This is a genomic window from Sphingobium sp. TomTYG74 (assembly GCF_055393875.1).
The window spans coordinates 2,375,001-2,429,215 of sequence record NZ_AP027341.1 but is presented as its reverse complement, the minus strand read 5'-3'; the positions used below and the strand labels follow the sequence as shown (position 1 = coordinate 2,429,215).

At 63.1% G+C, this 54,215-nt stretch carries 58 protein-coding genes, 1 tRNA gene and 2 rRNA genes (2 of these 61 cut by a window edge); 32 read left to right on the top strand and 29 right to left on the bottom strand.

Features of this window, described 5'->3' with window-relative positions:
* The 3 genes in view from ACZ5TB_RS12270 to tsaD are tightly spaced (at most 49 nt apart) and all read right to left on the bottom strand, a layout consistent with a single transcriptional unit that may run on beyond the window.
* Positions 1-1,226 carry the 5' portion of a lipopolysaccharide biosynthesis protein gene (locus ACZ5TB_RS12270; RefSeq protein ID WP_464778394.1) on the bottom strand. Its footprint begins 298 nt before the window's first position, so 1,226 of the gene's 1,524 nt are visible here — the first part of the coding sequence; its start codon is at positions 1,224-1,226; its stop codon lies off the left edge, out of view.
* Between the two features lie 49 nt (positions 1,227-1,275).
* Positions 1,276-2,247 carry an NAD(P)H-dependent glycerol-3-phosphate dehydrogenase gene (locus tag ACZ5TB_RS12265; RefSeq protein ID WP_464791433.1) on the bottom strand — a complete coding sequence of 324 codons (972 nt, stop codon included), beginning with the start codon at positions 2,245-2,247 and terminating at the stop codon, positions 1,276-1,278.
* The gene (gene tsaD / locus ACZ5TB_RS12260; RefSeq protein WP_464791432.1) at positions 2,244-3,278 is read right to left on the bottom strand and encodes a tRNA (adenosine(37)-N6)-threonylcarbamoyltransferase complex transferase subunit TsaD; all 1,035 of its coding nucleotides are present in this window, start codon (positions 3,276-3,278) and stop codon (positions 2,244-2,246) included. The genes ACZ5TB_RS12265 and tsaD overlap by 4 nt, the downstream gene beginning before the upstream one ends.
* 44 nt (positions 3,279-3,322) lie before the next feature.
* Here tsaD and hemC point away from each other — a divergent pair, with 44 nt between their 5' ends.
* From hemC to ACZ5TB_RS12240, 4 genes are all read left to right on the top strand, one after another.
* Positions 3,323-4,261 (top strand): hydroxymethylbilane synthase, encoded by a 939-nt coding sequence (gene hemC, locus ACZ5TB_RS12255; protein ID WP_464791431.1) that lies wholly within the window; start codon positions 3,323-3,325, stop codon positions 4,259-4,261.
* The gene (locus tag ACZ5TB_RS12250) at positions 4,258-4,926 is read left to right on the top strand and encodes a uroporphyrinogen-III synthase (RefSeq protein WP_464778398.1); all 669 of its coding nucleotides are present in this window, start codon (positions 4,258-4,260) and stop codon (positions 4,924-4,926) included. Before hemC ends, ACZ5TB_RS12250 begins: the two co-directional genes overlap by 4 nt.
* A 10-nt stretch (positions 4,927-4,936) precedes the next feature.
* Positions 4,937-5,824, top strand: coding sequence for a hypothetical protein (locus ACZ5TB_RS12245; protein WP_464778399.1), 888 nt, complete (start codon positions 4,937-4,939; stop codon positions 5,822-5,824).
* Positions 5,825-5,939: 115 nt separating this feature from the next.
* Positions 5,940-6,698 (top strand): esterase/lipase family protein, encoded by a 759-nt coding sequence (locus ACZ5TB_RS12240; RefSeq protein ID WP_464778400.1) that lies wholly within the window; start codon positions 5,940-5,942, stop codon positions 6,696-6,698.
* 156 nt (positions 6,699-6,854) lie between these two features.
* Here ACZ5TB_RS12240 and gltX read toward each other — a convergent pair whose 3' ends face one another.
* Both gltX and ACZ5TB_RS12230 read right to left on the bottom strand, forming a co-directional pair.
* Positions 6,855-8,183 (bottom strand): glutamate--tRNA ligase, encoded by a 1,329-nt coding sequence (gltX, locus tag ACZ5TB_RS12235; protein ID WP_464791430.1) that lies wholly within the window; start codon positions 8,181-8,183, stop codon positions 6,855-6,857.
* A 4-nt stretch (positions 8,184-8,187) separates the two neighbouring features.
* Complete coding sequence (locus ACZ5TB_RS12230; protein WP_464791429.1) at positions 8,188-9,843, bottom strand: NAD+ synthase; 1,656 nt, start codon at positions 9,841-9,843, stop codon at positions 8,188-8,190.
* Positions 9,844-9,960: 117 nt separating this feature from the next.
* On the opposite strand from ACZ5TB_RS12230, the gene ACZ5TB_RS12225 reads away from it, so the two are divergent.
* The gene (locus ACZ5TB_RS12225) at positions 9,961-10,896 is read left to right on the top strand and encodes a ribose-phosphate pyrophosphokinase (protein ID WP_464778403.1); all 936 of its coding nucleotides are present in this window, start codon (positions 9,961-9,963) and stop codon (positions 10,894-10,896) included.
* Positions 10,897-10,921: 25 nt separating this feature from the next.
* Here ACZ5TB_RS12225 and ACZ5TB_RS12220 read toward each other — a convergent pair whose 3' ends face one another.
* Positions 10,922-11,161: a hypothetical protein gene (locus ACZ5TB_RS12220; RefSeq protein WP_464791428.1), complete on the bottom strand. Its 240-nt coding sequence runs from the start codon at positions 11,159-11,161 to the stop codon at positions 10,922-10,924.
* 49 nt (positions 11,162-11,210) lie between these two features.
* Positions 11,211-11,639, bottom strand: coding sequence for a VOC family protein (locus ACZ5TB_RS12215; protein ID WP_464791427.1), 429 nt, complete (start codon positions 11,637-11,639; stop codon positions 11,211-11,213).
* 79 nt (positions 11,640-11,718) lie between these two features.
* Between ACZ5TB_RS12215 and hisN the strand changes: the two genes are divergently transcribed.
* Positions 11,719-12,504 carry a histidinol-phosphatase gene (gene hisN, locus ACZ5TB_RS12210; RefSeq protein WP_464791426.1) on the top strand — a complete coding sequence of 262 codons (786 nt, stop codon included), beginning with the start codon at positions 11,719-11,721 and terminating at the stop codon, positions 12,502-12,504.
* A gap of 36 nt (positions 12,505-12,540) precedes the next feature.
* Here the strand turns inward: hisN and ACZ5TB_RS12205 are convergent, their stop codons facing one another.
* Complete coding sequence (locus ACZ5TB_RS12205; RefSeq protein WP_464791425.1) at positions 12,541-13,053, bottom strand: O-acetyl-ADP-ribose deacetylase; 513 nt, start codon at positions 13,051-13,053, stop codon at positions 12,541-12,543.
* Positions 13,054-13,092: 39 nt separating this feature from the next.
* Positions 13,093-15,273, bottom strand: a complete 2,181-nt coding sequence (locus tag ACZ5TB_RS12200; RefSeq protein ID WP_464791424.1) for an AsmA family protein — start codon at positions 15,271-15,273, stop codon at positions 13,093-13,095.
* Positions 15,274-15,431: 158 nt separating this feature from the next.
* On the opposite strand from ACZ5TB_RS12200, the gene rpmI reads away from it, so the two are divergent.
* The 8 genes from rpmI to ACZ5TB_RS12160 all read left to right on the top strand — a co-directional run bounded on the left by rpmI (position 15,432) and on the right by ACZ5TB_RS12160 (position 23,528).
* Positions 15,432-15,635 carry a 50S ribosomal protein L35 gene (gene rpmI, locus ACZ5TB_RS12195; RefSeq protein ID WP_183955972.1) on the top strand — a complete coding sequence of 68 codons (204 nt, stop codon included), beginning with the start codon at positions 15,432-15,434 and terminating at the stop codon, positions 15,633-15,635.
* Between the two features lie 13 nt (positions 15,636-15,648).
* The gene (rplT, locus tag ACZ5TB_RS12190) at positions 15,649-16,011 is read left to right on the top strand and encodes a 50S ribosomal protein L20 (protein ID WP_022682430.1); all 363 of its coding nucleotides are present in this window, start codon (positions 15,649-15,651) and stop codon (positions 16,009-16,011) included.
* Between the two features lie 269 nt (positions 16,012-16,280).
* Positions 16,281-16,607, top strand: a complete 327-nt coding sequence (locus ACZ5TB_RS12185; RefSeq protein ID WP_464778409.1) for a GIY-YIG nuclease family protein — start codon at positions 16,281-16,283, stop codon at positions 16,605-16,607.
* A gap of 59 nt (positions 16,608-16,666) precedes the next feature.
* Positions 16,667-17,755: a phenylalanine--tRNA ligase subunit alpha gene (pheS, locus tag ACZ5TB_RS12180; RefSeq protein WP_464791423.1), complete on the top strand. Its 1,089-nt coding sequence runs from the start codon at positions 16,667-16,669 to the stop codon at positions 17,753-17,755.
* Positions 17,752-20,166: a phenylalanine--tRNA ligase subunit beta gene (gene pheT, locus ACZ5TB_RS12175; RefSeq protein ID WP_464791422.1), complete on the top strand. Its 2,415-nt coding sequence runs from the start codon at positions 17,752-17,754 to the stop codon at positions 20,164-20,166. The genes pheS and pheT overlap by 4 nt, the downstream gene beginning before the upstream one ends.
* A 157-nt stretch (positions 20,167-20,323) precedes the next feature.
* Positions 20,324-21,205, top strand: coding sequence for an aldose 1-epimerase family protein (locus ACZ5TB_RS12170; protein WP_464791421.1), 882 nt, complete (start codon positions 20,324-20,326; stop codon positions 21,203-21,205).
* A gap of 121 nt (positions 21,206-21,326) precedes the next feature.
* Positions 21,327-22,892 (top strand): peptide chain release factor 3, encoded by a 1,566-nt coding sequence (locus ACZ5TB_RS12165; protein WP_464791420.1) that lies wholly within the window; start codon positions 21,327-21,329, stop codon positions 22,890-22,892.
* 18 nt (positions 22,893-22,910) lie between these two features.
* A complete protein-coding gene (locus ACZ5TB_RS12160; RefSeq protein ID WP_464791419.1) occupies positions 22,911-23,528 on the top strand; it encodes a glutathione S-transferase in 618 nt (205 codons plus the stop codon).
* Here ACZ5TB_RS12160 and metW read toward each other — a convergent pair.
* Positions 23,525-24,118 carry a methionine biosynthesis protein MetW gene (gene metW, locus ACZ5TB_RS12155; protein WP_196224833.1) on the bottom strand — a complete coding sequence of 198 codons (594 nt, stop codon included), beginning with the start codon at positions 24,116-24,118 and terminating at the stop codon, positions 23,525-23,527. The genes ACZ5TB_RS12160 and metW overlap by 4 nt on opposite strands.
* Positions 24,115-25,251 carry a homoserine O-acetyltransferase MetX gene (gene metX, locus ACZ5TB_RS12150; RefSeq protein WP_464792552.1) on the bottom strand — a complete coding sequence of 379 codons (1,137 nt, stop codon included), beginning with the start codon at positions 25,249-25,251 and terminating at the stop codon, positions 24,115-24,117. The genes metW and metX overlap by 4 nt, the downstream gene beginning before the upstream one ends.
* Before the next feature lie 66 nt (positions 25,252-25,317).
* On the opposite strand from metX, the gene ACZ5TB_RS12145 reads away from it, so the two are divergent.
* The 3 genes from ACZ5TB_RS12145 to ACZ5TB_RS12135 are packed head-to-tail and all read left to right on the top strand — an operon-like array spanning position 25,318 to position 28,313.
* Positions 25,318-26,265 carry a 2-hydroxyacid dehydrogenase gene (locus ACZ5TB_RS12145; protein ID WP_464791418.1) on the top strand — a complete coding sequence of 316 codons (948 nt, stop codon included), beginning with the start codon at positions 25,318-25,320 and terminating at the stop codon, positions 26,263-26,265.
* Positions 26,266-26,306: 41 nt separating this feature from the next.
* Positions 26,307-27,404, top strand: a complete 1,098-nt coding sequence (hisC, locus tag ACZ5TB_RS12140; protein WP_464791417.1) for a histidinol-phosphate transaminase — start codon at positions 26,307-26,309, stop codon at positions 27,402-27,404.
* Between the two features lie 3 nt (positions 27,405-27,407).
* Positions 27,408-28,313 carry a prephenate/arogenate dehydrogenase family protein gene (locus tag ACZ5TB_RS12135; protein WP_464791416.1) on the top strand — a complete coding sequence of 302 codons (906 nt, stop codon included), beginning with the start codon at positions 27,408-27,410 and terminating at the stop codon, positions 28,311-28,313.
* Positions 28,314-28,326: 13 nt separating this feature from the next.
* Here the strand turns inward: ACZ5TB_RS12135 and ACZ5TB_RS12130 are convergent, their stop codons facing one another.
* The 4 genes from ACZ5TB_RS12130 to ftsE are packed head-to-tail and all read right to left on the bottom strand — an operon-like array spanning position 28,327 to position 31,197.
* On the bottom strand, positions 28,327-29,043 hold the full coding sequence (locus ACZ5TB_RS12130; protein ID WP_464792551.1) for a lysophospholipid acyltransferase family protein: 717 nt from the start codon (positions 29,041-29,043) through the stop codon (positions 28,327-28,329).
* An 11-nt stretch (positions 29,044-29,054) separates the two neighbouring features.
* Complete coding sequence (locus ACZ5TB_RS12125; RefSeq protein WP_196224839.1) at positions 29,055-29,585, bottom strand: YdcF family protein; 531 nt, start codon at positions 29,583-29,585, stop codon at positions 29,055-29,057.
* Entirely contained in the window at positions 29,582-30,484 is a 903-nt protein-coding gene (locus ACZ5TB_RS12120; protein ID WP_464771509.1) for a cell division protein FtsX, read from the bottom strand. The genes ACZ5TB_RS12125 and ACZ5TB_RS12120 overlap by 4 nt, the downstream gene beginning before the upstream one ends.
* Positions 30,481-31,197: a cell division ATP-binding protein FtsE gene (gene ftsE / locus ACZ5TB_RS12115; protein WP_464792550.1), complete on the bottom strand. Its 717-nt coding sequence runs from the start codon at positions 31,195-31,197 to the stop codon at positions 30,481-30,483. The genes ACZ5TB_RS12120 and ftsE overlap by 4 nt, the downstream gene beginning before the upstream one ends.
* Before the next feature lie 170 nt (positions 31,198-31,367).
* Between ftsE and ACZ5TB_RS12110 the strand changes: the two genes are divergently transcribed.
* Positions 31,368-32,201, top strand: coding sequence for an MJ0042-type zinc finger domain-containing protein (locus ACZ5TB_RS12110; RefSeq protein WP_464791415.1), 834 nt, complete (start codon positions 31,368-31,370; stop codon positions 32,199-32,201).
* Positions 32,202-32,449: 248 nt separating this feature from the next.
* Here ACZ5TB_RS12110 and ACZ5TB_RS12105 read toward each other — a convergent pair whose 3' ends face one another.
* Complete coding sequence (locus ACZ5TB_RS12105; protein ID WP_464791414.1) at positions 32,450-33,355, bottom strand: pirin family protein; 906 nt, start codon at positions 33,353-33,355, stop codon at positions 32,450-32,452.
* 14 nt (positions 33,356-33,369) lie between these two features.
* Complete coding sequence (locus ACZ5TB_RS12100) at positions 33,370-33,657, bottom strand: BolA family protein (RefSeq protein ID WP_464792549.1); 288 nt, start codon at positions 33,655-33,657, stop codon at positions 33,370-33,372.
* Between the two features lie 44 nt (positions 33,658-33,701).
* Between ACZ5TB_RS12100 and ACZ5TB_RS12095 the strand changes: the two genes are divergently transcribed.
* A complete protein-coding gene (locus ACZ5TB_RS12095) occupies positions 33,702-34,319 on the top strand; it encodes a DnaJ domain-containing protein (protein WP_464791413.1) in 618 nt (205 codons plus the stop codon).
* A 10-nt stretch (positions 34,320-34,329) separates the two neighbouring features.
* On the opposite strand, the gene ACZ5TB_RS12090 is transcribed toward ACZ5TB_RS12095, so the two are convergent.
* Positions 34,330-34,599 carry a DUF1294 domain-containing protein gene (locus ACZ5TB_RS12090; RefSeq protein ID WP_464791412.1) on the bottom strand — a complete coding sequence of 90 codons (270 nt, stop codon included), beginning with the start codon at positions 34,597-34,599 and terminating at the stop codon, positions 34,330-34,332.
* Positions 34,600-34,776: 177 nt separating this feature from the next.
* On the opposite strand from ACZ5TB_RS12090, the gene cobS reads away from it, so the two are divergent.
* The 5 genes from cobS (at position 34,777) to ACZ5TB_RS12065 (ending at position 39,396) form a co-directional block, all read left to right on the top strand.
* Positions 34,777-35,784, top strand: coding sequence for a cobaltochelatase subunit CobS (gene cobS, locus ACZ5TB_RS12085; protein ID WP_464778427.1), 1,008 nt, complete (start codon positions 34,777-34,779; stop codon positions 35,782-35,784).
* Between the two features lie 4 nt (positions 35,785-35,788).
* Positions 35,789-36,208, top strand: a complete 420-nt coding sequence (locus ACZ5TB_RS12080; protein WP_464791411.1) for an OsmC family protein — start codon at positions 35,789-35,791, stop codon at positions 36,206-36,208.
* Positions 36,205-36,990 carry a tyrosine-protein phosphatase gene (locus ACZ5TB_RS12075; RefSeq protein WP_464791410.1) on the top strand — a complete coding sequence of 262 codons (786 nt, stop codon included), beginning with the start codon at positions 36,205-36,207 and terminating at the stop codon, positions 36,988-36,990. The genes ACZ5TB_RS12080 and ACZ5TB_RS12075 overlap by 4 nt, the downstream gene beginning before the upstream one ends.
* On the top strand, positions 36,990-38,816 hold the full coding sequence (gene cobT, locus ACZ5TB_RS12070) for a cobaltochelatase subunit CobT (protein ID WP_464791409.1): 1,827 nt from the start codon (positions 36,990-36,992) through the stop codon (positions 38,814-38,816). Before ACZ5TB_RS12075 ends, cobT begins: the two co-directional genes overlap by 1 nt.
* 109 nt (positions 38,817-38,925) lie before the next feature.
* Entirely contained in the window at positions 38,926-39,396 is a 471-nt protein-coding gene (locus ACZ5TB_RS12065) for a GreA/GreB family elongation factor (RefSeq protein ID WP_464791408.1), read from the top strand.
* Between the two features lie 67 nt (positions 39,397-39,463).
* Here the strand turns inward: ACZ5TB_RS12065 and ACZ5TB_RS12060 are convergent, their stop codons facing one another.
* The 3 genes from ACZ5TB_RS12060 to ACZ5TB_RS12050 form a co-directional block, all read right to left on the bottom strand.
* Positions 39,464-39,955 (bottom strand): Dps family protein, encoded by a 492-nt coding sequence (locus ACZ5TB_RS12060; RefSeq protein ID WP_196224850.1) that lies wholly within the window; start codon positions 39,953-39,955, stop codon positions 39,464-39,466.
* Between the two features lie 133 nt (positions 39,956-40,088).
* A complete protein-coding gene (locus ACZ5TB_RS12055) occupies positions 40,089-40,655 on the bottom strand; it encodes a TMEM165/GDT1 family protein (protein WP_464791407.1) in 567 nt (188 codons plus the stop codon).
* A 15-nt stretch (positions 40,656-40,670) separates the two neighbouring features.
* Positions 40,671-41,003 (bottom strand): hypothetical protein, encoded by a 333-nt coding sequence (locus tag ACZ5TB_RS12050; RefSeq protein WP_464791406.1) that lies wholly within the window; start codon positions 41,001-41,003, stop codon positions 40,671-40,673.
* A 207-nt stretch (positions 41,004-41,210) separates the two neighbouring features.
* On the opposite strand from ACZ5TB_RS12050, the gene rpmG reads away from it, so the two are divergent.
* Positions 41,211-41,378: a 50S ribosomal protein L33 gene (gene rpmG / locus ACZ5TB_RS12045; protein WP_007687342.1), complete on the top strand. Its 168-nt coding sequence runs from the start codon at positions 41,211-41,213 to the stop codon at positions 41,376-41,378.
* A gap of 195 nt (positions 41,379-41,573) precedes the next feature.
* On the opposite strand, the gene ACZ5TB_RS12040 is transcribed toward rpmG, so the two are convergent.
* Together ACZ5TB_RS12040 and ACZ5TB_RS12035 are read right to left on the bottom strand one after the other, a co-directional pair.
* Positions 41,574-43,442: a PhoX family protein gene (locus tag ACZ5TB_RS12040; RefSeq protein ID WP_464791405.1), complete on the bottom strand. Its 1,869-nt coding sequence runs from the start codon at positions 43,440-43,442 to the stop codon at positions 41,574-41,576.
* 147 nt (positions 43,443-43,589) lie between these two features.
* The gene (locus ACZ5TB_RS12035) at positions 43,590-43,952 is read right to left on the bottom strand and encodes a response regulator (RefSeq protein WP_196224854.1); all 363 of its coding nucleotides are present in this window, start codon (positions 43,950-43,952) and stop codon (positions 43,590-43,592) included.
* A gap of 71 nt (positions 43,953-44,023) precedes the next feature.
* Here ACZ5TB_RS12035 and ACZ5TB_RS12030 point away from each other — a divergent pair, with 71 nt between their 5' ends.
* Genes ACZ5TB_RS12030 through ACZ5TB_RS12010 form a run of 5 tightly spaced genes read left to right on the top strand, consistent with a single transcriptional unit; the run spans position 44,024 to position 47,265 of the window.
* Positions 44,024-44,320, top strand: coding sequence for a DUF3572 family protein (locus tag ACZ5TB_RS12030; protein ID WP_464791404.1), 297 nt, complete (start codon positions 44,024-44,026; stop codon positions 44,318-44,320).
* The gene (locus ACZ5TB_RS12025) at positions 44,317-44,979 is read left to right on the top strand and encodes an HAD family hydrolase (RefSeq protein ID WP_464791403.1); all 663 of its coding nucleotides are present in this window, start codon (positions 44,317-44,319) and stop codon (positions 44,977-44,979) included. The genes ACZ5TB_RS12030 and ACZ5TB_RS12025 overlap by 4 nt, the downstream gene beginning before the upstream one ends.
* Entirely contained in the window at positions 44,969-45,433 is a 465-nt protein-coding gene (locus tag ACZ5TB_RS12020; protein ID WP_464791402.1) for a RidA family protein, read from the top strand. The genes ACZ5TB_RS12025 and ACZ5TB_RS12020 overlap by 11 nt, the downstream gene beginning before the upstream one ends.
* Positions 45,414-46,139: a glycerophosphodiester phosphodiesterase family protein gene (locus tag ACZ5TB_RS12015; RefSeq protein ID WP_464792548.1), complete on the top strand. Its 726-nt coding sequence runs from the start codon at positions 45,414-45,416 to the stop codon at positions 46,137-46,139. Before ACZ5TB_RS12020 ends, ACZ5TB_RS12015 begins: the two co-directional genes overlap by 20 nt.
* Positions 46,102-47,265: a GNAT family N-acetyltransferase gene (locus ACZ5TB_RS12010; protein WP_464791401.1), complete on the top strand. Its 1,164-nt coding sequence runs from the start codon at positions 46,102-46,104 to the stop codon at positions 47,263-47,265. Before ACZ5TB_RS12015 ends, ACZ5TB_RS12010 begins: the two co-directional genes overlap by 38 nt.
* A gap of 3 nt (positions 47,266-47,268) precedes the next feature.
* Here the strand turns inward: ACZ5TB_RS12010 and ACZ5TB_RS12005 are convergent, their stop codons facing one another.
* Positions 47,269-47,565 (bottom strand): SEL1-like repeat protein, encoded by a 297-nt coding sequence (locus ACZ5TB_RS12005; protein WP_460987013.1) that lies wholly within the window; start codon positions 47,563-47,565, stop codon positions 47,269-47,271.
* Positions 47,566-47,763: 198 nt separating this feature from the next.
* On the opposite strand from ACZ5TB_RS12005, the gene ACZ5TB_RS12000 reads away from it, so the two are divergent.
* On the top strand, positions 47,764-49,041 hold the full coding sequence (locus tag ACZ5TB_RS12000) for a multidrug effflux MFS transporter (protein WP_464791400.1): 1,278 nt from the start codon (positions 47,764-47,766) through the stop codon (positions 49,039-49,041).
* A 41-nt stretch (positions 49,042-49,082) separates the two neighbouring features.
* On the opposite strand, the gene ACZ5TB_RS11995 is transcribed toward ACZ5TB_RS12000, so the two are convergent.
* Entirely contained in the window at positions 49,083-50,699 is a 1,617-nt protein-coding gene (locus ACZ5TB_RS11995) for an amino acid permease (protein ID WP_464791399.1), read from the bottom strand.
* A 140-nt stretch (positions 50,700-50,839) separates the two neighbouring features.
* On the opposite strand from ACZ5TB_RS11995, the gene pgeF reads away from it, so the two are divergent.
* A complete protein-coding gene (gene pgeF / locus ACZ5TB_RS11990; protein WP_464791398.1) occupies positions 50,840-51,598 on the top strand; it encodes a peptidoglycan editing factor PgeF in 759 nt (252 codons plus the stop codon).
* A 22-nt stretch (positions 51,599-51,620) separates the two neighbouring features.
* Here pgeF and ACZ5TB_RS11985 read toward each other — a convergent pair whose 3' ends face one another.
* From ACZ5TB_RS11985 to ACZ5TB_RS11970, 4 genes are all read right to left on the bottom strand, one after another.
* A complete protein-coding gene (locus ACZ5TB_RS11985) occupies positions 51,621-52,532 on the bottom strand; it encodes an oxidoreductase (RefSeq protein WP_464791397.1) in 912 nt (303 codons plus the stop codon).
* Positions 52,533-53,073: 541 nt separating this feature from the next.
* Positions 53,074-53,150 (bottom strand) — tRNA-Met (locus ACZ5TB_RS11980).
* An 84-nt stretch (positions 53,151-53,234) separates the two neighbouring features.
* Positions 53,235-53,349, bottom strand: a 5S ribosomal RNA gene (rrf, locus tag ACZ5TB_RS11975).
* A gap of 149 nt (positions 53,350-53,498) precedes the next feature.
* Positions 53,499-54,215 (bottom strand): 23S ribosomal RNA (locus ACZ5TB_RS11970) (it continues 2,080 nt past the right edge of the window).

The window sequence follows — 54,215 nt, the reverse complement described above, 5'->3', positions numbered from 1 at the left end:
ATCGCCATCGGAGACAGATCAAATCGGCGCGCCAGCAATATGAGCCCAAAGCTGAGCGCGGCCTGCAATCCGATCATGAACAGCGAGATCATCAGATTGCGGTGGCGAGCGATATATACCAGCGCGGATTCGCTGACCACGGCAGTGGCCGCGACGACCTCCGCCAGCAGGAGAAAGGCCAAGGCTCCAGTGCCGCCAACGAAATGCGGCCCGACAAGTCCCATCACCGCCTCGCCGGGTATGCCAAGCGCAAGGGCAATACCCGCCTGCGCAGCGATGATCCAGAAGCCCACCTGACTGACCTGCCGCGCAATGGCGGCAAGATTGCCCTCGGCAAGGTTGCGGGTGATGACCGGCCCCAGAATGGGATCGAAGCTGGTTTTCAGCTTTTGCGGCAATGAGGCGACCTGCTGCGCCACATAGTAGACACCGACAATCGCGGGACTGACGAACAGGCCCAGAATGGCGAGGTCGAGGCGACGCGATCCCCATTCCACGCCATCGGCGGCGGCGAGCGGCAAGTTGCGGCGCGCGAGGCGCCAAAGCCTGCCGAAGTCGGGGCGCCATCCATAGGGTATGCCATAGTGGCGAGTCATGGGGATGATGGAGGCGACGAACGCCGCGATCATGGAAACGACGTAGGAGAGGATCAGGCCATCGCGCGTGGAGTAGAATGCGAAGGCGAAGGCGCCAATGCTGATAGCCCAGGGTTCTATGATGGACCTGGCGCGAACTGTTGCCCCAATGTCGAAGCGATAGGCACAGGCGGCGAGCGCAACGTCGGACCCCGCGACGGCGATCACGATGAGAGCGAGCAAGCGGTCAAGGCCATTGATGCCGCTGTTCGGGAACATCGCTTGAGGGAAGGCAACCAGTAGGCCGCTGCCGATCGAGGCAGCGATCAGCGTCACAAGCATCGCGTCCGTGACGACATGGCTGTGCGGGCGCTCGGTCTGAGCCAGCGCGCCAGCCAGACCGCGCTTCAACCCCAGCGTCGCCAGTTGCGCGATGAATTCGACGACAAGGACGGCATAGGCGAAACGGCCTAGCGCATCGGCACCATACCAGCGGCCCGCGATGAAAAGGAAAGGCAAGCGCGCGGCGAGGCGCAGAAGAAAGCCGAAGATGTTCGTCCGGCCACCTTTGGCAAGCGCCGCGATGTCATCCTGTTGCGCGGAGGAAGCCTGCTCAGCCGGCAAAGAAAGTGGTTCCCCCTGTCGCGTCATATTCTCTGGTGCCGGATGGTAAACAATAAATGATCGCAGGGCGACGGGTTTATTCGGGACGCAGCGGACGGGCGAGCAGCGCGTCGATGACTTGGCCCAGAGGGGCCGCGTCTTCCAGCAGGGCACAGACAGCTTCGACCACCGGCATTTCGACAGAGGCCGCACGCGCAGCCTCGCGCAGCACTGGCGCGGTAAAGGCGCCTTCAGCTACCGTGCGGCGGTTGGCAAGCAGTTCGGCAGCCGATCGGCCTTCGCCGAGCCCCTTGCCCAGCGAGAAATTGCGGGAGTTGGTCGAGGAACAGGTGAGGACAAGGTCGCCCAAACCTGACAAGCCTGATAGCGTTTCAGCGCGAGCGCCGCGCGCGAGGCCAAAACGCGTCATTTCGGCAAAACCTCGGCTGATGAGCGATGCGCGGGCATTCAGGCCAAGGCCCGCTCCGTCTGCAACGCCGCAAGCGATGGCGAGCACATTTTTGACGGCGCCGCCAATCTCCGCGCCCACGATGTCATCGGACAGGTAGGGACGAAAGGCGGGGCGGGCGACACGTGCCGCGATACGCCCGGCAAGCTGGGCATCATCGCAAGCCAAGGTGACGGCGGTGGGAAGCCCCCGCGCGACTTCATGCGCGAAGGTCGGGCCTGACAAAACGCCGATCGGCGAACTGGGCTGGGCCTTCTTGGCGACTTCCGACATGAGCAGGCCGGAGCCAGCTTCGATCCCCTTCGAACACAGGATGAGTGGGATACCGGCAGGAAGTCCCGCTACGACAGCGCGCAGGTGCTGAGCCGGGCTGACGACCAGCAGCAGTTCCCGGTCAGCCATGTCCGCCATGTCCCCCGTCGCCTGCACGGCTGGATTAAGGGGAATCCCGGGAAGATAAAGGGGATTGAGATGATCCTGGTTTACGGCGCTGACGACGTCCGGCTCAAGCGCCCATAGACGAACATCCTCACCTTGCGACGAAAGGGTTTGCGCAAGGGCCGTGCCCCAGGCGCCCGCTCCTATGACACCCGCCTTCATGCCTTCACTCCTGCCCCGCGCGCTTTTTCGGCATCCGGATCCAGCGGCCAGCGCGGCCGAGCTGGAACGGTAAGATCATCGACGAGCCCCGCTGCATAGCGTTCCGCGCCGGCCCAGGCGATCATCGCGGCATTGTCCGTGCAAAGCCAAAGCGGTGGCGCGACAAAAGGTAGATCATGCCGCGCGGCCAGCGCCTGGAGTGCTGCCCGGATTGACTCGTTGGCGGCAACCCCACCCGCAACGACCAGGGCGGTTATCCCGCCCAGCGCAGCAAGCTGCTTTTCAGTCCGATCGACGAGGCAATCTATCACTGCCCGCTGGAAACTCGCGGCGATGTCTTCGGTCGAATATTGTCCCGATTGCGCGGCGCGCATTACCGCGCTCTTGAGACCGGCGAAGGAGAAATGCGGCTCGGTCGTTCCGACGAGCGGACGCGGCAGGGGAACGGCCTTAGGATTGCCGCTTGCCGCAAACCGCTCGACCGCCGGACCACCGGGATAGCCGAGGCCAAGCAGCTTGGCGGTCTTGTCGAACGCCTCGCCACTGGCATCGTCAATCGTGGTGGCAAGGCGGGCATAATCGCCAGGCCCACGGACATGGAGCAACTGGCAATGCCCGCCGGAAACCAGCAGCAGCAGATATGGGAATTGCAGCGTCGGATCGGCAAGCCGGGGCGACAGGGCATGGCCTTCGAGATGATTGACGGCGACCAGCGGCTTGTTGACGGCATGGGCGAGCGCCTTGCCAGTCACCAGACCGACCATCACGCCGCCGATCAATCCGGGGCCTGCGGTCGCGGCGATCACGTCAACCTGATCCAGAGTTAGATCCGCGTCGGCGAGTGCCGCTTCGATCAGGGGAGCCAATGCCTCGACATGGGCGCGGGCCGCTATCTCAGGCACGACGCCGCCATAGGGGCGGTGCGCCTCCTCCTGCGTGGCGAGACGGTGGGCAAGTATCTTCCCATCAGCCGTCACCAACGCTGCCGCAGTTTCGTCGCAGCTAGATTCCAGGCCGAGGATGATCGTCATTGCTGCTTCCATCTAATGGCCACGGATATTAGAGCAAGCGGCATATGACATCGCAATCTTTCACACCTGATCGCCCGCTCCGTCTTGGCACGCGAGGTTCACCCCTTGCACTGGCGCAAGCGCGCATGACGGCCGAGGCGCTGTGCACCCGGCATGGCTGGGCAGCGGACACGATCGAAACGGTGATCGTCCAGACGAGCGGCGACCGGATTCAGGACCGGGCGTTGGCGGAAATCGGCGGCAAGGCGCTGTGGACGAAGGAACTGGATCGGGCACTGGTGGAGGGTCAGATCGACTTTGCCGTCCATTCCATGAAGGATGTGGAGACTATCCGGCCTGTGGAAATCATGGTTGCGGCCATGCTGCCCCGCGCCGACGTCCGGGATCGGCTGGTCGGCGCCGAAAGCTTTGCGGCCCTGCCCGAGAAGCCGGTGGTGGGATCAAGTTCCCCCCGGCGGGCGGCGCAGGTCAAGCGGCTGCGGCCTGACGCGCAGGTCGTGCTCTTCAGGGGGAATGTCGCGACGCGGCTGGCGAAGCTTGCGGCTGGGGAGGTGCATGCGACATTACTTGCGGCGGCGGGACTCGACCGGCTGGGGCAGCCGGACGTCGGGACATGCATCCCGCTTGACGTCATGTTGCCAGCGCCATCGCAGGGCGCGGTGGGCATTGAGACATTGAGCGCCAATGCGCAAATGCGGGCGCTGCTGGCCGGGATCAACGATAGCGACACGTTCGATTGCGTGATGGCCGAGCGAGCGGTCCTCAAAGGGCTGGGCGGGACATGCCATTCGCCCATCGCGGCTCTGGGGCGGCTGGAGAATGGGAAGATCCGCCTCGCAGCCGAGATATTGAGCGCTGACGGGCGCGAGCGGGTCGATGACATAAGGGTCATCGCACGCGGCGATGTCAGCGCGGCGGAGGCGCTGGGACGCTCCCTGCTCGACCGTGCCAGCGCGGAACTGCGCGCTCTGTTCGAGGCGTGAGGCCGGTCATCATCCTGCGGCCCGAACCGGGTGCGAGCGAGACGGCTGCGCGGGCAAGGAAGCTGGGCCTCCAACCCCGGCTTTGCCCATTGTTCGAGGCACGGCCGATCGGCTGGAACGCCCCTCCACCCGAGCGGTTCGATGCGCTATTGATGACCAGCGCGCAGGCGGCGCGGCTCGGCGGATCGCAGCTTGTCCGCTACCAGGCGCTGCCCGCCTATGCGGTCGGCAGCGCTACCGCCCAGGCGATGGCAGAGCATGGTTTTGCAAATGTGGTCATCGGCGATCAGGACGGCAGCGCCATCGCGGCGCGAATGGCGGCGGACGGGCACCGGCGGGTGCTGCATCTGGGAGGCACGACCCTCGCACCGATAGAGGCGGGGCAGTTGCGTATCGAGCGGGTGGCCGTCTACACAATCGGCGCCCGGCCACCGGCACAGCTTGATCCTCAGCTGGAACCGGGGGCGATATTGCTGGTTCATTCCCCGCGCGCGGGCGCCAAGCTTGCAGAAATGATCGCCCCGGAGCAGCGGGGCGACTTCCATGTCATTGCCATCAGCCCGGCAGCTCTTTCAGCCTGCGGACCCGGCTGGGCCAGCGGCGAAGCGCCCGACAGGCCCGATGACGAGAGGATGCTGGCTCTCGCGGCACGATTGTGCGAATGATCGCGCCAAGATGGAAGAAAGGTCCTCAATGAGCGAAGAAGGCGGCGCGACAAGCGTCACGGCGATTGCGCCGGTTCCTCCGCGCAAACGGAGTTCCTGGCCGATCTTCGCTTCCCTGTTGCTTGCCTTTGTCATCGGCGTTGCGCTTGCCATGGCTACGATGCTGTATTTTCAGGGCCGCTGGAAAGATCGCGCGCAACCGCCGGTCGCTGCCACCGACCCCTATTTGCGCCCCGGCGTCGCCCTACGCCCACTGTCCGCAGACGCGGCGCAGATGCTGGACGGCAGGGTGGTACAGCTGGAAGATCGGCTCAATCGCATAACCGTAGAGGCTCAGGCAGCATCCGGAAATGCAGCCCGCGCCGAGGGACTGCTGGTCGCCTTCGCCGCGCGCCGTGCGCTCGATAGCGGGATGCCTCTCGGCTATATCGAAGGGCAGTTGAGGTTGCGCTTTGGCCAGGCGCAGCCGCGCGCCGTGGCAACGATCATCAATGCGGCGCGCGAGCCGGTCACGATTGCCGACCTGCGCGCCGGACTTTCCGGCGTCGCCGATCAATTGACGACGCCCGGGCCGCAGACGAGCTGGTGGGAATCGGTGGAGCATGAGGCCCGCGAACTTGTCACCATCAGGCGGACGTCCACACCCTCTCCGCGTCCGGAGGCTGCGATGGAACGGGCACTGCGCTATGTCGATGCGGGGCGGGTAGGTCCTGCTCTTGCGGAGGTGGAGAAAATGCCCGGCAGGGCGGCCGCCGACAGGTGGATGCAGTTCGCCCGCCGCTATATCGAAGCACGGCGGGCGCTCGACCTGATCGAAACCGCAGCCATATTGGAACCGCGCCAGCTACACGGCGTCAGTGGTGGGCCAGTCACCCAAACCTCTCCCCTCGCGCCCTGAACTGCCTGTCATAATCGACCAGCCGTTGAGACAGCCGCGCGAAACCATTGGACGCGCGGCGCATTTGTCATGAGAATGTCATCTTTCGCCTTCGGGCCTTGGAGACTGTTTTCTCGTGCCGCCTTATGTCGATTCGATCACCAGCTTCTGGAAGGGCCGCGTAGCGCAGCATCCTGGTGATGCAGTGCGGCCTTCCCTGCGGCATCTGCTGGGCAACGCGTCCATGCCGATCGATCTGGCGCGCAGCCGTGCCCGAGCCGGTGCCTTATCGCGAGCGATAAAGGGCGATGGGCGCCACATCCTGCTGATCCCAGGCCTGCTCGCTTCAGAGCAGCGGATGGAGATGATGCGCACGATCCTTCAGGCTGCGGGATATAGCGCTCACAGCTGGGACATGGGACGCAATCTGGGTCCCCGGCCAGACACGCTCGAGCAGATCGACCGGCGAGTGGAGAGGATTCGCAGGGAGGCCGATGCACCAGTGACTCTGGTGGGCTGGAGCCTGGGAGGGCTGTTCGCACGAGAATATGCCAAGGTCGCGCAGGAGAAAGTTGCTGGCGTCATCACCATGGGCACGCCCTTTTCAGGCGATCCCCGCGCCAATCATGCTTGGCGGCTATACCAATTGGTGGCGGGTCATCCTGTCGATTGCCCGCCTTTTGCCTGCAGTCGGGAGGTAAAGCCGCAGGTCCCCACCATTGCCCTATGGTCGCGGCGCGACGGGGTTATCGTGCCGGAATGCGCAAAGGGCAGGCACGGCGAGCGCGACAGGGCCATTGAGGTGGATTGTACCCATATGGGCTTTGCTGTCGCGCCCGAAGGCATATTGGCTGTGGGCAAGGCATTGGAGGCGTTGGGGCACGAATATGGCTAGGGCGCAGCTTCCAATTATAATGTCTTCAATCTGAACCACTCCACCCGTTCGGGCTGAGCTTGTCGAAGCCCTCTTTTTCTTAAAAGAAGTAAAGCCCTTCGACAGGCTCAGGGCGAACGGTAGGAGATGGTGCCGCTTCAAAAACTACGGCCAGCATCACGCAAGGCGCCGAAGCGCCTCATCCCTGCCGATCAACGGCAAGAGTTGCGCCATGTCGGGACCATGGTCGAGGCCGGTCAGCGCGCGGCGGAGCGGCAGGAACAGCGCCTTGCCCTTTCGCCCCGTCCGATCCTTGAGCGCACCGGTGAGCGCGGGCCAGATGTCGGGTCCGAAGTTCAAATCTAGCAGCATTTCCCGAGCAGTTGCGAGGAAGGTGCGATCATCCTCGTCATCGGGCGCAGGCGCTTCGACCGGGCCAGTCACGATGCGCCACCAATCGGCGGCTTGCCCAACATTTTCGAGGTTCGGTCGGATGGCGTTCCAGCCTGCTTCATCCATCCCGGCAGGCAGGCGCCCCGACACGGCGTCATAGGGCAGAAGATGCACGATCTTCTGGTTGAGTGCGGCAAGTTCCGCTTCGTCGAAACGGGCGGGCGCTCGTCCGAAATGCGCGAAATCGAAGCTTTCGACCAGCGGCTCGACATTCGTGAACGGCTCTACCGGCAGTGATGTGCCGAGGCGGGCGAGCAGGGATAGAACAGCCATGGGCTCCAGCCCGATCTCGCGGAAATGGGCGACGCCTAGCGAGCCCAAGCGCTTGGAGAGCTTGCCTTCGCTCCCGGTCAGCAATGCCTCATGCGCGAAGAAGGGGAGCCCGGCCCCCAAAGCGGCGAACATCTGGATTTGCGTCGCCGTGTTGGAGACATGATCTTCGCCACGCAGCACATGGGTTACGCCCATGTCCACATCGTCGATCACGGATGGGAGCATGTAAAGCCAGCTGCCATCGGCACGGCGGATCACCGGGTCGGACAGCAGCTTGGGGTCGAAGCGCTGCTCGCCACGGATAAGGTCGGTCCAGACGATCGGCTGATCATGATCGAGCTTGAAGCGCCAATGGGGTTTGCGGCCTTCAGCTTCATGGGCGGCAATCTGATCGGCGGTCAGCGACAGGGCGGCGCGGTCATAGACCGGCGGAAGGCCCCGGCCGAGCAGGACCTTTCGGCGTAGTTCCAGTTCTTGGCCCGTTTCATAGGCCGGATAGACATGGCCCGACGCCTTCAGCTGCTCGAACCGGCTTTCATACAGGGCGAAGCGATCCGACTGCTTCTCCTCGCCATCCCAGTTCAGGCCGAGCCAGGACAGGTCCGCCCGGATCGCGTCGGCATATTCCGCGCGCGAACGCTCAAGGTCGGTGTCGTCGAGGCGCAGGAGGAACTTGCCGCCGCTTTTGCGCGCCCAAAGCCAGTTATGCAGCGCGGCGCGGATATTTCCGACGTGAAGGTTGCCGGTCGGCGACGGGGCGAAGCGGGTGATGACGGTCATGATCTTAAAGGGTCCGGAAAGCGTTGGTGATCGGATAACGGCGATCACGCCCGAAATTGCGCATGCCGAGCTTCACGCCCGGAGGGGATTGGCGCCGCTTATATTCGGCGACATAGAGAAGGCGTTCGATCCGGGCGACCACATCCTTGTCAAAGCCGCGAGCGACAAGCTGCTCGACTGACAGTTCCTCCTCCACCAGGCCGTACAGGATCGGGTCCAGCACCTCATAGGGAGGCAGGCTGTCTTCGTCCTTCTGATCGTCCCGCAATTCCGCGCTTGGAGGCTTCGTGATCACGCGTTCGGGCATGACCGGACCGGATGGGCCAAGGCCGAGCGACGAGACATTCTCGTTGCGCCAACGGCTGAGGTCGAAGACGGTGGTCTTGTAGGCGTCCTTCAACACCGAATAGCCGCCCGCCATGTCGCCATAGATGGTGGCGTAGCCGACCGACATCTCGCTCTTGTTACCGGTAGTCAGCAGCATGTGGCCGAACTTGTTCGACAGGCCCATCAGCGTCACGCCCCGGATGCGGGACTGGAGATTTTCTTCCGTCAGGTCGCGCTGCCGACCTTCGAATATATCGGCCAGCATCGTATCGAAAGCCGCCACGGCAGGCTCGATCGGGATCGTGTCGTAGCGGATGCCGAGCAAGCGGGCGCATTCGACGGCATCGTCCAGACTGTCCTGGCTGGTGAAGCGCGACGGCATCATGACGCTCCAGACGCGGTCGGGTCCCAGGGCGTCCACGGCCACCGCTGCCGATAATGCCGAGTCGATGCCGCCTGACAAGCCGAGGACGACGCCGGGGAAGCCGTTGCGATTCACATAGTCGCGCAGGCCCAGCACCATCGCATTATAAATGTCAGCCGGGCGGCTATCGAGTTCATGCCGATCGCCGGGAATGCAGACCCACTGGCCCTCCCATTTTTCCCAATGGGTGAGGACGAGCGCTTCCTCCCAGTCGGGGAGCTGGTGGGCGATGCTGCGGTCGGCGCCCATGACGAAGGAGGCGCCGTCAAATACCAGTTCATCCTGCCCGCCGACGCGGTTCAGATAGACGAGCGGCAGGCCGGTTTCGCGCACGCGCGTGCCTGCAACGGCGTTGATGCGGCGGTCGTCCTTGTCGACTTCGAACGGGCTGCCATTCGGGCTGATGAGGATTTCGGCGCCTTCGGCCCGCAAATGCGCGGTGACGAAGGGGAACCAGATATCCTCGCAGATCGGCACGCCGATCTTCACGCCTTTGAAATCGATGGGCGCGGGAAGCGGGCCGGGCGCGAACAAGCGCTTTTCATCGAACGTGCCATAATTGGGCAGCTCGCGCTTTTGGCGGATGGCAGTAACGGCGCCATCTTCCAACAGGGCGACAACATTGAACAACACGCCTTGCGACGCGACGACCGTGCCGACCAGCATGGCCGGGCCGCCGTCCGCCGTCGCCTGGGCCAGACGATCCAGTTCATGGTTGGCGCGATCGACCAATGCAGGCTTCAACACCAGGTCTTCGGGCGGATAGCCGATCAACTGGAGCTCAGGGAAGACGATGAGGTCGGCGCCGGTCGCGCGCGCTCGCCATTCCAGCATCGCGTCCGCATTGGCCTTCAGGTCGCCCACGCTCTGTGTCATCTGGGCAAGGGCGATCACGAGTTTGTCGGTCATGCCCGCGCCCTAGTCCATTTTGCCCCCCTGCGCAAAAGCGCCTTTCCAGTGAGGGCAAGCGCGGCTAAAGGGGCCGCGTTTCGCGCACCGTCATCCAATCGTCACAGGGGTTTGGCCATGAAACTCATGACCGGCAATTCCAACAAGCCGCTTGCGGCCGCAATTGCAGATTATATCGAGATCCCGCTGACCGATGCGAGCGTCCGCCGCTTCGCGGATGAGGAAGTTTTCGTGGAAATTCACGAGAATGTCCGTGGTGAGGATGTGTTCGTCATTCAGTCGACGGCCTATCCGACGAACGACAATCTCATGGAATTGCTGATCATGATCGATGCGCTGAAGCGCGCGTCGGCCAAGCGAATCACTGCGGTGGTTCCTTATTTCGGCTATGCCCGGCAGGATCGGAAGCCCGGCCCTCGCACGCCGATCTCGGCCAAGCTGGTGGCGAATCTGATCACCACGGCGGGTGCTGACCGCGTGCTGTCGGTCGATCTACATGCTGGGCAGATTCAGGGCTTTTTCGACATTCCGACCGACAACCTGTTTGGCGCCCCGGTGATGTCGGCGGATATCCAGGCGCGTTTTGGCGACCGTAACCTGATGGTCGTGTCGCCCGACGTAGGCGGCGTGGTGCGCGCCCGCGCGCTGGCCAAGCGGCTGGACAACGCCCCCCTCGCCATCGTGGACAAGCGCCGCGAGCGCGCGGGCGAATCGGAGGTGATGAACATCATCGGCGACGTGAAGGGCCGCTTCTGTGTCCTGATCGACGACATCGTCGATTCGGCGGGCACCCTCTGCAATGCCGCCAGCGCGCTCAAGGCCGCAGGCGCCGAAGAGGTGGTAGCCTATGTCAGCCATGGCGTGCTGTCGGGTGGCGCGGTTGCGCGCGTCGAGGCGTCGGAACTCAAGGAACTGGTCATCACCGATTCGATCCAGGGCACGGACGCGGTGTGCACCGCCAAGAGCATCCGTCACCTGCCGATTGCCCCGCTGCTGGGCGAAGCGATCAAGCGGATCGCGGACGAAAGCTCGGTTTCCAGCCTGTTCGACTGACAGGGGAAGTTGCGCCGCGCGACTTTTACGAGGCGCCCGGCAGCAACACTATGGGCAGGCAGAATAGCAGGATTAGTCCGCCAACGACCCTCTGAGCGCGGGAAATGCCAAGCGGCTTTTCCCGCCAGAGCATCGGGCAGGCGAGCAGCACCAGCAGCAGGAGCATGTTGGAAAGGGTAGCTGACCCGCCGACGGGCGCGTCCTGCCGCATGGCGAGAGCGCCCAGCAAGGCAGCAAAACTCAAGATCCAGCCGATCAACGCCACAACGATTCCCTTCCGACACGAAGCGATAAACGGCGCGGGTTGAGGAAGCTTAAACGGCGGCGGCCCAAGGATCATAGGTGCCGAAGCTCCAGAGGTTGCCTTCCGGATCGAGCGCCTCGTAGCCTCGTCCGGGATAGCCGAGATTATCATGCGGTTCGTTCACCACCACCGCGCCTTGGTTGCGGGCATGAAGGCAATGGGCGTCGGCATCCGGGACCACCACATAGATGCAGGTCGTGACACCGCCCAGATCGCGCGGTGTAGTCCAGCTGTAGAGCGACTCGGCCTCGCCATCGCGCGCGCTGCCCAGCATGACCATGCCGTCGCCCAATATGAGCTGTGCATGGTGGATGATGTGGGGGTCCGCTTCGTCCTCATAACAGGCGTGCAATGCAAAGCCGAAAGCGTCTTGCAGGAAGTTTATTGCCGCTGGAGCATCGGCATAGCGCAGGCCGGGGATCAGTGGGGAGCCAGGCATGTTTTCCCTCCTTCATCGCGATCAGGGACCGGATTGGCCAAGCCTAGCGCAGCAGGCGCTTTCCGGCTAGGCGGGAGCGATGACGACCCGCGATGACCTGACCCTTGCCCACCGCCTCGCCGACGCCGCAGCAGCGGCGATCCGGCCCTTTTTCCGCGCGCGATACGACATGGAATTCAAGTCGGACAAATCGCCGGTGACGGAGGCCGACCGGGCAGCTGAGGCAGCGATCCGGACTATTTTGGAGAAGGAACGCCCGCAGGACGGCATTATCGGCGAGGAATACGGCGTAACCCGCGAAGATGCGGAGCGCATCTGGATTCTCGACCCGATCGACGGCACGCGCAGTTTCATCGCGGGACGGCCGATCTTTGGCACGCTTATCGCGCTGACTGAGGCGGGATGGCCGACGGTCGGCATCATCGACCAGCCGATCGCGCAAGAGCGCTGGGCAGGTATGATGGGCCAGCCCACCACCTTCAACGGCGCACCGGTCACCGCCCGCAGTTGCCGGTCGCTTGAAGAAGCGATCGTCGCCAGCACCGGGCCGCAATATTTCCCGGGCTGCACGGGCGAGCATTTCTCGCGGCTGGCTGGCCAGTGCCGCGACACCGTGTGGGGCGGCGACTGTTATAATTACGGCCTTATCGCGTCGGGCCATGTCGATATTGTCGTCGAAGCCGGGTTGAAGCTGCACGACATTGCCGCGCTCGTCCCGGTCGTGGAAGGCGCAGGCGGGCGGATGTGCGATTGGGCAGGCGATCCCATCACGGCTGAGAGCGACGGCCAGGTTATCGCGATCGGCGATCCTGCGCGGCTGGACGATGTGCTGGAAGCGCTTGCCGAGGGGCATCACGCCCATTGATTTTTCAGGCATTGATGTTTCAGGCGGCCAGCGCCGTTACTGCTTCAGCATAGATATGCGCGCTCTCGTCATCGAAGCAGATAAACAGGATGAGGTCGAAGGCCGACGGGAAAGCCGCAAGCTGGCCCCGCACCGCCTGGGCCGCGACCGAGAGGCCTGTTCTTTCGGATATCCATAAATGCCGGTGGAGATGGCGGGGAAGGCTATACGGCGGAGGCTATGCTCCCGCGCCAGATCGAGCGATGATCGGTAGCAATTGGCGAGCAACTGGCTTTCGCCCGAAGCCCCGCCCCGCCATACGGGACCGACGGTATGAATGACATGGGCAGCGGGCAGGCTGTAGCCGCCCGTGATCCGTGCCTCCCCTACTGGACAGCCGCCCAGCATACGACATTCGGCCAGCAGTTCTGGCCCTGCGGCCCGATGGATCGCCCCATCCACGCCGCCTCCACCCAGCAGAGAACTGTTAGCGGCATTGACGATCGCATCCGTCTTGCAACGGGTGATGTCGCCAGTTCGGATTTCCCAGCGGGCGGTGCCGAAGATCATGTCACAGCTCTCGCGATGAGTTACATTCGCAGCATTACCTTAGAAAATCCCGAGGAATTTCTTCTTCTGCTTCTTTTCTTCCCTGGCGTTGGCCTTGCCGGACTCTTCCTTTGAAGTTGTGCCTCGGCCTACGTCATCTCGGGGCTTCCCACCTTTCGTCCTCTGCGCAGTGGCGGTCGCACCTGCCAAGACGGGGCCGCACGCTGCGCTCTTAGCGTCACCCACATCGACAAAGGCCAGCACGGCAGCGAGTGGGCTCGCCGCGATCCCCAGCGCCGCCGCCGCGCCGCCGCGCGCGATCAGTTCAGGACTGATGACGTCGATGCCGGGCTTCGCGAAATAGCCCGTGATGCCGACCGGCGATTGGCCGGAAAACAGGCTGAACTTCTTGCCATCAGCGCGGAAGGCGAGATCGAGGCTCTCGTTACGGAAGGAAAAGCCGCCCCGTCCAAGCATGACGTTCTTCTTGGTATCGATGATGATCGGGTCCGCCGCCGCGATGCCGTTGCGAACGGTGAAGGCGATGAGCCCGCAATTGATCTGGACAGGTTCCTTCAGCTTCTTTTCGAACATCTTCGTGATGAAGGTGCCTACGTCCAGTTCGGCAAGCTGAACATTGCGTGCCCACATAGTGCCCGCAGGCAGGATGACCGCGATCCTGCCATTGGCGGTACTAAGCGAATCATGCACTGTGTTGCCCGAACCTGTCATTTGCGCCCGCGCCTTGATGATGCCGGTGGTGCCCGATTCCTCAACACCCCAACGGCCAAGGAGCTTGCCCATGGGGGTCGGCGACAGGCGCACATCGTAGTCCGTACGCACCGGCTGAGCCCTCGCGTTTATCTCTATGTCCGAACTGACATGCCCGCCGGACATGTCGAAGGTGAGCGGCGACAGCGTCAGCAGGCTACGCTCCAGCGCAAGGGTAAGGCCGATATTGGAAATGGGCACATTGGGCGCCCTGACCTGACGCACATCATAGCGGACATTGGCGTCGAAGTTACGCAGCGCCTCTACCCTGAGCGGTGCGTCGGGCAAGACGCGCGGCCTGCCGCCGACATTCTCGATCGCGCCACTGGCGCCCTGCGCTTCCAGCTTGTGGGGATTGTAGCCAATGAAGGGACCCACATCGACAATATCGAGGGTGCGGGTATTCAGGTCCGCCTTCAGGCGCAGGCGATTGTCGGGCAGCGACACCGTCATGCGCCCGGAAAGGTCGCTGTCTCCGAACCGGCCCTTGAGATGGGTGAAGCGCCATTCTCCACCCTGCTTGGTAAGCGCGGAGGTGAAGCGGTAGGTGCGGGTTTCGGGGATGGCGACGCCCAGAAAGTCGAACAGCAGGGCAAGATTGGGACCGCGCGTCAGCAGCCGCAGGTCCGCTCCCTCAATCTCGGTCGCGCCGGGCAAGGTGCCGCTAACCTCCAAGATTGTCGGGCCGGACTGTGCGTGGAGCGCAAGACTGTTCTTGCCGCCGGTGACGGTTTCGTTGGGCGAAAGCAATCCGCCGCGCAGAGTGAAGGGACGGCCCCGCATCGTGCCATCGCCGGAGAAGCGGATGTCACTCGCGAAGCGCGTGTCCTGCGCCTTCACCGTTTCGAAGCTTATGTCGGTGGAAAGCTGCATCCGGGGGTCGCGATAGCGCAAAGTCGTTCCGGCAAGTAGCGCGCGGCGGACGAGCGGCAGATTGAGCGGCTCGCCCTTCTTATTCGGGTCACCAAAGGTCCATGTATTGCTCTTGCCATCCCTAGACCATTCCAGGTCAGCGGCGGCGTTGCGAAGCTCGAGCCAACGGACGCGATATTGGTCGCCGAAGATCAGGCTGAACGGCGCGATCCGCGTGTCGATAAGGTCGGAATGGAAGAAATGCGGCCGACTCGCCCACGGCGTGTTGGCGATCGTCATTCCCTCGGCGCGAAACTTGATCGTGATGGGCGCGAAATAGAGCTGGAAGTCACCGGCGACCTTGACTGGGCGCTCCAGCCGACTGGTGAGGAAGCGCTCGAACGGATGTTTGAGGAAACGGCCCTTCGTGACAAACAGGATCAGCCACAGCAGGAAGATCAGGCCGACGATATAGGCGATCATACGCAGCGGCAGGGGAACATTGCGCCATTTCTGACGCGCGGAGGACCAATAATGGCCGACGCCTCCTGCCCCGCTATCGGGAGCAGGAGCCGATTTCGCCGGTGTGCCCGGCCGCAGGGGATCGGCGTCGGCCATGGCGCAAGAACGCCCTTCCCCTGCTTTGGGTCCGAATCACCTTGCTTTCCGGCGGCTGGCCGATTATGCGCGCCCCTTCGCGATATTTGGAAGGACCGCCCGGCTAACTAGGGCTGCCGTGGCTGTCCGTAATCGTCGCGCTGAAAAAGGAGACGAAAATGCCCAAGCTCAAGACCAAGAGCGGTGTGAAGAAGCGCTTCAAGTTCACCGCTTCCGGCAAGGTCAAGCACGGCGTCGCTGGCAAGCGTCACCGCCTGATCAGCCACAACGCAAAGTATATCCGCCAGAATCGCGGCACGTCCGTGCTGTCGGATTCCGATGTCGCTCACGTGCGCCTCTGGGCGCCCTACGGCCTGAAGTAAGGAGTAGAGGCACATGGCACGCGTAAAACGTGGTACGACCACCAAGGCGAAGCATAAGAGGATTTTGGATCAGGCGAAGGGCTATTATGGCCGTCGCAAGAACACGATCCGCATCGCTCGCCAGGCCGTCGAAAAGGCCGGCCAGTACGCTTATCGCGACCGCAAGGTCAAGAAGCGCACCTTCCGCGGCCTGTGGATCCAGCGCATCAACGCTGGCGTCCGCGCCGAGGGCCTGACCTATTCGCAGTTCATGCACGGCCTGAAGCTGGCTGGCGTCGATCTGGACCGCAAGGTTCTGGCCGACATCGCAATGCACGAAGGCGAGGCGTTTAGCGCCATCATCGCCCAGGCGAAGGCTGCGCTGCCCGCAGCTTAAGCTTAGAACGGTCGCAAGATCGTCCAAGGGGCGCCGGGGCAGATGCTTCCGGCGCCCTTTTTCGTTTTGCACCTGCCGTTGGCCCTGAGTAACCATTAAGCTTGTCGGAATGGCGTATCGAGGGGCCAATCCTTAAATGCATGCCTCGACTTCGCTCAGCCCCTACTCAGCGGGAGTGGTATGGAGGTTGTCCCGGCAGCGCATTACCGGGGTGCCGTCTCTCTCTTCGTCATTCCCGCGAAAGCGGGAACCCATCTCCCGAGGCATCCATGAAGCCTGAGACCAACCCCACTGTTTATCTTCTAGCAAGCCGAAAGAACGGCACCTTGTACATCGGTGTGACCTCCGACCTTACAAAGCGCATCTATCAGCATCGAAACGGCTTGATCGAGAGCTTCACGAGCGACTACGGCGTCAAGCGCCTTGTCTGGTTCGAACCGCATGACGCGATGGAGAGCGCAATCCAGCGCGAAAAGCGGATCAAGAAATGGAACAGGCAGTGGAAAATCGAGCTGATCGAAGCTGGAAATCCTGACTGGGACGATCTGGCGCTGGGTTTCGGCTTTGAGCCATTGCCCTCTCTGCGCTGCGACTGATCGAGAGGTCAGGAGATGGGTTCCCGCCTTCGCGGGAATGACGAGATAGTGAGATTGTGATGAGTGAGATTGCCAATCTGAAAGCCGGCCTGGTCGCCGACATCAATGCCGCCGACACGCTCGACGCGCTGGAGGCCTTGCGTGTGGGGGCCATGGGCAAGAATGGCGTGGTGACGGGGCTGCTCAAGACATTGGGGTCGATGAGCCCTGAGGATCGGCTGGAGAAGGGACCGCCGATCCAGGATCTGCGGGAAAGCGTCACCTCTGCACTGGCCGAGCGCAAGGCGGCGCTGGAGCAAGCGGCACTGGATGCGAAACTTGCAGCGGAAAAGATCGACATGACCTTGCCCGCTGATCTCGGCGCGCAGGGGTCGGTGCATCCGGTGAGCCAGGTCATGGACGAACTGGCGGAGATTTTCGCGGACCTTGGCTTCTCCGTCGCAACAGGGCCGGAGATCGAGGACGACTGGCATAATTTCACCGCGCTTAACATTCCCGAGACGCACCCGGCGCGAGCGATGCACGACACTTTCTACTTTCCCGATGCGGAGGGGAAGAAAATGCTGCTGCGCACCCACACATCGCCGGTGCAGATCCGCACGATGATGAACGGCGAGCCCCCGATCCGCATCATCGCGCCGGGCCGCGTCTACCGGTCGGACAGCGATGCGACGCATACGCCGATGTTCCACCAGATCGAGGGGCTGGTGATCGACAAGGGGATCACCCTTGGTCATCTCAAATGGACGTTGGAAACCTTCCTCAAGGCTTTCTTCGAGCGTGACGATATCGTTCTGCGCCTGCGGCCGAGTTATTTCCCCTTTACCGAGCCTTCGGTTGAGGTGGACGTCGGCTATACTCTCACCAACGGCCAGCGGGTGATCGGCGGCGACGGCGATGCGCCGGGCGGCGGGTGGCTGGAAGTGCTGGGCAGCGGCATGGTCAACCGGCGAGTGATCGAAGCCTGCGGACTGGACCCGGATGAATGGCAGGGCTTTGCCTTCGGCACCGGCGTCGACCGGCTTGCCATGCTGAAATATGGGATGAACGACTTGCGCGCTTTCTTCGACGGCGATCTGCGCTGGCTGAAACATTATGGCTTCTCGGCGCTGGACGTGCCGACGCTGAGCGGAGGAGTGGGCGCATGAAGTTCACGCTGAGCTGGCTCAAGACGCATCTCAATACCGATGCCGACCTGCCGACGATCCTCAAAACGCTCAATGATATCGGCCTTGAAGTCGAGGGTGTCGAGAATCCGGCGGAAAAGCTCGCGCCCTTCCGCATCGCCAAGGTGCTGACGGCGGAGCCTCACCCGCAGGCGGACAAGTTGCAGGTGCTGACGGTGGATGCGGGCGATGGGGCGTTGCAGGTCGTGTGCGGTGCGCCTAACGCTCGGGCGGGACTGGTCGGCGTGTTCGGGACCGAGGGCGCGGTGGTGCCGGTCAACGGCATGGTGCTCAAGAAGACTGCCATTCGCGGGGTCGAATCCAACGGCATGATGTGTTCGTTCCGGGAACTGGAACTGGGCGAAGATCATGAAGGAATCATCGAATTAAACGCGGATTCTCCGGTGGGTGAGGTCTATGCCCGATGGGCGGGGCTGGATGACCCGGTGATTGATGTGAGTATAACACCTAATCGTCAGGACTGCATGGGCGTGCGGGGGATTGCGCGCGATCTGGCGGCGGCGGGATTGGGGACGCTCAATCCCATCATCGTGCCCACGGTCGAGGGTGTTGGGCCGGGGCCGGACGTGCGGATCGAGGATCAGGATGGCTGCCCGGCCTTCTTCGCGCGCACGGTCAGGGGCGTCACCAATGGCGCGTCGCCCGAATGGATGGCGCGACGGTTGAAGGCGATCGGGCAGAAGCCGATCAGCACGCTGGTCGATATCACCAACTATCTGATGATCGACCTTGGTCGGCCGTTGCATGTCTATGACATGGCCAAGCTGAAAGGTCCGCTGACTGCCCGCCTGGGCAAGGCTGGCGAAGAGGTGCTGGCGCTCAATGGCAAGACCTACACGGTTGATGAGACGATGACGGTCATCGCCGACGATGCGGCGGTACACGATATCGGCGGCATCATGGGCGGCGAACATTCGGGTGCCAGCGAGGCAACGACCGACGTGCTGATCGAATGCGCCTATTTCACGCCCGAACGCGTCGCGGTTACAGGACAGAGACTGGGCCTGACCAGCGACGCGCGGGGACGGTTCGAGCGCGGGGTGGACCCGGCATTTCTGGATGACGGATTGTCGATCGCGGCCGATCTGGTGATGAAGCTGTGCGGCGGCAGCGCCAGCGAGGCGACGCGCACCGGCATGCCGCCCGTGGCAAACAAGATCATCCGCTATGAACCGTCGCAATGCCTGACGCTGGCGGGTGTTTATGTGGACGATGCCGAGCAGAGGCGCGTTCTGGAAAGTCTGGGCTTTGGCGTCGAGGAACATGAGTCCAGGTTCGACTATGAGGACGGCACGCCAGTAACGACGCCCGCTCACTGGTCCGTCAGCGTGCCTAGCTGGCGGCGCGATGTCGATGGCTGGCCCGATCTGGTCGAGGAAGTCGTGCGCATCGTGGGACTGGATCAGGTCCCTTCCACCCCCCTGCCCCGCATGCCCGGCGTCGCCAAGCCAACGGCAACGAGCGAGCAGCTGATGGAGCGGCGGGTTCGGCGGACGGCAGCGGCCCGGGGCTTGGCCGAGGCGATCAACTGGTCCTTCATCTCGGAAAAGGAAGCGGCGTCGGTCGGCGGTGGCGACTGGACGCTGGCGAATCCTATTTCCGAGGATCTGAAGGTCATGCGCCCTTCGCTGCTGCCCGGCCTGCTGTCAGCCACGCGGCGGAACATGGACCGGAGCGCGACTTCGGTGCGCCTGTTCGAGGTGGGCCGTCGCTATTTCAGTGACAAGGAACGGGCCACGGCCGGTTTCGTGCTGGCGGGCGAGAAAGTCGCGCGCGGATGGCAGACGGGCAAGGCACAGGCATTTTCCGCCTTTGACGCGAAGGCCGAAGTCATCGCCCTGCTGGCCGCCGCCGGAGCGCCGGTGGCGAACCTGCAATGCTTTGGCGAGGCATCGGGCGCCTACCATCCGGGTCAGTCGGGGACATTGCGCCTTGGCCCCAAGGTGGTGCTGGCCGAATTTGGCGTGCTGCATCCTTCGCTGGCTAAGCAATTCGGCATCAGCGGCACGGTAGTCGCGGGCGAGATTTTCCTCGATGCGATCCCGGCCAAGCGGAAGAGCGGCTTCATGCGCGCACCCTACGCGCCGCCCGCCTTGCAGGCAGTGAAGCGTGATTTTGCCTTCGTCGTTGACGAGGCGATCGAGGCGGACGCGCTGGTGCGCGCGGTCAAGGGCGCGGACAAGAAGAGCATCGTGGATGCGCGCCTGTTCGACGTCTTTGTCGGGCCGGGCGTGGATGAGGGCAGCAAGAGCCTGGCGATCGAGGTGACGTTACAGCCGGGCGAGAAGAGCTTCTCGCAGGAGGAGCTGGACGCCATCAGCGCCAATGTCGTGAAGGCGGCGGAAAAGCTGGGCGCGACGTTGCGGGGGTGAGAGAAACCTCGCCATTCACATTGGGGTCTGGCTGACTGATCCGGAGGGTGAGTAGCGAGGCTGGCTTTACTCCATTGAAGAGAAGAGAAGGACTTCGACAAGCTCAGTCCGAACGGAAATAGTGGGCTGGACCGACAAGATCGAAGGGTGAGGGCTGATGGACGAGCTTGTAACGATCGCGTCGGACGGGCTGACCGCCGCCATCAACCCACTGGGCGCGGAGCTTTGGTCGCTCAAGGACTCTGCCGGGCGCGAACTCATGACCGATGCCGATCCGCGCTGGTGGACGGGGCATGCGCCGTTGCTGTTTCCTTTTGTCGGGCGGTCGCGCAACGATGTGTATCGGTTGAACGGGCATAATTATCCGATGCCGCAGCACGGCTTTGCCCGCCACATGGCGTTCGCGCTGATGGAGCATCTGCCTGAATCGGTGATCTTCCGGCTGGAGGCGGACGCGGCGACGCGGGCAGTCTACCCGTTCGATTTCCGGCTGGACATGCAGTTCGCTGTCGCGGGCGGCACGTTGATGATGACGGCGACGGTCATGAACCGGGGCGAAGCCGATATGCCCTTTTCCTTCGGCTATCATCCGGCCTTTGCCTGGCCGCTGCCCTTTGGCGGTTCGTCGGACGATCATCGGATAGAGTTTGAAAAGGCGGAAACGGCACCGCTGCGCAAGGTGGGGAATGAGCCGGGCCTGATCGCGCGGGAAAACGTGGCATCTCCGGTGAAGGGCAAGGTCCTGCATCCCACCCATGCGATGTTCGAGGGCGATGCGCTGATCTGGGATGCGTTGGAGAGCGACAGCCTATGTTGGGGCGTGCCGGGGCAGACGCGGCTGAAGATCGACTTTCCCGATACGCCATGGCTGGGACTGTGGCAGAAGCCGGGGGCGCGTTATTTGTGCGTGGAGCCTTGGGCGGGGATGGCGGATCTCGTGGGCTTTGACGGCGACGTTTGGGACAAGCAGGGTATCATGCGCCTGCTGCCGGGCGATGAGCGGCGGTTCCGCATGGACGTGACGGTCGTGGACGTGTAACGGCGGCTTCCATGATTCCGTTCGGGCTGAGCCTGTCGAAGCCTCTTCCCTGGAAGGAAGTAAAGCCCTTCGACAAGCTCAGGGCGAACGGTTGTTTTTGTACCGAGCCCCCGACAACATCATGACCATCCCATCCCGCCGTACATTCGCGATCATTTCCCACCCTGACGCGGGTAAGACCACGCTGACCGAAAAGCTGCTGCTGGAAGGTGGCGCGATCCATCTGGCCGGTGAGGTAAAGGCGCGCGGGGCCAATCGGCGCGCGCGGTCGGACTGGATGAAGATCGAGCAGCAGCGCGGCATTTCCGTGACCAGCTCGGTCATGACGTTCGAACGCGACGGCATTACCTTCAACCTGCTGGATACGCCGGGGCACGAGGATTTCTCCGAAGATACCTATCGCACGCTGACGGCGGTGGATTCGGCGGTCATGGTGATCGATGCGGCCAAGGGTATCGAGCCGCAGACGCGCAAACTGTTCGAGGTTTGCCGGTTGCGCAACGTGCCGATCATTACCTTCGTCAACAAGGTGGACCGCGAGGGGCGCGACACCTTCGCCCTGTTGGACGAGGTGGCGGACGCGCTGGCGCTGGACGTGTGCCCGATGAGCTGGCCGGTCGGCATGGGTGGCGAGTTTGAGGGGATTTACGATTTCGCCAAGAACCGGCTGCGGCAGCCGAGCGGCCCCAGCAAGGAGTTTGAGGGCAAGCAAGTGTTTGTCGAGGGCATCGATGATGATGCGCTGGCCGAGCATATTTCCGCGCGGGGCCTCGAAAAGCTGCGCGAGGAAGCGGAGCTGGCGGTCGGTGGCTATGCCGATTTCGATCTGGCGGCCTATCGCCATGGCGATCTGACGCCGGTCTATTTCGGGTCCGCGCTCAAGCTGTTCGGCGTCACCGAGCTGATCGACGCTTTAGCCGCCCATGCGCCGCCGCCGCGTGCGCAGCCGGCCGAGCCTGCGCCGGTGGAGCCGGAGAATAGCGAAGTCACCGGCTTCATCTTCAAGGTGCAGGCCAATATGGACCCGCAGCATCGCGACCGGATCGCCTTCATGCGGCTCTGTTCGGGCAAGTTCCGGCGCGGCATGAAGCTGACGCCGAGCGGGTCGGGCAAGCCGATCGCGGTGCATTCGCCGATCCTGTTCTTTGCGCAGGATCGCGAGATTGCGGATGAGGCTTTTCCCGGCGACATTATCGGCATTCCCAACCATGGGACGTTGCGGGTCGGCGATACGCTGAGCGAGAAGGCGGGGGTGCGTTTTACGGGGCTGCCGAACTTTGCACCGGAAATATTGCGGCGCGTGGCGCTGAAAGATCCGACCAAGACGAAGCAGTTGAGGAAGGCGCTGGACGATCTGTCCGAAGAGGGCGTGATCCAGGTTTTCTATCCCGAGATCGGCAGCAACTGGGTCGTCGGCGTGGTCGGGCAGTTGCAGCTGGACGTGCTGATTTCGCGGTTGGAGGCGGAGTATAAGGTGGCGGCGGGGCTGGAGCCCTCCCCCTTCGATACGGCGCGCTGGATTTCCGGCGATGATGCGGCGGTCAAGGACTTGGCATCGTTCAACGTGGCGAACATGGCGAAGGATCGCGACGGCAACCTTGTCTTCATGGCGAAGAGCGCGTGGGATGTGGGATATCAGCAGGAGCGGCATCCCAAGGTGAAGTTCAGCGCGACCAAGGAACGCTGAAGTTTTGGCGGGCGCGGGATGAGCGCCATCCTCTACAGTTTCCGGCGCTGCCCCTATGCCATGCGGGCGCGGATGGCGCTGATCATCAGCGGGCAGCGGGTGGAGCTGCGCGAGATCGTTTTGCGCGACAAGCCTGCTTCTATGCTGGCGCTTTCACCCAAGGGCACGGTGCCGGTGCTGGCGTTGCCCGGCGAAGAGGTGATCGAGGAGAGCCTGGAGATCATGCGCTGGGCGCTTTGCCTGCACGATCCGGAAGGGTGGCTTGAGGGGGATGATGCGGCGCTGATCGCTGCCAATGACGGGCCGTTCAAGCACCATCTCGACCGTTACAAATATGCGACGCGCCATGGGTCGGACCCGCTGGAACATCGCGCCGCTGGGATGGCGTGGTTGGGCGAATTGGAGGCGCGGCTGGAGAGCAGTGCTTTCCTGTGTGGCGAGCGCAGGATGCTGGCCGACATCGCGATCTTTCCTTTTGTCCGGCAGTTTGCGGCGGCTGATCAGGCGTGGTTTGACGCACAGCCCGTGCCGCGCGTGCAGGCATGGTTGCGCGCTTTGATCGGGTCGGAATTGTTTGACCGCGCCATGGTGCGCAGAGCCGCATGGCAGCCGGGCGACGCGGCGGTCTTTCTTTAGCGGCGCAGGAGGAAGACAGCGTGCTCGGCGAACAGGTTGGCGTTCGCGTGGGTGGTTTCCTTGTCCCCTTTGAGGAACCATTGGCCATCGATCGTCCAGCCGCGATCCTTCACCAGCGCGCGGAAATCATCGACGGTGACATGGTGGATGTTGAGCGTGTCGTACCAGGTATCGGGCAGCAGCCGCGTCACTGGCATGCGCCCGCCCCACATCAGCGACAGCCGCCCGCGCCAATGGGCGAAGTTGGGGAAGGACACGAAGGCTTGGCGGCCAATGCGCAGCAGTTCCTCTACGACCAGATCGGGACGGCGCGTGGTCTGGAGCGTCTGGCTAAGGATCGCATAGTCGAAGCTGGCGTCGGGATAATAGGCAAGGTCCGTGTCGGCGTCGCCCTGCACCACCGACAGGCCCCGGCCGACGGCCGCGGCGACATTGCCCGCGTCCAGTTCCAGCCCGCGCGCATCAACCTGTTTCGTGTCGCGCAGCGCGGCCATGAGCGCGCCGTCGCCGCAACCGACGTCCAGCACGCGCGCGCCGGGGGTTACTGTGCGGGCGATCAGGGCGAGGTCCGGCCGAAGCGTCTCGCTCACGCGCGGCCGCCCTTGAGGAAGCCATCGACGACGCGATTTAGTTCCGGGCATTCGAGCAGGAACGCGTCGTGGCCGAAGGGGCTCGACAGTTCCACGAAGCTGGCGTGTGCGCCGCTGGCATTCAGAGCGTGGACGATGATGCGGGACTCCGCCGTGGGGTAGAGCCAGTCGGTGTCGAAGCTCACCAGACAGAAGCGTGCCTTGGACGCGGTGAAGGCGGTGGCGAGGCTGCCGCCATGATCCTCCGCAATGTCATAATAATCCATCGCGCGGGTGATGTAGAGGTAGGAGTTGGCGTCGAACCGCTCGACAAAGCTCAGGCCCTGATGGCGCAGATAGCTTTCGACCTGGAAGTCGGCGTCGAAGCCGAAGGTCTTGGCATCGCGCCCTTGCAGGCGGCGGCCGAATTTCTCGGTCAGGCCCGCTTCGGACAGATAGGTGATGTGCGCGGCCATGCGGGCGACGGCTAGGCCAGCGCCGGGCACCTTCCCGTCAACATAGTAGTCGCCACCGCGCCAGTTGGGATCGGCCATGATTGCTTGGCGGCCGACTTCGTGGAACGCGATATTCTGTGCGCTGTGGCGAGCGGTCGAGGCAATGACGATGCAGCTTTCGACGCGCTCGGGGAAGATGGTGGGCCAGCTGAGCGCCTGCATACCGCCCATCGAACCGCCGATAACGGTTTGAAGTCGCTCGACCCCGAGATGGTCCAGTAGCATAGCCTGCGCACGCACCATGTCCGCGATGGTGATCACAGGGAAGCGCATCGCGTAGGGTGCACCAGTCGCCGGATCGAGAGCAGCAGGGCCGCTCGATCCCATGCAGCTACCCAAAACATTAGCGCAGATGATGAAATGGCGATTCGGGTCAATTGGCAGACCCTCCCCTACCAAGCGCCACCACCAGCCGGGCCTGCCCGTCACAGGGTGCTCAGACGCTACATATTGATCCATCGTCAGCGCGTGGCAGATGAGGATGACGTTGGACTTGTCCGCATTCATCCGCCCATAGGTTTCATAGGCGATGTCGACCGGCGCGAGCGCGGCGCCGCTGTCCAGCCGCAGGGGGCCGGACAGGCGGACCTGGCGGCGGAGGCCGAAACGGCTGTCGTCGGTGAAGGAGGCGCTGGCCATGGTCAAAGCGGGCTAGGACCGTGGAGGGATGCTGTCAATCGGTGGGGAATGGTCTAGGACGGGGGCATGAGCCAGACCCGCATGCCGATCGTCGCTTATGGTCCTTTGTCGCCCTATCTGGAGGAGCGGTTGAAAGCGCGGTTCCTGGTGCATGCATTGACGGCGGATGCCGACCCCGACACATTGCCCGAGGCAGTGCGGGAAGCGCGCGCGCTGGTGTCGTTCGGCGCGACCGGGGCATCCGCGGCGATGATGGATGCGCTGCCCCGGCTGGAGATGATCGGGCTGTTTTCGGTAGGCTATGACAAGGTGGACGTCGCGCATGCGCGGGCGAAGGGCATCAAGGTCAGCAACACGCCCGATGTGCTGACCGACGATGTCGCCGATCTGGCCGTGGGACTACTCTATGCGACGGTGCGCAACATCGCCGCCAATGATCGGATGGTGCGGTCGGGCAGATGGGCGCGCGGCGAAACGGTGCACCTCAGCAGGAGCGTCACGGGCCGGCGGATCGGGATATTGGGGCTGGGAAGGATCGGCCAGGCGATCGCGCGGCGGGTGGAGCCGGTGGCAAGCGAGATTATCTATCATAACCGCAGGCCTGTGCCGGGCGCGCCCTATCGCTATGTGGCCGACCGCATCGCCTTCGCGCGGGAAAGCGAGGTGATGATCGTTGCGACATCGGGCGGGCCGGAAGCAAGCGGGCTGGTCGATGCCGCGATGCTGGACGCGCTGGGACCGCAGGGCGTGCTGATCAACATCAGCCGGGGGAGCGTGGTCGATGAGGACGCGCTGGTGGCGGCGCTTGTGCAAGGACGGATTGGTGGCGCCGGGCTGGATGTGTTCGCACAGGAACCGCACGTGCCCGAAACATTGTTCGCCATGGATAATGTGGTGCTGCAACCGCATCAGGGGAGCGCCACGGTGAACACCCGCAAGGCTATGGCGGACCTGGTGCTCGCCAATCTGGACGCGTGGGCAGCGGGCGAACCTCTGATCACGCCGGTCGTATAGCAGCGCTTTGCCTTTGGTGCGGATGACGCTAAAGCCCGGCCATGACGAAACCTGCTCCCAAGGAATGGATTCTGGGCATTTCGCCCTATGTGCCTGGCAAGGCGGCGGCGGATGACGGGCGCCCGCTGATCAAGCTGAGCGCGAATGAAAACCCGCTGGGCACCGGCGAAGCGGCGCGGGCGGCGCTGGTCGCGGCGACGGCTGACCTTGCGACCTATCCCGATCCCGGCGCGGCGAAGATGCGCGAGGCGATTGCGGCGGTGTATGGGCTTGATCCCGCTCGGGTGATCTATGGCACCGGGTCGGACGAGCTGCTGCACATCGCGGCGAGCGCCTATGCCGGGCCGGGGGACGAGATACTTTACGTCCATTACGGCTTTTCGGTTTACGACATCGCCGCGCGGCGGGTCGGCGCGACCCCGGTGATCGCGCCGGATAAGGATTATGCGACCGATGTGGACGCGCTGCTCGCCTGCGTGACGGAAAAGACCAAGGTCGTTTTCCTGGCCAATCCCAACAATCCCACGGGAACCATGACGCCGCGCGAGGAGATTGCGCGGCTGCACAAGGCGCTGCGGCCCGATATCCTGTTAGTGCTGGATCAGGCCTATGCCGAATATCTTGATGCAGATGAGGATGATGGCGGACTGGAGCTGGCGAAGAATGCGGCCAATGTGTTGGTGACCCGCACCTTCTCCAAAATCTATGGCCTTGCGGCCGAGCGGATCGGCTGGGGCTATGCCAGCGCGGAGATTATCGATGCGCTGCATCGCATTCGCGCGCCGTTCAATGTCACCACAGCAGGACAGGCGGCGGCGATTGCGGCCGTGAAGGATCAGGCGTGGGTGGACGCCAGCCGGACGCATAACCGCCAATGGCGCGAATGGCTGGCGGATGAGATCGCTTCGCTATCCAACCATGGGCTGCGGGCGGTGCCGAGCAAGGCCAATTTCCTGCTGATCCTGTTCAATGGCAAGCTGACCGCCGAGGCGGCGATGAAGGGGCTGTGGGACGAAGGTTTCGCGACGCGCTGGCTGCCCGGACAGGGGCTGCCCAATGGGCTGCGCATCACCATCGGCACGGAGGATCAGGTGCGCGCGGTCGCGACGAAGCTGCGCGCGATGGCGGAGGCCGCCTGAGCCATGCTGCCTTTTTCCCGCGTCACCATCATCGGCCTTGGCCTGATCGGATCGTCCCTCGCGCGGGCGATCCGCGAATATATGCCGACGGTTCGGGTGACGGGGCATGATGCCGATCCAAATGTGCGGCAGATCGCGCGGGCGATCGACCTGTGCGACGATGTGACCGACACGGCGGGCGCGAGCGTGACCGACGCCGATCTGGTCGTGCTGTGCGTGCCGGTGCGGGCCATGGGCGCGGCGGCGACGGAGATTGCCGCCGAGTTGCCCGCCGATGCGATCGTGAGCGATGTGGGGTCATGCAAGGCCGATGTGCTGGCGCAGCTGAACGCGGCCCTGCCCGGACGCGTCATCATTCCCGCACATCCGGTCGCCGGGACCGAGAATAGTGGGCCTGAGGCGGGTTTCGCCAGCCTGTTCCAGGGGCGCTGGTGCATTATCACGCCGCCTGCCGGAGCCGATCCGGCGGCGGTCGAGCGCATTTCCGAACTTTGGCATCGCGTCGGCGCGGACGTCGAGACGATGGACCCGCAGCATCATGACCTGGTGCTGGCGGTGACCAGCCATCTGCCGCACTTGATCGCCTATACGATCGTCGGCACGGCGAGCGATCTGGAAGATGTGACCCAGTCCGAGGTCATCAAATATTCCGCAGGCGGTTTTCGCGACTTCACCCGCATCGCGGCATCCGATCCCACCATGTGGCGCGACGTGTTCCTGGCGAACAAGGATGCGGTGCTGGAGATGCTGCAACGTTTTTCCGAGGATCTGTCGGCTTTGCAGCGGGCGATACGGTGGAATGACGGGGACACATTGTTCAATCTGTTCACCAAGACGCGGGCCATCCGGCGGTCGATCATCGAACAGGGGCAGGATGATCCCAAGCCCGACTTTGGGCGGAGCCACTAGGACTTAGCGCCTTTCAGTTGGGATCACTCGATCCCGTTTGGGCTGAGTTCAGCGCGTTGATCGCGGCATGGACGCGAGCTTCCGCCTCGCGGCGATCGAGGCCCGCCGGAATGATATCGCCCACCTTGTAGGTAATCGTGCCCGCGCGCTTCATGAATTTGCCGCGCGGCGACAAGAGACCGCTGTCAATCGCGATCGGAACGACTGGCAGGCGAAGGAGGGAATAGAGGCCCGCGAAGCCCGCACGCAGCGGGGGCGTCTCGCCATGAGGGACGCGCGTGCCTTCTGGAAAGAGGCAGACGGCGCGGCCCTGATCGGTTGCGGCGCGGGCGGCGGCTCGCAGGGTTCGCAGGGCACTGGCTCCAGCGGTGCGCTCAACCGGAATAAGGCCGTACAGCCGACCGATACGGCCCCACAAAGGAATGTCGAGCAGTTCGCGCTTGGCAGCGATGACCGGGCGATCGAAGATGCAGAGCAGGTCGATCGTTTCAAACATCGACTCATGCTTGACGATATAGAGATAGCTGCCGTGCGGCAGGTCGCCTTCGATCCGCACCTTTTGCCCGAGAATCCAGCGCGCGCAAAAGCGGTGAAAGCGGCCCCATGCCGTTGCCACGACCGGAACCCCTGTAGGCCATGGCCATGCCACAGCCAGAGCGGCGAGAACCAGCAGCAATGAGCCGCTGTAGAATATCAGCATGAAGACGAGCGAGCGCAGGACGGTGATCATAAGGCCGTTCTTCAAATCCCGACGAGCGCGGCGGCGCGGCGGAGGAGATATTTATTATATTCCCGCATCAGCATTCTCAGGCTGGGTCTGCTGGGCACAGCATCATAGACGATCGTCAGATTGCCCGGCACCGCCTGCCGCAGTTCAAGCGCGGCGCGGCGCATGTGCCAGTCCGTCGTGATGAGGCGGACGGTGCGGAAATCCCGGCGCTCCAGCCAATGCGCGGTTTCGATGGCGTTGGAGCGCGTGTCGATCGCTTCGCGGCCCAAAGTGATGCAGCAGGAAAACAGCCGTTCGGGCCTTTCATATTGCGCCGCCAGTTCCGCCGGACGGACGGAGCGATCGACGCCCGAAATCAGCATCCGCTTTGCCGCGCCCTCTTCAAGCAGGGCAAGGCCGCGATCGATCCGGCCAGCGCCGCCCGTCAGCACGACGATGGCGTCGGTCGCGCGGCCATCGAGCGGCTGGGGCAGGAAGATCGCGAACCAGGCGAAACCCAATATCCAGGCGAGCAAGGTCACCGCAAAGAGGCGGACGATCATAGGAGCCGCCCCAGGGATCGCAGCACGGTCCATCGCGCGGCCAGCGTCGAGAGCAGGACGCCGCCTATGGGTAGGGTGGCAAGGATCAGCCAACTGCTCCACGGCAGGCTGATCGCCGCCAGCAGATCGGACCCTGTCGCCGCGAGCCGGGTGCCCAGCAGGATGATGACCAGCAAGGCGGTGACAAAGCCCAGCAGGCCGCCGAACAGCGCGTCGAGGCCGATGCGCCGCTGAAAGAGCCGGGCGATCTGCACATCGGTGGCGCCCATCAGGTGGAGCACGTCGATCGTGCCGCGATGGCTGTCATGCGCGGCGCGCGCGGCAAGCACGACGATGGCGGCGGTGGCGAGCGCCATCAGCAAAACGATGCCAGCGGCGAGGCCACCTAGCGCGGCAAGCAGGCTGCCGAGCGGCTGGAGGAAGGCGGCGTGGGGTTCGACGCGAATATTCGGGGACAGGGTAGCGAGGACGCGGCCTAACCGCTGTACCTTGGCTGCCGTCGCGCCGGGGGTTAGTTCGACGTCGATCAGCGCCGGGATGGGCAGGTCGCCGCTTGCCGCATCCTGGCCGAGCCAGGGACGAATCTGGTCAGCGAGGGTCGCGGGATCGACCGGATGGACAGCGCGAACGTCAGCAGATTTGCGCAGCAGGCGGGCTGCGGCGCCGCTCAGTGCCTCACGACGGTCGGCATTGGCCTCGACAATCTGGACCGTGGCACGTCCAGCAAGGTCGGCGCCGACCGACTGCACCGCTGCCGCAAGGCCAAGGCCAGAGGCGGCGGCAAGGACGGTCAGGAACATCATGATCGCGATCACCCAGGGCATGGGTCCGGCGACGCGGCCTTCAGGTAATAGCCGGTGGCGAGCGGCGGCGGCGGCGCGGCGGTCTGCTCCGGTCATGACGCCGCCATGCCCTGCGGCCGGGGAGGGTAGCGCAGTGACCCGGTGGGATCGGACAGGCGGCCCTTGTCCAGCCGCATCATCTGCGCGCCCTCTACCTGGCCGATCAACGGCAGGTCGTGGGTCGCGACGACGATGGTGGTGCCGAGGCGATTGAGCGCTTCGAACAGGGTGAGCAGGCGGCGGGCCATATCGGCATCGACGTTGCCGGTGGGTTCGTCCGCGACGAGGATTTCGGGCCGGGCGATGACGGCGCGGGCGATGGCGACGCGTTGCTGCTCGCCGCCCGATAGGGTCGCCGGGCGCGCCTGCCCCCGGTCGCCGAGGCCCACCCAGTTGAGCATTTCGGAGACCGAAGCGTCGATCTCGCTTTCCTCCATGCCTGCGACCCGCAGCGGCAGGGCGATATTATCGTAGGCGGACAGATGCGCGACCAGCCGGAAGTCCTGGAAAACGACGCCGATGCGGCGGCGAAAGCCTGGCAGGCGCTTGCGGGGGAGTGTCACCACATCCTCCCCAAACAAGCGGATGACGCCGCGACTGGGGCGCTGGGCGAGGTAGAGGAGCTTCAGCAGCGACGTCTTGCCCGCGCCCGACGCCCCGGTCAGGAAATAGAAGCCGCCGCCATGCAGCGAGAAGCTGACGTCGGACAGCGTCTCACTGTCCAGACCATAGCGCAGGCCGACATTTTCGAACTGGACGATCGCCGACATGCTTCGATGAATGCGCCTGCGCGCTCCCTGCTTCCCCTTGGGTACAGCCATGGCACAGCGGGCGGCCACGCGTAAAGCGCCAAGCGCCTTCATCCGCCGAGTCGCGGCATCTTGCACCCGCCCATTCAATGCCGCTTGCCCTCGAGTCCAAGCCATGGCTATGAAGCGTCATGATCCTGGTGTGTCCCAATTGCGCCACGCGCTATATTGTGCCGGACAGCGCCGTCGGCCCCGATGGCCGCCAGGTTCGCTGCGCCTCCTGCAAACATAGCTGGTTCCAGGAAGGCGCGGCTCTGCCGGTCAGGGAAAAGGCCGTCGAGATGGCGGAAGCGCCCGTCGCCGCCGAAGCGCGTCCTGCCCCCACTCCGCCGCCTGCTGCCTCTGCTCCGCCTCCTCCTGCTGCGCCCGTCGAGGTGCCGGTTGAGCCTGCTCGGGCAGTAGAGACGGTAGCTGCGCCGATACCCGAGCCAGTGGCCGTCGCGCCGAGCATGTCGGCAGCGCAGACCGATAACAGCGTCGATGACATTTACGGTCGGCACCGTGAAGAGTCAGCGGAAAGCTATGCCGCGCCGGTCAGGCCGCGTCGCAATCGCCTGAAGCTGTGGACCTATGCGGCGGTGCTTTTCTGCCTGGCCGTTGGTGGTGTGGGTGGCGCGCTCTGGTATTTCGGTACGCCTAGCTGGGCGGTCAATCTGGGTTTTGTTTCCGAAGAGGGCGACCCAGACCTGCTATTCTACCTGTCCAAGCCCGCCGAGCGGCGCAAGCTGCCGACCGGGGAGGAATATTTCGCCTTTGGCGCGCGGATCGTGAACAGCGGCAAGCAGACTTTGCCCGTGCCGCCGGTGCTGGTGCAACTACGTGATCAGCAGAACCGGCTGGTGTTCAGCTGGACGACCAAGGCGGATCGCACCAGCCTGAAACCGGGCGAGGAAGCATCGATCAATGAAAGCCGGATCGACATTCCGAAGAACGCCGAGAATTTGTCGCTGACCTTCGTTCAGTGAGCCTATCAGGCGCGGCCGACATCGACGTATTTTGATTGTCGCGCAGAGCTGGCATCATGCAGATTAGCTTTGCGTCCTCTGCGGGCTCTGCGCGAATACTGAATTCTCGCGGAAGCGTGGAGATGCTGTGCGAGGTGCGAGCGCCCCGCCCGCTCCGTTCGCCATGAGCCTGTCGAAGCCCCTTCCTTTTCAAGAAAGTAAAGCCCTTCGACAAGCTCAGGGCGAACGGTCATTGTGGAGCGGATGCTTCACGGATAGCTCACCGTCTTGGGTCGCCCCTTCGGGATCGGGATGAATTCCTGATCGTCGCCGGGGATGAGCGGGAAGCGCATTGCCTCCCAATCCTCGCGTGCCTGATAGAGGCGATCTGTCGAAGAGGAGACGAAGTTCCACCAGACATGGCGCGGCGTTTTGAACGCCTCGCCCCCACAATACATCACCCGGCCGCCATCGACGCTCATCAACGTGGCGCGGGTGCCGGGACGCAACACGTAGAGCGTCTGGGGCAGCAGGGCGACGCCATCGAGCGCCGCGTCTCCGCCAGCGACATAGATGGCGCGCTCGTCCGCGTCGGTGTCGATCGGTACGGTCCCGCCGGGTGATAGTTGAATGTCGGCATAGATGGTGTCGGCATAAGTGGTGACCGGGGACGTCGCGCCCCACAGGCTACCCATGATGACGCGCGCGCTGGCCCGGCCGCAGTCGATGACGGGCAAGCCGCCTTCGCTGACATGTTCGAAGGCCGGCGCCATTTCCTCGATACCGTCCGGCAGGGCAAGCCATGTCTGAATGGCCGAGATTTTCGACTCGCGCGCGCGGTCGCTGTCTGGGGAGCGTTCGGAATGGACGATGCCGCTGCCTGCGGTCATCAGGTTGACCGCCCCCGGCTCGATCAGTTGCTCCGTGCCCAAGGAGTCCCGATGCAGGAAGGCGCCCTCGAACATATAGGTGACCGTCGAGAGATTGATGTGCGGGTGCGGGCGCACGTCGATCCCCTGTCCCGCGCCGATCTTCGCGGGGCCGGCCTGATCGAAGAAGATGAAGGGGCCGACCATCGTTCGGCCCGGCGCGGGCAGTGAACGATGGACGCGGAAGTCGCCCAGATCATGGGTGGTCGGGTTGATGGTCTGGATGACGAGGTCGTCTAACGTCATGAGCTTTCCCCTGATCAGGCTTCGCCGGGCGCGCGGGCCTTGATCGCCAGCGCGTGAACCTTGTCGCGCAGCAGATCGGCAAGCGCGGCGTTGACCAGCCGCTGGCGGGCCAGGCGGTTTTTCGCCGCGAACTCGGCCGAGACGATCTCCACCGTGAAATGGCTTTCGCCCGATCCGTCATGTCCCGCATGACCGCGATGCTTCTCGCTATCATCGATCACGGCAAGACGCTCTGGCGACAGGGCGGCGCGCAGCCGCTGTTCGATTTCCGTGGCCACCGGGCCTTTCAGTTGGGTGCTCATCGCCCCTATATAGGCCCTTTGTTCCATCATGCATCAGGGCAATCTTGTCTACCGACCCCTACTCGACCCGCCGTTTCAACCGCTTCCATGGCCGCGTGGAAAGTGACCGCCCCTGCGCGGTCGATGGGTGCGCCGAGCCCGGAGAGTTTCGCGCGCCGCCGCTGGAGGGCGCGTCACCCAATCAGGAAGGCCCGCGCTGGCGCTGGCTGTGCCTTGATCATGTGCGCGAATTCAATCAGGGCTATAATTTCTTCACCGGCATGAGCCCCGACGAAATTGCCGCTGCCCAACGACCTTTTGCAGGGTGGGAGCGGGAGACGCGCGCCTTTTCTTCCAACGCCGCGAGCCCGCCGCCCAAATGGTCGGACTTTCAGGACCCGCTTGATGCGATCGGCGCCAAGTTCAAGGAGCGGGTGGCAAAGGCACGGGCCGACGCGCAGATGCGGGAGGACGGCAAGTTCCTGTCCAAGGAGGACCGCAAGGCGCTGTCTGTCATGGGCCTGTCCATCGACGCGGATCGCAAGGCGCTGCGGCTACGTTATACTGAGCTGCTGCGGCGCTATCACCCCGACCATAATGGCGGCGACCGCAGTCACGAAAGCGCATTGCAGGGCGTGATCGAGGCCTATGGACTGCTGCGCAAGGCGGCTGCCTTCGCCTGAATGGCGCGGATCAGAAGATAAACCAGCCGATCAACAGGCCACATTGCACGACCGCGATCAGCATCAGCTGGGTGGAAAATGGTTCCTTGCGGGTCTTGTGACGGAATAGCTGACGAGCGATCAGTGCGCCCGGCGTTCCTCCGATCATGGCGAGGCCCAGGAGGTCAGCTTCCCTGACGCGACGGCCGCCAGACCTTGCCCGCGCCTTGTCATGGCCAAAGCACAATATGGTCCAAAGGTTGATGGCCACGAAGCCCAATGCCAGAATCGGATAGGTCATTTCGATGGCCTATACATTTTTCGTAAAGTTGGTCTGAAGAGACGGTTACGGCGTGAGCATCAGGCCATTTCGCGAAAATGGGCCGCTTGATCGGGGCAAAGGGAGGCCCCACTATATCGACACGCCCTTCCTGGATCGGTTAGGGGCCATAAAGATCATTCAGAAAGACCCGTTCGCATGACCGACATTCCCAACGTCCAGCCCGATACCCGATCAGAGACGCTGCTGGCCGCGCCCGACCGTGAGGTGGATGCGCGGGAAGTGTTCGGCATTGATGTTGATATGAAAATCCCGGCCTTTTCCGAGGCGGACGAGCGGGTGCCCGATCTCGACCCCGCCTATGTGTTCGACCCGGATACCACGCTCGCGATTCTGGCGGGCTTTGCCTATAACCGGCGCGTCATGGTGCAGGGCTATCATGGCACCGGCAAGTCGAGCCATATCGAGCAGGTCGCGGCGCGGTTGCGTTGGCCCTGCATCCGCATCAACCTGGACGCGCATATCAGCCGTATCGACCTGGTCGGACGTGACGCGATCGTGCTGCGGGACGGACAGCAGGTTACTGAGTTCCGGGAAGGCTTGCTGCCTTGGGCGTTGCAGCGCCCGGTAGCGCTGGTGTTTGACGAATATGACGCAGGGCGTCCCGATGTCATGTTCGTGATCCAGCGGGTGCTTGAAACCGACGGCAAGATGACGCTGCTCGACCAGAACCGCGTGATCCGGCCCAACCCGCATTTCCGCCTGTTCGCCACGGCCAATACCGTGGGCCTGGGCGACACGACTGGCCTCTATCATGGCACGCAGCAGATCAACCAGGGCCAGATGGACCGGTGGAATCTGGTGGTGACGCTCAATTACCTGCCCGCCGCGACCGAGGCGCAGATCGTGCTCGCCAAGTCGGGCGAGTATGACCATGAAGGCGGTCGTAAGGAAGTCGAGAATATGATCAAGGTGGCGGAATTGACCCGCCAGGGCTTCATCAATGGCGATATCTCCACCGTGATGAGCCCGCGCACCGTGATCAGCTGGGCGCAGAATGCGTTGATCTTCAAGAATATCGGCTTTGCCTTCCGCCTGTCCTTCCTCAACAAATGCGATGAGGCGGAACGGCCGCTGGTGGCGGAATATTATCAGCGCGTGTTCGGCAAGGACCTGCCCGAAAGCGTCGCCCACCGGGCGGCCTGACGCAATGATAGTCGTCGAACGCATCGCGCCGGATGGCAGCGCGCACCGGGTCAACATCCGGGGCCATGAGTTGATCGTCGATATGACGCCGCCCGACGGGCATGATGCCGGACCTGATCCGCATGACCTGTATGATTCGGCATTGGGTGCGTGCAAGGCGATGACGATGCTGTGGTATGCGCAGCGCAAGGGCATTCCGGTGGAGGGCATCCATGTTGGCGTCATCCGTGATGCGAGTGAGGAACGGGACGGCATTTACCGGCTGACGACGCGGATCGCGCTGAGCGGGTCGTTGTCGCAGGAGCAGCATGATACGCTGATCGGCGTCGCCGCGCGCTGCCCGGTTCACAAGCTGATGAGCGAAGTCGAAACGCGGATCGAGACGATCGCCGTGCCGCCAGTTGGCGAAGGCGAACGGCCGTGACGGACACCAGCGCCCTGGTCGCTGATCAGCGCCGCCTGCCATTGGAGCGCGCATTCAACCTGCGCGACTTTGGTGGCTATGCGACGGCGGATGGGCGCGTGGTTCGTCGGGGGGCGCTTTTTCGGTCGGGGACGATGGCGCTGCTGAGCGATGCGGACGCCGCGCATCTGCGGTCGCTCGGCATCCGGGCGATCTGCGATTTCCGGCGAGGCAATGAGCGCAGCGCGGAACCGACGATCTGGCATGGGGCGGAGGTCGATTATTTCTGCCGCGATTATAGCGAGAGCAGCGGCGTTCTGGGCGATATGCTGAAGCGGAAGGACGCGACCGCGCAGGACATGCGTGACGCGATGATCTCGCTCTATCGCGCGATTCCGGCGGACCACGCCGCATCCTATCGGGCGATGTTCGCGCAAATTGCCGCCGGACGCCTGCCGATCATCATCAATTGTTCAGCTGGCAAGGACCGCACCGGTGTTGGTGCGGCGCTGATCCTGGCGGCTTTGGGCGTGCCGCGTGAGACGATCGTCGAGGATTATCTGCTGACCAAAGAGCATGCCGATTGGCATTGGCTGCTGAACCAGCGCAACTCGTTGGTGGCGCGGGCATGGTCGACCCGCGCGGAGGCGTTGGAGCCCGTACTGACCGTAGATGTGGCCTATCTGGACAGCCTGTTCGCAGAGCTGGACGCGAACCATGGCGGTATCGAGGGGTATCTAGCCGGGTCGCTTGGTATTGACGAAGGCGCGCGCCGAATTTTGCGCGAAAGGCTGCTCGACTGATGGCGGAGCGGTCGCCTCTGGATGCCTTCAAGGACGTGCTGTCGGGCGCGGCCCGGTCAATCGCGCGCGATGCCGAGGTCGAGGTGGGCTTCACCGCCGACGCGCCGCATATGGCGGGCAAGGCGATCAAGGTGCCCACTCCGGGCCGGAACCTGCCGCCCGATCAGGTGGCGCTTGCTCGCGGTTTCGCTGACGCCAATGCGCTGCGGCTGCGCCACCATAATGCGCGTGTGCATACGGCTGCTGCGCCAGCCGACGCGACTGCGCGCGCGGTCTATGACGCGGTCGAGCAGGCGCGGGTGGAGGCGATTGGATCGCGGGCGATGGAAGGGGTGCGCGACAACCTCAACCATGCGCTGGACTTGCGGCTGAAGTCGGACCCGCTGCGCCGGGCGCGATCGGCCGATGAAGTGCCGCTTTCGACGGCGCTGGCGTTGAAGGTGCGCGAGCGGTTGACAGGCCAGCCGATCCCCAAGGATGCCATCACCGGCATGGCGATGGTCGATGCCTGGATCGAGGAAAAGGCGGGCGCCGATCTCGATGCTTTGGGCCTCGCCATCGACGATCAGCGCGCTTTCCAGAAGCTGGCACAGGCCATGTTGGAGCATCTGCAGCTCGTTGAAAGCGATGTGCCGCCTCAAACCGATGAGGAGGAGCCGCAGGACGAGGGCGAGGACGAAGAGGAGCAGCAGGAAGAGGGCGATTCCGGCGAGGAGGACGCTGGCGACAGCGATATGAACGCCGAAGCGCGCGCCGAGGATCAGGGCGACGACACCGAGGAAGGCGAGACCGAATATAGCGACGATTTCGACGCCGACAGCGATGAAGGCGCCGACGACATGGGCGATGAGGGCATGATGCCGGTCCGTCCCAACCGGCCGATGTCCGACTTGCCGCCGGGTTTCGACTATAAGCCCTATACGGTCGCGCATGACGAGGTGGTGACCGCCGAGGATTTGTGCGACGAGGATGAGCTGAACCGCCTGCGCGGTTTTCTCGACCAGCAGCTCGTCAGCTTGCAGGGCGCGGTGACGAAGCTCGCCAACCGGCTTCAGCGGCGGTTGATGGCGCAGCAGTCGCGGTCCTGGGATTTCGATCAGGAGGAAGGGCTGCTCGATGCCGCGCGGCTGGCGCGGATCGTCATCGATCCCACCCGGTCGCTTTCCTACAAGATCGAGCGGGATACCGAGTTTCGCGATACGGTCGTCACGCTGCTGATCGACAATAGTGGTTCGATGCGCGGGCGGCCGATCAGCATCGCCGCGATCAGCGCCGACATCATGGCGCGCACGCTGGAGCGGTGCGGGGTGAAGACGGAGATATTGGGCTTCACCACGCGCGCGTGGAAGGGTGGTCAGAGCCGGGAAGCCTGGCTGGCCGCCGGACGGCCACCGATGCCGGGGCGTCTCAACGACCTGCGGCACATCATCTACAAAAAGGCGGACGAGCCGTGGCGCCGGGCGCGGCGGAATCTGGGCCTGATGATGCGCGAGGGGCTGCTGAAGGAAAATATCGACGGCGAGGCGCTGCTTTGGGCGCATCAGCGGCTGATCGCGCGCAATGAGGAACGCCGTATCCTGATGGTGATTTCCGACGGTGCGCCGGTCGATGACTCCACCTTGTCGGTGAACAGCGGCACCTATCTGGAGCGCCATCTGCGGCAGGTGATCGAGTGGATCGAGAACCGATCGCCCGTGCAGCTGGTGGCGATCGGCATCGGTCATGACGTCACCCGCTATTACCGGCGGGCGGTCACCATCATGGATGCCGAACAGCTTGGCGGGACGATGGTGGAGCAGCTGGCCGGGCTGTTCGACGAAGATTAGGCCGAGATTGTCCCGGCTTGGGCATCTGAACCCGGCCTTCCCTTGAAAAGAAGATCGGCGATCTCGACCTTGGGACAGGGGTGCGCAGGCGTTTGTTGAGGAGTGTGCCATGAGTGTCGCCTTTCGCCGCGAGAGCGACGAGGAGCATCTGGAGCCGACGTTCGAGATTCCGATTCCGCCAGGCCCCAATTGGGTGACGACGCGCGGGTTGCGGCTGACGCGCGAGAAGGTCGAGGCGCTGGAGGCGATTGATGCGGCGGCCATGGCCGAAGAGGATGCGAAGAAGCACAAGCGCGAGCTGCGCTACTGGCGCACGCGGCTGGCGACGGCGCATCTTCAGCCAGCAGCGGCGGGGGACGCCGTGACCTTTGGTTCGCGCGTAACTTACCGGCTGAACGGCACGGAAAAGCGGATCGATATTGTCGGCGATGACGAGGCGGAACCGGCGGAGGGGCGGATCGCCTTCACCGCGCCGCTTGCGCGGGCGATGATGGATGCGGAAGTGGATGAGGCAATCGACTTCGCGGGCAAGCCGGGCGCGATCACCATCGTGGCCATTGAAACGATCGACGGAGAATAGCGCCGGTCATCCAGTGCCTTGCAATGGAAAAGCCCTCCAGTTCGATGCTGGAGGGCTTTTCCATGTGTCAGCCGTTGCGGCCAGCTTCGAAGAGGAACCAGGCGCGCTCTTCGGCCTGGTCGGTCCAATCATCGACAATGCCTTCGGTCGCGTTGTCGCCCGCTTCGGTGGCGGCGGACTTGGCGGCGCGCAGCGATTCGACGAGGCGAAGATTATCCTCGCGCAGTTCGTTCAGCATGTCGGCGGGGCTGACATATTCCGCGTCATTATCCTTGATCGACTGGTGGCGGCCAATGTCGCCGATCGAACGCAGGGTGGTATTGCCGGTCTTGCGCACGCGTTCGGCAATGGCATCGGTTACCGCCAGGATCTGCGCCGCCTGCTCATCGAACATCAGATGATAGTCGCGGAAATGCGGTCCCGACACATGCCAGTGGAAATTCTTGGTCTTGAAATATAGCGCATAGCTGTCCGCGAGCACGCCGTTGAGCGCTTGCGCCACGGACTTTGTGGCGTTGCTGCGCAGGTCGGTGGGCGTCTTGAGGTCGGGGGCTGTCATATCTTGCTCCTGGCTCGTGAAAATGATTTCGGGGGTATAATGATCGGATGGCGATAAGGTGCCATTCCCGCACAGCAATTACCCGACGAAATCATCGTTTAGACTGATCCACTCTGTCGATAAGTAGAGCGCCTTACACCAGCCCCATGGCGGTTACGCCAAGCATCAACGCGATGATCAGCATCAGTGCAGCGGCGGTCAGGCGGATAGCCTTGATCGGCCCCGGACGAAGGATGCGGTCACGGAGCAAGACGACCGGAACGAGCGCCGCCGTCACGCCGAGCGCGCCGCCAATTCCGGCCAGCAATGGTTCTGCCGTCCGCGTCGCGATGCCCAGGATCAGGAATTGGGAGCCATCGCCAAAGCCAAGGATGAACAGCCCCAGCGCCGTGGTGAGGAACGGCCCTGTCGGCCATTCCGCAAGAGGATCGGGGGCTTTCACCCGCCAAAGAAGGCCTATGCCCAAAAACAGCACGGCCAGAGCAAGAAACAGCAGCCGCGCATCAGATCCCAGCATCGGCGCCAGAAACGCGCCCGCGACGGCCCCGATCGCCGCATTGGCGGCGGCGGCCAGCATGATGCCCGCAATGATCGCGCCATCGCGGCTGAAACGCGTCGCCAGCGCCAGCACCAGCAATTGATTCTTGTCGCCAATCTCAGCCAGGAAGCATCCGAGCAGCGCGGTCAGCAATGCATCCATCAGCTATGGCGGCCGTCAGCGGGAAAGCGGATGTCCGGCGGTTGCTGCCGGTTTTGCTGCCATGAGGATCGGTATCACCTGCGCATCGGACATTTCCGCCGCGATGGCATCCCGCATGAGGTCGAGGTAGGACAGTATGACCGGCCCCGTCCCCTGCAACGACAGGGCGGATTGCAGCGTGTCCGCCAGCCCTTCGACGCTATCGAGATGATAGGCGCGGGCGACATGGCGAATCTGGTCAACTTCATCGCTCAATCGCAACAGGCTCACCTGTCCGCGCTGCCCGGCAAGGCCGTCGACGCGGCGCAGCATATCGGCAAGAATGGCCAGCATCGGATCATGTCGCATGGGAAGCATCCCCCTGTCCTGTCGCTCCGATGACATGATGCATCGGAACCTGTTAAGGCCGCGTAAAGTCTAGCACGCGGCCCGTTCAGCCGCCACGCGCGTCTTGACATTATCCCGAATCTCCCTCATGGGCGGCTGCTGAAACGGGGCGGCCCTTCACGGGGCCGCTTCTCTTTTTCACGATATTCACGACCAGGAACCAGGGCCATGGCCAAGCCAGCAACCGTCAAGATTCGCCTCGTCAGCTCGGCTGACACCGGTTTCTTCTATGTTACTAAGAAGAACCCGCGCACGAAGACCGAGAAGCTGAGCTTCCGTAAGTACGACCCGGTCGTGCGCAAGCATGTCGAGTTCAAGGAAGCCAAGATCAAGTGATCTGAAGGCGACTTCGGTCGCTTCGACCCATTTGATGGCTTCGATGGAAAAGGCCCGCCCCTGTCAGGGAGCGGGCCTTTCCTTGTGTCATTGAAACTGCGCTTCCGTTCGTTTCGCGCGTGTCGAGAAACGGTTTGGGAGGCTTCTCGACTTCGCTCGAAGCGAACGGAGGAGGGCGTAAAGCCCTCCCACCCATCAGTTGCCGACTGGCTGACCGTCGGTGCGCGTCACGACGATGGTCGATGAGCGTGGCGGCTGCCCCGCGACCGGCCAGTCACCCGTGGGATGCTGGATGTTGACGAAGAAGGTCTTGAGGTCCGGCGTGTAGGCGATGCCGGTGATCTCGCACCCAGCGGGGCCGACCAGGAAACGCTTCGACTGCTTGCTGGTCTGATCGACATAGAACATCGCGTTGTGACCGAAGGCCTGATCTATGGTCGTGCCGGTCACGCCCGAATTGCCGGGGACGCTGTGGTCCGTCTGCACCCACAGGCGGCCTTGCGGATCGATGCGGATGCCGTCAGGGCTGGAGAAGGTGTCGCCATTGATGTTGCCCGCCAGATTCGCCCCGCCGGACGCCAGGGCGGGATCACCCGCCAGCAGGAAGATTTCCCAGGTGAAGGTCGTCGCCAGCGGCGAATCGTCCTTTTCCTTGAATTTGATGATGTGACCGTGAAGGTTGCGCGTGCGCGGATTGGGCGCGTCGGTGACCTGGCGGCCGCTATTGTTGGTGAGCGTGCAATAGATGGCGCTGTTGTCCGGCGCTACGGTCAGCCATTCCGGACGATCCATCACGGTGCCGCCCGCGACGCGCGCGGCTGACTTGGTACTGATCAGCACATCCGCCTGGCTATTGAAATTGACGATGACGGGCGTGGGCGGCGTTGTACTCTGGCTGATGTTGCCGGGGTCGGAAGCGCCTGGGAGCAGCCCGTTCTGCCCCTGCACCAGCGCGCGCCATTCGCCGGTGCCATCGGCGTTGAAGCGGGCAACGTAGAGCGTGCCATAGTCCAGCAGGCCCGTATTGGCGGCGCGGTTGGATGCGCTGAAGGCGCGATCGGGCACGAACTTGTAGATGCAGCCCGGCGTACTGTCGTCACCCATGTAAAAGGCGACACGGTTGTTGCTGTCGGCCATATGCGCGACATTTTCGTGGTCGAACCGGCCCATGGCGGTGCGCTTCGTCGGATCGGCCAGTTCCTGATAGGGGTCGATTTCAACCACCCAGCCGTAATTTTGCGCAGGCTGCGTCGGGTCGAGATAATTGTCCGTAGTCTCTTCACAGGTCAGATAAGTGCCCCAGGGGGTGCGGCCGGACGAGCAATTGTTGAGCATGCCCTTGATCGTGCCGGACAGTTGGCCCGCAGCGGGTCCGCCCGCGCGATAGCTGCTGTTGCCCGTATAGCGCTTGTTGAAGCGCGAACCTGCCTTGACGCTCCATTTGCCATCGGTGCCCTTGGCGACTTCCACGACAGAGATGCCGACGGCCGAAAGCGCCAGCGCCTTCTGGTCGGCTGATGCCGTGGCCGCATCATAGCTGCCTGCGAACAGGATTTGGGCGTCGGGATATTCATGGTTGATCGCCAGCAGCCCGCCGCCGTTGGCGTCGGTGCCGGACAGCGCGAAATATTCCATGCCATCATGGTTGCCGCCCGCCCATTTTTCGGCGTCGGCTGACGTCGGGAAGCTGCCCGAATAGGCTGTGCCAGCTTCAACGGAGTCACCCGCTTTTAACAGGACATCGACGGTGTAGCCAGCCGGGACCGTGACCGTATCATTCTGGTTGGCGGCAACCGGGGCAAAGGCGATCGCATAGCTGGGCGCGGGCGCAGGAGTGGGCGTGGGGCTGGGCGTCGGGGTTGGCGAGGCGGAGTCATCATCGTCGCCGCAGGCCGCGAGCGTGCCGAGCATCGGCAGAATGGAAAGACCCAGCAAGCCGTTCTTCAGAACGGAACGGCGGCCGGGATTGGCGGCAACGATCGCTTCGAGGCAGTTGTCGCCAGCGTCGATCCTGGGTTCCGCATCGCGAAATGGCGCGCGCGCCTCGTCAGTGAGGTGAGACATGAATTTACCCCTGTTCCAGATCGGACTGTCGGCGGAATGCCGCGTCCCTGGGGCGGGGCTTGGCAGCGCTGCGTGAAATCAGCGCTTCATTTCAGGGACATGGGCATGAAAAGCCGATGACGGTCTTATGACGGCCACCGCCGGTCATTACAGCAGGGCATTCACCTGCTCGACAAAGCGCAGCACGGAAATGGGCTTCGACACATAGGCCTGCGCCCCCGCGCCGCGAATCCGGTCCTCGTCGCCCTTTCCAGCATAGGCTGTCACGGCCATGATGGGGACCGACGCCAGGCGCGGATCGCGCTTCAGCGACACGATCAAGTCAAGCCCGCTGACATGGGGCAGGTGAATGTCGGTGATCACCAAGTCCGGGCGGAACTCCAGCGCTTGCGAAACGACGTCGCGCCCATCCCGCAACGGCAGCACTTCATGGCCATGCGCGCGCAAAAGGTCGCAAAAAAGTTTGAGATTGAGTTCGTTGTCCTCGACAACGAGCACGCGCTTTGCCACCAGTCACCCGCGTTAAATGATGCGCATATTAAAAGCGCGCTGATACAACTGCCCCTTGCCGAGAATCAATCATGCGTTCCGACAGCCCCGATAGCAAGCAACTTGGCCCGGCCGATGGCGAAGACGCCCTGACGCTGGCCCTGATGGCGCTTGCCTGGACCTTGGGCGATGAGCAGCGGGCGGATCGGCTGCTGGCGCTTACCGGACTGGACGCGGACGCGTTGCGCGCTGGCGTGAATAATCCTTCGGTCCTGCGTGCGGTGCTGGATTTTCTGGCCGATCATGAGCCGGATTTGATCGCCTGTGCCGAGGCGCTTGATACCAAGGCAGAGGCGCTGATCGCGGCGCGGCGGGCGCTGGGCCGATGAGCCGTCCCCTGATCATCACGGATTGCGACGAGGTGCTGCTGCACATGGTCGTTCCCTTCCGCGAATGGCTGGACGAGCATCATGACGTGCATTTCGATATGCGCGAGCGCGGCTTTGCCGAGGCGCTGCGCCACAAGGATAGCGGCATCCCGCTGGAGCGCGAACTGGTCTGGCAGCTGCTGGTGGGCTTTTTCGATACGGAAATGCACCGGCAGATGCCAATCGTGGGGGCGGTCGAAGCGATGGGCAGGTTGTCGCGCATCGCCGATATCGTCGTGCTCACCAATATCGGCGAGCGGCATCATCAGCAGCGCGTCGAACAGTTGGCGGCGCATGGCCTCGATTTCCCGGTGCATTGGAACCATGGCCCCAAGGGCGCGCCGCTGGCCGCGATCGTCGCCGAGCGGCGGCCGTCGGCCGCGTTGTTCATCGACGATCTGGCCGAACATCATGAATCCGTAACCGAGCATGCGCCGGGCGTGTGGAGATTGCATATGGTGGGCGAACCTGAAATTTCGGCTGATGTCGATGCTGCCCCCTATGCCCACGCCCGGATAGACGACTGGGCAACGGCGGAGAGGTGGATCGCCGATCGGCTTGCCGACGGCCCCGCACCATTAAACATGGATAACCCAGATGGAGTCCCAGATGAGCGTTGAAGCCCGCCTTGCCGAACTTGGCATTACCCTGCCCGCAGCCGCCGCGCCGGTGGCCGCCTATGTGGCGGCAGTGGAAGCCAATGGCCTGCTGCATATTTCCGGCCAGATTTCGCTTTCCGACGGACAGCTGATGACGGGCCGCCTCGGCGAGGACCGCGACCTTGATTATGGCGTCAAGGCGGCGCGGGCCTGCGGCCTCAACCTTATCGCCCAGATCAAGGCGGCGCTGGGCAGCCTGGACCGGGTTGAGCGGATCGTGAAGCTCGGTGCTTTCATCAGCAGCGCCCCGAGCTTCACGGACCAGCCGAAGGTGGCCAATGGCGCGTCGGAACTGATGGTCGAGGTGTTCGGCGAGGCAGGCAAGCACGCCCGCAGCGCGGTGGGCGTGCCGGTGCTGCCGCTGGGCGCGGTGGTTGAGATCGACGCGGTCGTCCTTGTCCGGTCGGCGGCCTGATCTTTCCTTCCTGACCGCCCGCCCCTTCGCCCATCGCGGGCTGCATGGGGCGGGCATCAGTGAAAATGGCATGGCCGCTTTTCGCGCGGCCATCGCGCAGGGCTTTGGCATCGAATGCGATGTCCGGCTGAGCGGGGATGGCGTCGCGATGGTCTTTCACGACGACGCCCTGTCACGAATGACCGGTGTCGAGGGGATGCTGTCGGACCATCGGGCCGAACGCCTTGAGCAGATGAGGCTGGCGGACGGCGGCGGCATTCCCCGACTGGGGACGCTGTTGCAGGCAGGCGGGCAAACGGTCCCGCTGCTGATTGAATTGAAGGTCACGGGCCGCCATGTGGCGCCCCTCTGTGCAGCGGTGGCCCGCGATCTGGCAAAGCATCCGGATGCCCTGGCCGCCGTCATGTCCTTCAACCCCGTCGCAATACGCTGGTTTGCCCGGCACATGCCGCAGGCGGTGCGGGGCCTTGTGGTGACGGAGCAGGGTGACACGGATTGGCGCGGCGCCGCCCGGCGCGGTCTTGCAACTTGGGTGGCAAGACCCGACTTTATCGCTTGTGATGTTCGTGACCTTCCTTCCCGTTTCGCAGCGCGGGCGCATGCGCGCGGTCTGGCCGTGCTGACCTGGACGGTGCGCACGAAGGCCGATCATGCTGCCGCTGCGGCGCATGCGGACCAGATCATATTCGAGGTCCCGCGTGACTGAATGCCTGGTGCGGGTAGCTGGCGGGGTTGCGGAACTGCCACGCGATCAGTGGGACGCCTGCGCCGGGACCGCCAACCCCTTCATGAGCTGGGATTTTCTGGCCGCGTTGGAACGATCGGACAGCGTTGGTCCGGGAACCGGGTGGCAGCCCTTGCCGATGCTGATCGATGGCACCGACGGACAGATCGCAGCCGCAGCGCCGCTGTACGGCAAGACGCATAGCCAGGGCGAATATGTGTTCGACCATGGCTGGGCCGACGCGTGGGAGCGCGCAGGGGGCCAATATTATCCCAAGATTCAGCTCGCTGCGCCCTTTTCCCCTGTTCCGGGGCCGCGATTGCTGTTGCGCGAGCCGATGCTGGCCCCCGCCCTGATCGCGGGGATCGAAAGCCTTGTCGAGAGTAACGGCCTGTCGTCTGCGCATGCGACCTTTATCGAGGCGGAACAGGTCCCGCTATTCGAAGCGGCGGGCTGGCTGATCCGCGAGGACAGCCAGTTCCATTGGACCAACCGCGGTTATCGTGATTTCGACGATTTCCTGAGCGGCCTGTCGAGCGCCAAGCGCAAGAATATCCGCAAGGAACGGGCGCGCGCGGTCGAGGGGCTGGAGATCGTTCACCTGACCGGCGGCGACCTCAAGGAGGCGCACTGGGACGCCTTCTGGCATTTTTACCAGGATACCGGATCGCGCAAATGGGGGCGGCCCTATCTGACGCGGGCCTTTTTCTCGATGCTGGGGGAAAGCATGGCGGATCGGGTGCTGCTGATGCTGGCACAGCGTCACGGCAGGCCGATTGCGGGAGCGCTCAACCTGATTGGTGAGGAGGCTTTATATGGCCGCTATTGGGGTTGCGCCGAGGACGTGCCCAACCTGCATTTCGAGCTATGCTATTATCAGGCGATCGAGGTCGCCATTGCGCTTGAGCTGTCCCGCGTGGAGGCCGGAGCCCAAGGGGGGCATAAGCTGGCGCGGGGGTATGGACCGGAGCCTACTTATTCTGCCCACTTCTTGCCCAATGCTTCGTTCCGCCGGGCCGTCGCCGAATTCCTCGCTGCCGAACGGACTGGCGTGCAACAGGACCGAATCTGGCTTAGCGAACGGGCACCGTTCCGCAAGCTAGGCTGACGATCAGGCGGCGCGCAACTGGTTTGCGGCAATCCAGGCGCGTGCCTGACGCTGCGCTTCGGCGATTTCGCGGGCCGTCATTTCTTCGGCGATCTCGGCACGCATCACCTGCCCTTCCTCATTGCCACGCAGCGCGGCGAGGTTGAACCATTTATGCGCTTCGATCAGATCGACTGACTTGCCGCCGGTTCCGCAGCTATAGGCGACGCCCAGATCGAAACAGGCTTCCGCCGATTCCCAGCCCGCCACTGGCAGGCGGCTTTCCATCAGAAACTGAGCACTTTTCAGACTGTTTGCCACGACCGAATCCCCCTGTGGATTTCGAGATAATGGTTTTCGACAGGCCGCACGGTGCACCGGCAGGGGATAAAAAATGGTTAACGCCGATTTGAGGGCTTAGGCATCAGCGCCCGAAAGTCCTGGATGGTACAAGGTTAATGCGGCAGGCCGCGTGATCTTGGGCTGGCATAGCAACCGGATTGATCCCATAGCCGCGCCATGACCAACCCTTCTCCCCCGGTCGCAATCGGACAACCAAAGAAAGACATCGGCTTTCGCGAATTCGTGGTGCTGAGCGCTTGCCTGATGGCGATGAATGCGCTGTCGACCGACCCGATGTTGCCCGCGCTGCCCGCCATGGGGCACGATCTGGGAATCGCGAATGCCAATGACCGGCAGCTTATTATCAGCGTCTATTTCCTGGGATTGGGCGCTGGATCTCTGCTGTTCGGTATCCTGTCCGATCGGTTCGGGCGTAAACCCGTGATGGGCGGCGCATTGGCGATGTTCATCCTGTCCACCATAGGGTGCGCGGTGGCGCACAGCTTTCCCCTGATGTTGCTGGGCCGGGCGTCGGCGGGATTCTTTGCCGGAGCGAGCCGGGTGATCGCCGTGGGCATCATTCGCGACCGGTTCAAGGGAGACGCGATGGCGAGAGTCATGTCGCTGATCCTTGCCGTCTTCATGCTGATACCCGTGATGGCGCCAAGCTTCGGGCAGGCGATCCTCTGGTTCGCGCCATGGCGATGGATATTCTGGATTCTGGCTATTCAGGCGGCGCTTATCCTGATCTGGATGGTCATACGCATGCCCGAGACGCTGAAGCCGGAAAACAGGCTGCGGATGAACCCATCAACGATCTTTCGCACCATGGCGGTGGTCCTCACCAACCGCAGTTCGGCAGGCTATATGCTGGCGAGCGGCGTGGTGATGAGCGGGCTCATCGGCTTCATCCTGTCCGTGCAGCAGATTTTCTTCGACCTGTTTCATGCCCAGTCATTCTTCCCGATAGCTTTTGCGATCATGGCGGGCAGCATGGGGGTCGGCAGTCTGCTGAACAGCCGCCTTGTATCGCGCTTCGGCGCACGGCGGCTGAGCCAGGGTGCGGTTCTGTCCATGATCGCGACGAGCGCCATCCATCTTGTCGTGATCGCATTCGGCTGGGAAAGCATGTTCACCTTCATGTTCTTCCAGTCGGCAACGATGATGGCCGTGGCTTTTACCGCTTCCAATTTCGGAGCAATTTCCATGGAGCCCTTTGCCAAGGGGGCGGGCGCGGCTTCCTCGTTCCAGGCGTTCCTGACGACGGCGCTTTCCAGTGCATTGGGCAGCCTGGTCGGGCGGGCGTTCGACGGAACTACCACGCCCCTGACTGTCGGCATGTTGGTGTTCGGGATCGCGGCGCTTCTGATCGTCCTGTCCGCCGAACGAGGGAAACTCTTCACCCGGCCGCATCATGATGCGTTGCGGGAGCCGGAATTCGATCCCGTCCACTGAAAAGAAAGGCGGCGATCACGCCGCCGCCTTCCTCACCTGATTCAGGCGTCGCGCCCGCCCGGCGTATGCGCACCGGGCATCGGTGGCACCGGCATCGGCGGGACATCGGCATCCTGCTCGTGCGTCTCGACGAGGCCGCGCGCGACATGGCTCTTGCGATAGCCATAGAGGAAGTAGAGCAACAGCCCGATCCCGCCCCAGGCCGGAAGTACCATCTGCGCATCTACAGGCAGGTTGAAGAAGAGGAAGAGACAACCGACGATCGCCATTGGCGCGATGAACCAGATGGCGGGGGTCCGGAAGGGACGAGGGCGATTGGGATCGCGCACGCGCAACACGAGCACGGCAATCGCCACCATGAAGAAGGCAAAGAGCGTGCCGGAATTGGAAATGTCAGCCAGCTGACCCACCGGCAGCAGCGCCGCGGCGATGGCGACAAAGACGCCCGTCACCATGGTTACGATGTGCGGCGTCCTGAAACGCGGATGGATGCTGGCAAGCTTTTCCGGCAGCAGCCCGTCGCGCGCCATCACGAAGAAGATGCGGGTCTGGCCGAACATCATCATCAGGATGACCGAGGGCAGCGCCAGATTGGCCGCGAGGCCCAGCGCGTTTCCGACCACGGTCCAGTTGATGGACCGCAGAACATGGGCAAGCGCTTCATTCGAGCAGACCAGATCCCCGGCATGGGCTGCGGTTGCGCAGGCTTGAGCGAAACCGACCGATCCAGGTGCGACGATCGAACCGTCCAGACCAAGGACCGGCTGGGCGCCAATCGCGCCAATCGCCCCTGCGGCAACAAGCAGGTAGAAAACGGTGCAGATCGCCAAACTGCCGATCAGACCGATCGGTACGTTGCGCTGCGGATTCTTGGTCTCCTCCGCAGCCGTCGAAACGGCATCGAAACCGACATAGGCGAAGAAGATAGAGGCCGCCGCACCAACAACGCCCATACCGCTCGTGCCTTCCGGTCCGAACCACCCATTAGGCGCGAAGGGAGAGAAGTTGCCCTTATCCAGCGCTGGCAGCGTCAGCGCGATAAAGGCGGTCAGCGCCGCGACCTTGATCGCGACCAGCACCGCGTTGACCCGGGCGCTTTCCGTCGTGCCGATGACGAGCAAGGCCGTGACGGCGAGCGCGACAACGATCGCCGGGATATTGATGACGCCATGGGAAAAATCGGCATGGGGGATGAAGCCGTTGAAGCTCCAGGCCGGCCCCGCTGACAGGGCCTGTGGCAACTCCAGTCCCGTCAGGCTCCTCATCAAACCCATGAAATAGCCGGACCAGCCCACCGAAACGGCGCTGGCGGCCACGGCATATTCCAGGATCAACGCCCAGCCCACCATCCAGGCCAGCAATTCGCCCACCACCGCATAGGTATAGGTATAGGCTGAGCCCGACACCGGCACCATCGATGCCAGTTCCGAATAGCAAAGCGCGGCGAAGGCGCAGACTGCTCCGGCAATGACGAAGCTCCACATCATGCCCGGCCCCGCCTTTTGCGCGGCGGCGGCGGTCAGTACGAAAATGCCGGTCCCTATGATGGCACCGACACCCAGAAGCGTGAGCTGTATCGGCCCCAATGTCCGAACGAGCGACTTTTTTTCCGCGGTCGCCAATATGGCGTCCAATGGCTTGATGCGCCCGAAGATCATGCGTGGAGCCCTTTGCCTGTCATCTTGTCCCCGATCAGCCGCGAAGCCGACCCGTTATATCTGCCGCAGAGACTATCGCCTATTGCGGCCCGCGCAAGTATGTTGCGCGACTTCGGCACATTTGTCCAAGGGAGCTACTGATGATCGAACTGCTGCGCGCCGCCAGCCTGCACGATGTGCCGCATGGCTTTGCCGGGCGTCGCGGCGGTGTGTCGGGCGGGGTGCATGCTGGCTTGAATGTGGGCCTGGGTTCAATGGATGAGCGAGAGGCGATCCTGCGCAACCGTGATTTGGCGAGGGATGCGCTGCTGCCGGGCGCGACCCTGGTGACCGTGCGGCAGGTCCATTCGCCGGACGTGGTGACCATCACCGGCGTAATTGATGAGGCGGATCGCCCCGCCGCCGATGCCATGGTCACAGATCGTCCGGGGCTTGTCCTGGGCATATTGACCGCCGATTGCGTTCCGGTGCTGCTCGCGGACCCGCAAGCCGGGGTGGTGGGCGCGGCACATGCGGGTTGGAAAGGCGCCATATCGGGCGTCACGGACAACACGCTGGTGGCGATGGGAAAATTGGGTGCCCGGCGCGAGCGGATTAGCGCCGCGATCGGCCCCTGTATCGGCCGCGCTTCTTATGAAGTGACTGTGGATTTCGCCCGCAATTTCGAGGAAGAAGATGTCGAAAATGGTCGCTTCTTCTCCGCAGGGCGCGAAGGCCATTGCCAGTTCGACATCGCGGCCTATGTCGCGGCGCGTTTGGCTCAGGCAGGGATCGGCCGGGTCGAGATGCTGGATGAGGACACCTATAGCCAGCCCGATCGCTTTTTCAGCTATCGCCGTTCCTGCCATCTGGGCGAGCCGAGCTATGGACGGCAGATTTCCATGATTGCCGTCGGTTGATGCAGCAGCCTGCATTGGCTGGTCAGCCGGGCGGCAGCCCCGGATCGATTCCAGTCAGCTCGACCGAAAGATCCCAAAGCCGCCGGGCATCCTCGACACTGCTGGCGCGCTTGTCGATCAACGCATGTCCTGACTCGCCACGCATTTCCCATCGTCCTTGGGGGCCGAAATAGTCACCACCCTTGGCGGTCGGATCGGTAGCAGCCTGAAGAGTCGGCCACGCTGCCGCCGCCACCGGATTGAAAAGAGGCCGCACAATAGGCAGCAACGGTTTTGTCCATCGGGGAAGATGGCGCATGAGTTCGGTCAGGGCAACGCCGGGATGGCAGCCGATGGCGCTCACCGGAGATGCCGCAGCCCGGAGCCTCCGGTCGAGTTCAAGGGCGAACAGCAGGTTGGCCAGCTTGCTTTGGCTATAATAGACGTTGGGACTATAGCCTTTCTCTGCGTTCCAGTCGTCCCACAACATGCGTCCATTGCGGTGTGCCAAGCTGGACGTAACAACCACCCGCGAACCGGCGGTTTCGGCGAGCTTCGGCAATAAAAGCGCCGTCAGCGCGAAGGTCCCCAAATGGTTGACACCAAATTGAAGCTCGAACCCTTGGGCCGTGCGGGTAAGGGGAGGTATCATCACGCCCGCATTGTTGATCAGCAGGTCGAGCCTGGGTTCGCTGGCGACCCTTTCGGCTGCGGTTCGGACGCTTCCAAGATCTGCCTGATCGAGTAGAATGAGATCCAGTTTCGCGCCTGGAGTTGCGGCCGCAATCTCCGCCATTGCATCCGCGCCCCTGCTGGCATCTCGGCAGCCAAGCAGCACTCGCGCGCCCTTTCGGGCCAGCAGCTTCGCGGTTTCAAAGCCGATACCGGTGTTCGCCCCGGTAACCAGGATCGTGCGTCCATCCTGATCCGCCACCTGGTTGTCGGTGAACCCCATTCTACTCTCCCCGTTCGCGCCTTATTGGTCCTTAGTCACCAATCCTGAACCAGAAAACAAGGCTGATTGAGCTGTGCAAAAATGCGGCGGCTCGCGGAGAAATAGTTGAAGCGGGAAAAACGATCCGGCGTTGTACTACAGTGCAGAAGCCGGCGAGCCAAGGTCCTGGGGAACCGGCACTGCCATTGACACATTCTGGAGGAGTGGCATCGATACAGATAATGTCCGGTTTATCCTGCGCTGGACGTGGATCGGCTGACGCGCATCGCGCGGTTGAAGCAGATCCGCTAAATCGTGCTCCGCCCGGGGCTGCTCGAGAAGTTCGGTGACAAGGTCGATATGCTGGGTGCGACGTGCAATGACGGGTATTCGGGCAGAAGCGGCTGCCCCGATGGTCGGGTTTATCGAAGGTCTGACAATCTATCGCGAGGACGCTCGCGCTCCGGACGCGACGAGTTGGTATCGATGCTGGCGCTTTGCGGTGGTTTGGACAAGCAAAAGCCCCCTGCGGCGTGTGCCGAGGGGGCCTTGCAAATCATGTTGGTTGCGGGAGCAGGATTTGAACCTGCGACCTTCAGGTTATGAGCCTGACGAGCTACCGGGCTGCTCCATCCCGCGTCACCAAAGGCAAAAGGGCGGCTTTGTGGGCCGCCCTTTTGTGAGATTGTGATGGGTTTTATTTCCTAAAGCGCAAGCTGTAATGCCTGGCGACGCCCTACTCTTCCGGGGCTTGAGCCACAGTACCATCGGCGCAGACTGGTTTCACGGCCGAGTTCGGGATGGGATCGGGTGGGTCACAGACGCTATGGTCACCAAGCAATAGAGCTTGCGCTTTGGGTTATAATCGATGCCGTGCACGGTAAATGTATTTCAGTTGTTATCTGGCTTGAGGTTTATCACCACATCGCTGACGTTTTGCTGTTGCCAGCACTGTCATTGATGGTGGGACTCGCTTCTTTCGAAGCATTCAAGCGCGATCAGAGCAATTAGGACCGGTTAGCTCCATATGTTACCACACTTCTACATCCGGCCTATCAAGGTCGTGGTCTACGACCGCTCGAAGAAATCTTATCTTGAGGGAGGCTTCCCGCTTAGATGCTTTCAGCGGTTATCCCGTCCATACATAGCTACCCTGCTGCGCCCTTGGCAGGACGACAGGTACACCAGAGGTATGTTCAACCCGGTCCTCTCGTACTAGGGTCAACTCCTCTCAAATTTCGACGCCCACGGCAGATAGGGACCAAACTGTCTCGCGACGTTCTGAACCCAGCTCACGTACCACTTTAATTGGCGAACAGCCAAACCCTTGGGACCTGCTCCAGCCCCAGGATGTGATGAGCCGACATCGAGGTGCCAAACGATTCCGTCGATATGAGCTCTTGGGAATCATCAGCCTGTTATCCCCGGCGTACCTTTTATCCGTTGAGCGATGGCCCTTCCACGAGGGACCACCGGATCACTATGACCGACTTTCGTCTCTGCTCGACTTGTCAGTCTCGCAGTCAGGCGGGCTTATGCCATTGCACTCTAACAGACGGTTTCCAACCGTCCTGAGCCCACCATCGCGCGCCTCCGTTACTCTTTAGGAGGCGACCGCCCCAGTCAAACTACCCGCCACAGAGGGTCCCTGCACCGGATAACGGTGCGAGGTTAGACATCAGAAAACAACAGGGTGGTATTTCA

Bases quoted from the DNA above. Each gene is read 5' to 3' on its own strand.
- ACZ5TB_RS12265 (WP_464791433.1), bottom strand. From the start codon at position 2,247: ATGAAGGCGGGTGTCATAGGAGCGGGCGCCTGGGGCACGGCCCTTGCG.
- tsaD (WP_464791432.1), bottom strand. From the start codon at position 3,278: ATGACGATCATCCTCGGCCTGGAATCTAGCTGCGACGAAACTGCGGCA.
- hemC (WP_464791431.1), top strand. From the start codon at position 3,323: ATGACATCGCAATCTTTCACACCTGATCGCCCGCTCCGTCTTGGCACG.
- ACZ5TB_RS12245 (WP_464778399.1), top strand. From the start codon at position 4,937: ATGGAAGAAAGGTCCTCAATGAGCGAAGAAGGCGGCGCGACAAGCGTC.
- gltX (WP_464791430.1), bottom strand. From the start codon at position 8,183: ATGACCGTCATCACCCGCTTCGCCCCGTCGCCGACCGGCAACCTTCAC.
- ACZ5TB_RS12230 (WP_464791429.1), bottom strand. From the start codon at position 9,843: ATGACCGACAAACTCGTGATCGCCCTTGCCCAGATGACACAGAGCGTG.
- ACZ5TB_RS12225 (WP_464778403.1), top strand. From the start codon at position 9,961: ATGAAACTCATGACCGGCAATTCCAACAAGCCGCTTGCGGCCGCAATT.
- ACZ5TB_RS12215 (WP_464791427.1), bottom strand. From the start codon at position 11,639: ATGCCTGGCTCCCCACTGATCCCCGGCCTGCGCTATGCCGATGCTCCA.
- hisN (WP_464791426.1), top strand. From the start codon at position 11,719: ATGACGACCCGCGATGACCTGACCCTTGCCCACCGCCTCGCCGACGCC.
- ACZ5TB_RS12205 (WP_464791425.1), bottom strand. From the start codon at position 13,053: ATGATCTTCGGCACCGCCCGCTGGGAAATCCGAACTGGCGACATCACC.
- ACZ5TB_RS12200 (WP_464791424.1), bottom strand. From the start codon at position 15,273: ATGGCCGACGCCGATCCCCTGCGGCCGGGCACACCGGCGAAATCGGCT.
- rpmI (WP_183955972.1), top strand. From the start codon at position 15,432: ATGCCCAAGCTCAAGACCAAGAGCGGTGTGAAGAAGCGCTTCAAGTTC.
- rplT (WP_022682430.1), top strand. From the start codon at position 15,649: ATGGCACGCGTAAAACGTGGTACGACCACCAAGGCGAAGCATAAGAGG.
- ACZ5TB_RS12185 (WP_464778409.1), top strand. From the start codon at position 16,281: ATGAAGCCTGAGACCAACCCCACTGTTTATCTTCTAGCAAGCCGAAAG.
- pheS (WP_464791423.1), top strand. From the start codon at position 16,667: ATGAGTGAGATTGCCAATCTGAAAGCCGGCCTGGTCGCCGACATCAAT.
- pheT (WP_464791422.1), top strand. From the start codon at position 17,752: ATGAAGTTCACGCTGAGCTGGCTCAAGACGCATCTCAATACCGATGCC.
- ACZ5TB_RS12170 (WP_464791421.1), top strand. From the start codon at position 20,324: ATGGACGAGCTTGTAACGATCGCGTCGGACGGGCTGACCGCCGCCATC.
- ACZ5TB_RS12165 (WP_464791420.1), top strand. From the start codon at position 21,327: ATGACCATCCCATCCCGCCGTACATTCGCGATCATTTCCCACCCTGAC.
- ACZ5TB_RS12160 (WP_464791419.1), top strand. From the start codon at position 22,911: ATGAGCGCCATCCTCTACAGTTTCCGGCGCTGCCCCTATGCCATGCGG.
- metX (WP_464792552.1), bottom strand. From the start codon at position 25,251: ATGGCCAGCGCCTCCTTCACCGACGACAGCCGTTTCGGCCTCCGCCGC.
- ACZ5TB_RS12145 (WP_464791418.1), top strand. From the start codon at position 25,318: ATGAGCCAGACCCGCATGCCGATCGTCGCTTATGGTCCTTTGTCGCCC.
- hisC (WP_464791417.1), top strand. From the start codon at position 26,307: ATGACGAAACCTGCTCCCAAGGAATGGATTCTGGGCATTTCGCCCTAT.
- ACZ5TB_RS12135 (WP_464791416.1), top strand. From the start codon at position 27,408: ATGCTGCCTTTTTCCCGCGTCACCATCATCGGCCTTGGCCTGATCGGA.
- ACZ5TB_RS12130 (WP_464792551.1), bottom strand. From the start codon at position 29,043: ATGATCACCGTCCTGCGCTCGCTCGTCTTCATGCTGATATTCTACAGC.
- ACZ5TB_RS12125 (WP_196224839.1), bottom strand. From the start codon at position 29,585: ATGATCGTCCGCCTCTTTGCGGTGACCTTGCTCGCCTGGATATTGGGT.
- ACZ5TB_RS12120 (WP_464771509.1), bottom strand. From the start codon at position 30,484: ATGACCGGAGCAGACCGCCGCGCCGCCGCCGCCGCTCGCCACCGGCTA.
- ftsE (WP_464792550.1), bottom strand. From the start codon at position 31,197: ATGTCGGCGATCGTCCAGTTCGAAAATGTCGGCCTGCGCTATGGTCTG.
- ACZ5TB_RS12110 (WP_464791415.1), top strand. From the start codon at position 31,368: ATGATCCTGGTGTGTCCCAATTGCGCCACGCGCTATATTGTGCCGGAC.
- ACZ5TB_RS12105 (WP_464791414.1), bottom strand. From the start codon at position 33,355: ATGACGTTAGACGACCTCGTCATCCAGACCATCAACCCGACCACCCAT.
- ACZ5TB_RS12100 (WP_464792549.1), bottom strand. From the start codon at position 33,657: ATGAGCACCCAACTGAAAGGCCCGGTGGCCACGGAAATCGAACAGCGG.
- ACZ5TB_RS12090 (WP_464791412.1), bottom strand. From the start codon at position 34,599: ATGACCTATCCGATTCTGGCATTGGGCTTCGTGGCCATCAACCTTTGG.
- cobS (WP_464778427.1), top strand. From the start codon at position 34,777: ATGACCGACATTCCCAACGTCCAGCCCGATACCCGATCAGAGACGCTG.
- ACZ5TB_RS12080 (WP_464791411.1), top strand. From the start codon at position 35,789: ATGATAGTCGTCGAACGCATCGCGCCGGATGGCAGCGCGCACCGGGTC.
- cobT (WP_464791409.1), top strand. From the start codon at position 36,990: ATGGCGGAGCGGTCGCCTCTGGATGCCTTCAAGGACGTGCTGTCGGGC.
- ACZ5TB_RS12065 (WP_464791408.1), top strand. From the start codon at position 38,926: ATGAGTGTCGCCTTTCGCCGCGAGAGCGACGAGGAGCATCTGGAGCCG.
- ACZ5TB_RS12060 (WP_196224850.1), bottom strand. From the start codon at position 39,955: ATGACAGCCCCCGACCTCAAGACGCCCACCGACCTGCGCAGCAACGCC.
- ACZ5TB_RS12055 (WP_464791407.1), bottom strand. From the start codon at position 40,655: ATGGATGCATTGCTGACCGCGCTGCTCGGATGCTTCCTGGCTGAGATT.
- ACZ5TB_RS12050 (WP_464791406.1), bottom strand. From the start codon at position 41,003: ATGCGACATGATCCGATGCTGGCCATTCTTGCCGATATGCTGCGCCGC.
- rpmG (WP_007687342.1), top strand. From the start codon at position 41,211: ATGGCCAAGCCAGCAACCGTCAAGATTCGCCTCGTCAGCTCGGCTGAC.
- ACZ5TB_RS12040 (WP_464791405.1), bottom strand. From the start codon at position 43,442: ATGTCTCACCTCACTGACGAGGCGCGCGCGCCATTTCGCGATGCGGAA.
- ACZ5TB_RS12030 (WP_464791404.1), top strand. From the start codon at position 44,024: ATGCGTTCCGACAGCCCCGATAGCAAGCAACTTGGCCCGGCCGATGGC.
- ACZ5TB_RS12025 (WP_464791403.1), top strand. From the start codon at position 44,317: ATGAGCCGTCCCCTGATCATCACGGATTGCGACGAGGTGCTGCTGCAC.
- ACZ5TB_RS12020 (WP_464791402.1), top strand. From the start codon at position 44,969: ATGAGCGTTGAAGCCCGCCTTGCCGAACTTGGCATTACCCTGCCCGCA.
- ACZ5TB_RS12010 (WP_464791401.1), top strand. From the start codon at position 46,102: ATGCGGACCAGATCATATTCGAGGTCCCGCGTGACTGAATGCCTGGTG.
- ACZ5TB_RS12000 (WP_464791400.1), top strand. From the start codon at position 47,764: ATGACCAACCCTTCTCCCCCGGTCGCAATCGGACAACCAAAGAAAGAC.
- ACZ5TB_RS11995 (WP_464791399.1), bottom strand. From the start codon at position 50,699: ATGATCTTCGGGCGCATCAAGCCATTGGACGCCATATTGGCGACCGCG.
- pgeF (WP_464791398.1), top strand. From the start codon at position 50,840: ATGATCGAACTGCTGCGCGCCGCCAGCCTGCACGATGTGCCGCATGGC.
- ACZ5TB_RS11985 (WP_464791397.1), bottom strand. From the start codon at position 52,532: ATGGGGTTCACCGACAACCAGGTGGCGGATCAGGATGGACGCACGATC.